Source organism: Paraburkholderia sp. Cpub6 (genome assembly GCF_014201065.1).
In the GTDB taxonomy this organism is placed as follows: Bacteria; Pseudomonadota; Gammaproteobacteria; order Burkholderiales; family Burkholderiaceae; genus Paraburkholderia; species Paraburkholderia tuberum.
Genome location: NZ_JACHDM010000007.1, coordinates 57039 through 110755 on the forward strand (window position 1 = coordinate 57039; position 53717 = coordinate 110755).

Below are 53717 nucleotides of genomic sequence, written 5' to 3' on the forward strand. Positions count from 1 at the left end.
TTCAAGGCGCGCGCCACCTTCCTGTTCAGCCTCGGGCCCGACCACACCGGTTGGGCGATGCGCCGCGTGCTGCGGCCGGGCTTTCTGAAGAAGGTGTCGCGCACGTCGGTGGTCGAGCATTACGGCGTCAGGCAGTTGATGTACGGCGTGCTGCTGCCCGGTCCGGACATCGGCGCAAAGGCCGCGGCCGAGATGCGCGCGATCCACGAAGCGGGCTTCGAGTGCGGCATCCATACGTGGGATCACGTGTACTGGCAGGACAACGTGCGCGCCAAAGATCGCGCGTGGACCGTCGCGCAGATGCAGCGGAGCCACGCGCGGTTCATCGAGATATTCGGCGCGCCGCCCGTCACGCACGGCGCCGCGGGCTGGCAGATGAACGGCCACGCGTTCGAGCAGATCGACGCGTGGGGCATGCGCTACGCTTCCGACGGCCGCGGCCACTCGCCATATCTGCCGGTGGTCGACGGCAGGACGCTGAAGCACGTGCAGATGCCGACCACGCTCCCGACGCTCGACGAAGTGCTCGGTGTCGATGGTGTCGATACGCACAACGTCGCCGCGTGGATGCTGAAACAAACTGAAAAAAATCCGCACGACCAGGTGTTCACGCTGCACGCGGAACTCGAAGGACAGAAACTCGCGCCGGTTTTCGAACAGTTGCTCGAAGGCTGGCGCGCCCAGGGCCACACGTTTGCGACGATGGGCGATTACTACGCCACGCTAGACCGCGACACGCTGCCATCGTACCCTGTCGCGTGGGGCGAGATTCCGGGACGCTCCGGCGAACTGATCGTCCAGCCCTGAAGGCCCGCGACGCGGGAGTCGTTAGAAGGCGCGCCGCTTGTTGCCCGCCCGTTGCCCGCCTGTTACCCGCTTCCTTGCCGGGTCTGACGATCGGACAACCGCGCGCCGACCGTATTCCCGAACAACAACAACCTCGACGACAGACCGGCCGACGCCGCGGCACCTAGCGACGCCAGCCCCAATAACCGGAGAACCTCGTGTCCATCGCAGTCGACCAACCCATCCCCGACTTCACCGCCGCCGCGACGGGCGGCGAAATCACGCTGTCAAAGCTGCGGGGCAAGAAGGTGGTGCTGTATTTCTATCCGAAGGACAACACGCCGGGCTGCACGACCGAAGGGTTGCAGTTCCGCGATCTGTATCCGAAGTTCAAGAAAGCCAGCGCGGAAGTGATCGGCGTGTCGCGCGACAGCCTGCGTTCGCATGACAACTTCAAGGCTAAGCTCGAACTACCCTTCCCGCTGATTTCCGACCCGGAAGAAACGCTGTGCGCCCTCTTCGCCGTCATTAAAATGAAGAAAATGTATGGCAAAGAGGTACGGGGAATCGAGCGCTCCACGTTCCTCGTCGACGCCGATGGCGTGCTGCGCCGGGAGTGGCGCGGCGTTAAAGTGCCGGGCCACGTCGACGACATTCTGGAGGCTGTACAAGCGCTTTGATGCGCGTTATATTGGCCCGCAATGAGTGCCTGTCCACCCCACATTGTTCTCCGCTGCGCCAGCCCTGACGGCCGCCTGACCGGATCCACCGGTGCCGTTCGGAGCGTGAGGCGCAACGTGAGCATCATCGTCGAGCCGCTTGCCCCGAATGCCGGGGCGGCGGCTTTTTTAATTGCGCGCGACCGTTCGTTCATTGGTTCACGCGCTTCCGTCAAGGAGCCTATCGAAAACCAGGCGAACCGGCATCTCTAGACCGAATGCGCGCCTCCTCGCGCAGACTCGATGTCCCGTGAGGGCATCGTCAGAATGCGACGGGCGGCGCACGATATGTGACCCGATCATTTCGAGGGAAACCATGCCTTTGCCTACTCCCCCCAACAAGCTCGGCAATCTTTTGTCGGCTGACGAATACAAGGCCAAAGCCGTCACGCCCGCGCGCTCCACCGCGAAAAAACAGGCGCGTGAAGGGGAATCCGCAGAGTCGGCCGATTACGGCCGCGCCAATGTCGCCACACCGATGGCGCACGCTGCCAACGCCGCCACCACGTTGTGGCCCGTGCCCGCCGTCGAGTCGCCGCCCGCCGCGCAACCCGCGCCCGCGCGCGGCCGCAAGGCCAGGCAGACCGCCGCTCTGTTGCAGCCGGTTCCGTCCGCGCGAGCGCATCTCGAAGCCGACGCGGCCGAAGCGCAGCCGGTCGTCGCACGCGCGCCCGCCGCGAAGCAGCGCACGGACGAAACAGCCGCCGCGCCCGCCGCAGCGAGCCCTGCGGCCACGCGCAAGAAACGTGGCACGGGCGCCACGCCAGCCGAGGTGCAGAAGCTTTTCGTGCTCGACACCAACGTGCTGATGCACGATCCGAGCTGCCTGTTCCGCTTCGAGGAGCACGACGTCTATCTGCCGATGATGACGTTGGAAGAGCTCGACAACCACAAGAAGGGAATGTCGGAAGTCGCGCGTAACGCGCGCCAGGTGAGCCGCACGCTCGACGCGCTCGTCGCGAACGCGGGCGACATGGCCGACGGCATTTCGCTCGCGCGTCTGGGCAGCCGCGAGGCGTCCGGGCGGCTGTACTTCCAGACCCGGCTGACCGCGATCGAGCCGGTCGAAGGTCTGCCCGAAGGCAAGGCCGACAACCAGATCCTCGGCGTCGTGCGCGCGCTGCAGCGCGATCGCGCGGATCGCCAGGTCGTGCTGGTGTCGAAAGACATCAACATGCGCATCAAGGCGCATGCGCTCGGTCTGCCCGCCGAAGACTACTTCAACGACCAGGTGCTCGAGGACAGCGACCTGCTGTACACGGGCATCCGCGCGCTGCCGCAAGACTTCTGGACCAGGCACGCGAAGGGCATGGAAAGCTGGCAGGACACGAAAACCGGCACCACGTACTACCGCGTGACGGGTCCGCTGTGCGCATCGATGCTGGTCAACGAGTTCGTTTATCTGGAGCCGCAGAACGGCGAGCCCGCGTTTCATGCGCTGGTGCGCGAACTGAACGGCAAGACCGCGCTGCTGCAAACGCTGCGTGACTATGGCCACCACAAGAACAACGTGTGGGGCATCACGGCGCGCAATCGCGAGCAGAACTTCGCGCTGAACCTGCTGATGAATCCGGACATCGACTTCGTCACGCTGCTCGGCCAGGCCGGCACCGGCAAGACGCTGGTCGCACTCGCGGCGGGTCTCGCGCAGGTGCTCGACGACAAACGCTACAACGAGATCATCGTGACGCGCGCGACGGTGCCGGTCGGCGAAGACATCGGCTTTCTGCCGGGCACGGAAGAGGAAAAGATGCAGCCGTGGATGGGTGCGTTCGACGACAACCTCGAAGTGCTGCAGAAAACCGACGACGCCGCCGGCGAATGGGGCCGCGCCGCGACCCAGGAGCTGATCCGCTCGCGCCTGAAGATCAAGAGCATGAACTTCATGCGCGGCCGCACGTTCGTCGACAAGTATCTGATCATCGACGAGGCGCAGAACCTGACGCCGAAGCAGATGAAGACGCTCGTCACGCGCGCGGGTCCGGGCACGAAGATCATCTGCCTTGGCAACATCGCGCAGATCGATACGCCTTACCTGACCGAGGGCAGTTCGGGCCTGACCTATGTGGTCGATCGCTTCAAGGGCTGGGCGCACAGCGGACACGTAACGCTCGCGCGCGGCGAGCGCTCGCGCCTCGCTGATTACGCGTCGGAGATTCTCTAGACGTTCGCCGGTTTTCTTCGGCTTTTGATCGCAGGCCGCGTCCGGTTCGTTCCGGATGCGGCTTTTTTTATTGCGGCGGCGTTCCCCGCGGGCAACACTTAGCGCACAAACTTCAAGTAATTTATCAACAATTCTTGCCGCAGCCTTGTTGGGCGGCTACCATCCCGACATCGTCAGTGAGTAAATGGGCGCTTACCGCCCGTGCCGTCTTAATGCGCCGACTCGCCTTATCGCTGCTGCCCGTCCTGCTGCTCGCCGCCTGTGCCGGCGCGCCGCAGAAGACGTCGCGCGGGTCAGGCGGCAGCGTCGTCGCAAACGGCGCCTATCGCGCGCCGCCGCCCGGCTTTCCCCACTTCGTCGATCACAGCATCGGCCGCGAGGAAATCTCCATTCAGGCGATGAGTCTCGTCGGCGTGCCCTACCGGTGGGGCGGCAATACGCCCGACAGCGGCTTCGACTGCAGCGGTCTCGTGCGGTACGTCGTGCTGCGCGCGGCGTCGGTGAACCTGCCGCGCACGACGGCCGAGATGAGCGGGCGCGGCGAGTCGATCGAACCGGACGAAATCGCGCCAGGCGATCTGATCTTTTTCAACACGACGGGGCGCGCGCATTCGCACGTCGGCATCTACGTGGGCAAGCTGCGCTTCGTCAACGCGCCATCGACGGGCGGCACCGTGCGGCTCGACTATCTGACCAATCCCTACTGGGCGAAGCGCTTCGACGGCATCCGCCGGATGGCGGGACCGGCGGCAACGCCGGCGCCGTTCGATACGCCGAGCTATCAGGCTGCGGCGCCGCAAACCGAGCGAGGTGCTGCGGTCGCGGCGACGGGCACGGCAACAACCGTGGCAGTTCCGGCAGCGTCGACCTACGCGGGCCCGACGGCGCTGTCCAGCCCGGCGTCGATGCCAACGGCCCGGCCGGTCGCGAGCGCGACGCCGGCGACCCGTGCAGACCGCGGCACGCCCGTCGCGCAAGCCGATCAATTCGAGCCGCCGCCGCCGGGCCTCGGCGCCGCGCAGCTGCAGGCACGCTCAGCGGGCGCCGTGGCAGCGACGATGGTCCCCGCGGCTCAGACGAGCACGTATGAAAGCGGCGCTCGTTCGCCCGCTCAACCGATGCAGTCCGCGACGACCGCCCGCACCCTTGCCCAACCTTCACCCGACCCGATCGACGCCGCCGCTGATGCATTCGAACCGCCGCCACCCGCCCCCATCGCGGAACGCCAGGCGCGGCAGATGCAGCAGACCGAAGGCACTGGATCCGTGCAGCTCATGCGTGCGTCGACGGCTTCCCACGGCGTGCCCGCACCCACGCAAAGCAGCGACGACCCGATCGCCCGTTTCGCGAACGGCAACTTCTGACGCCGTGATCTGCTATCGTCATCGATATTCTTTCGACGGCGGGTAACGACCATGGAACTCGGGCTCAGAAATAAGGTAGTGCTCATCACCGGCGGCAGCAAAGGCATCGGTTTCGCGTGCGCGCGCGCCTTCGCACAGGAAGGCGCGAAGGTCGCGATCGTATCGCGCGACCCCGCCAACCTTGCCCGCGCCTACGAACAGCTGAAACAGGAAGGATTCCACGTGCACCGCACGCGCGCCGACCTGCACGAAGCGCACAGCGCCGCCGATATCGTCGAGGAAGTCAGCACCGCCGTGGGCCCGATCGACGTGCTGATCAACAGTGCCGGCGCCGCGCGCCGGTACGACCCCGAGACGCTCGATGCCGACGCATTCCGCGCGACGATGGAAGCGAAGTATTTCCCGTATATCTATCCGCAGCAGGAAGTGCTGCGCCGTATGGCCGAGCGCGCGAAAGCCAACGGCGGTGCCGAGCCGGGCACGATCGTCAATATCATCGGCATGGGCGGCAAGGTCGCGAGCGACATCCATATCGCAGGCGGCGCGGCCAACGCGGCGCTGATGCTCGCGACCGTCGGCCTTGCGCACTACTACGCGCGCTATGGCATCCGCATCAACGCGATCAATCCGGGCTCGACGCTGACCGAGCGCGTCGAGGAAGCGGTCCGGCTGGAAGCGGCGCAGCAAGGCATCGGCAATGACGAAGCGCTGGCGCGCGGCCAGGCCCGGATGCCGCTCGGGCGCTATGCAAAGCCGGAGGAAATCGCCGACGTGGCGCTGTTCCTCGCGAGCCGCCGTGCGAGCTATGTGACGGGCGCGATCATTCCGATGGATGGTGCGAATGCGCCGCTGATCTGAACGCTTCGTGCAACGCGCTTTTTAGTCGAACTGCTTATAGGGACACCGGTGCGATGCCATGGGCGGCATGTAGCCGAAGCCCGCGCGTGCTGTTCAGCCAGACTCAGCCGAACCCGGCAGCGCAGGCCTGCATCGCATGGTGATTACAGGAAGTGGTGGCCCAGCCACCAGGCCCCGCCGGACAGCACCGCGGAAGCCGGGATCGTCAGAATCCAGGCCCAGACGATGTTGCCGGCGACACCCCAGCGCACCGCGCTCAGCTTCTGCGTCGCGCCGACTCCGACGATCGCGCCGGTGATCGTATGCGTGGTAGAGACGGGAATGCCGAGCGCCGAGGCGGTAAAAAGCGTGATCGCTCCGCCCGCCTCCGCGCAGAAGCCGCCGACCGGCTTCAATTTCGTGATTTTCTGGCCCATCGTGCGCACGATGCGCCAGCCACCGAACAGCGTACCGAGACCCATCGACAGATAGCAGCCGCCGATCACCCACAGCGGCGGCGCGTCCGCCTTCATCGACGCGAAGCCGGTGGCGATCAGTAGCATCCAGATGATGCCGATGGTTTTCTGCGCGTCGTTGCCACCGTGACCCAGGCTGTACAGGCCAGCGGAGAACAATTGCAGACGCCTGAAGCGACGGTCGACCTTGCTAGGCGGCGTGCGGAAGTACAGCCACGACACCAGCAGCATGAAAAACGAGCCGAGCACGAAGCCGAGCAGCGGTGAAATGAAGATGAACGCGACGGTCTTCATCAGGCCATCCCAGTTCAGCGATCCCCAGCCCGACTTCGCGAGCGCCGCACCCACGAGGCCGCCGATCAGCGCGTGCGACGAGCTGGACGGAATGCCGTAGACCCAGGTGATCACGTTCCACGCGATCGCGCCGACCAACGCGCCGAAGATCACGTAGTGGTCGACGATGTCCGGGTCGATCGTGCCCTTGCCGACGGTCGTGGCCACCTTCAGGTGAAACACGAAATACGCGATGACGTTGAACGCCGCCGCGAACGCCACCGCCTGCTGTGGCTTCAGCACGCCGGTCGACACGACCGTGGCGATCGAATTCGCCGCGTCGTGAAAACCGTTCATGAAGTCGAACACCAAAGCAATGGCAACCAGGCCGGTGACGACCCAGATAGCGAGTTGTATCGATTGCATTATGCGTTTTCCAGCACGATGCCTTCGATGATGTTGGCCACATCCTCACACTTGTCCGTGATCGTTTCGAGCAGCTCGTAGATCGCCTTGAGCTTGATCAGGACCTTGACGTCGTCTTCCTCGCGGAACAGCTTCGACATCGCCGCGCGCAGCACGCGGTCGGCTTCCGATTCGAGCCGGTCGATGTCCTCGCAGGCCTTCAGGATCTGGCTCGCCTGCTTCATGTCCGACAGCAGGCTGACCGCGAACTGCACGCGCTCGCAGGTCGCCGTGCAGATATGCGCGAGCTGGCTCGCCTCCGACGTGACCGCTTGCACGTCGTACAGCGAGATCGCGGTGGCGACGTCCTCCATCAGGTCGAGGATGTCGTCCATCGTCGTGATCAGCTTGTGGATCTCGTCGCGGTCGAGCGGCGTGATGAAGGTCTTGTGCAGCAGGTCGATGGCTTCGTGCGTGAGCTTGTCGGCCGCTTTCTCGGCCTTTTGTACGTTCTGCTTGTGGGTTTCGGCGTCCTGCAGATTGTCGATCAGGAGCTCGAGTTCGCGGCTTGCCGAGATGATGCACGTTGCGTGCGAATTGAAGATTTCAAAGAACTTGCCCTCGGTGGGCATGAATCGACCGAACATTGGGGTCCTGGAAATGGGTCACGTTATGGCTGACATAAAACCGCCATATTGTACCGTTCCGCCATCATTGCCGCACTCGCGACAGCGCCGTTACAACAGCCCACGGCGCCTTGCGTCACTCGCCGCCGTAGAAGTTCTGCGCGCCCGCAAAGTTGTCGAACTTCGTGTATTGGCCGTGGAAAGTGAGCCGAACGGGACCGATCGGACCGTTCCGCTGCTTGCCGATGATGATCTCCGCGGTGCCCTTGTCTGGGCTGTCCGGGTTGTACACTTCGTCGCGGTAGATGAAGAGGATCACGTCGGCGTCCTGTTCGATAGCGCCCGATTCGCGCAGGTCCGACATGATTGGCCGCTTGTTGGGCCGCTGCTCGAGACCGCGGTTCAGCTGCGACAACGCGATCACCGGCACGTCGAGCTCCTTCGCGAGGCTCTTCAGCGAACGCGAGATTTCCGAGATTTCGGTCGCGCGGTTTTCGCCCGACGACGAGCCGCTCATCAGCTGCAGATAGTCGATGATGATCAGCCCGAGCTTGCCGCACTGGCGCGATAGCCGGCGCGCGCGCGAGCGCAGTTCCATCGGGTTCAGACCGCCGGTTTCGTCGATGAAGATCTGTGCCTCGCTCATTTTCTGCACCGCATGCGTGAGCTTCGGCCAATCCTCGTCGGTCAGGCGCCCGGTTCGCATGCGATGCTGATCGAGCCGGCCGACCGAGCCCAGCATACGCATCGTGAGTTGCGTGCCCGGCATTTCCATCGAGAACACCGCGACGGGCAGTCCGTACTCGACCGCGACGTATTCGCCGATGTTCATCGAAAACGCCGTCTTACCCATCGACGGACGGCCCGCGACGATGATCAGCTCGCCGCCGTGCATGCCCGAGGTCATACGATCCAGATCGACGAAGCCGGTCGGCGTGCCGGTCACGTCGCTCGGATTGGCGGTGTGATAGAGCGTGTCGATCCGCTCGACCACCTGGGTCAGCAGCGGCCCGATCTCGAGAAAGCCCTGGGTGCCGCGCGCGCCGTCTTCGGCGATCGAGAACACCTTCGATTCCGCTTCGTCCAGCAATTGCCGGACTTCCTTGCCTTGCGGGTTGAACGCGTCGGCGGAGATTTCATCGGCGACCGACACGAGCCGGCGCAGCACCGCGCGGTCGCGCACGATTTCCGCATAGCGGCGGATGTTGGCCGCGCTCGGCGTGTTCTGCGCGAGCGCGTTCAGGTAAGCGAGGCCGCCGACCTCTTCCGCCTTGCCCGAAGTGCCGAGCGCTTCGTAGACGGTGACCACGTCGGCCGGCCGCGTGGCCGCAATCAGCTTGCCGATGTGCTCGAAGATGATGCGGTGGTCGTAGCGGTAGAAGTCGCTTTGCGCGAGGAAGTCGGCGATGCGGTCCCAGGCCGCGTTATCGAGCAGCAGGCCGCCCAGCACCGATTGCTCGGCTTCGATCGAATGCGGCGGGACTTTCAGCGACTCGAGTTGGGGATCTTTGGACGGTGCGTTCATGGGGAGGAATTATCGGGCAATCCGGCGACGGCTGCGAGCGGAAAAAACGCAAATGCGGGGATATACGAGAGATAGTCGGGCACAAAAAAAGCAGGGGCCGGTTTCCCGGCCCCTGCTCTTCACCAGCAATACGCTGGCTGATCCTGCCTGATGCTTAGACGCGGTCGGCTTAGACGTGCTCGCCGATCACGGCCACCGTCACATCGACGAGAACGTCGGTGTGCAGCGAAACCTGAACCGGGTGCTCGCCAACCATCTTCAGCGGGCCTTCCGGCAGACGCACTTGCGCCTTTTCCACTGCGAAGCCTTGCTTGCCGAGCGCTTCGGCGATGTCGGCGTTCGTCACCGAGCCGAACAGACGGCCGTCGACGCCAGCCTTCTGATTGATCTGAACGGTCTGGCCTGCCAGCTTTTCGCCTTGAGCCTGAGCGGCTGCCAGCTTTTCAGCGGCGTGCTTTTCGAGTTCTGCGCGGCGCACTTCGAATTCAGCGAGGGCTTCCTTCGTAGCACGGCGAGCTTTCTTGTTCGGGATCAGGAAGTTACGTGCGTAACCGTCCTTGACCTTCACGATGTCGCCGAGGTTACCCAGATTGACGACTTTTTCCAGAAGAATGATTTGCATTCGGATGCTCCTTATCGCGTCGTCGGGTTAGGCCTTGTGCTGGTCGGTGTACGGCACCAGCGCGAGGAAACGTGCGCGCTTGATAGCCGTGTCCAGCTGGCGTTGATAATGCGCCTTGGTACCCGTGAGACGTGCCGGCGTGATCTTGCCGTTCTCGCCGATGAAGTCCTTCAGCGTTTCGATGTCTTTGTAGTCGATGTACTCGACGCCAGCAGCCGTGAAACGGCAGAACTTCTTGCGCTTGAAGAGCGGGTTCTGTTGCTGACGACGCTTGTCGAATTTCTTACCAGTCGGGCGGGGCATGATTAGTCCTTTCCAATGTCCTGCAATGCTGTGATGTGAAATACCAGAGTTCGCGCGTTACGGTGCTTTTTAGCCAGAAAACCTGTGAAGAGCGTTTCGACGCCCATCTGACAGTTTTCGAGCTTACCGCTCGCTTCGCCCGCGGCGACCGCCTGCATGGTCAGTTCGACCTGACGGGCAATGCCCGCCTCGACGACTTCCGTGCGGTGATGCAACGTGCAGCTTGCAATCGGAACGCCGGCGGGGGTGTACCGCACCGGTTCGCGTTCGACGACGCTCGCCGTAAGTTGCAGCCGGTTCATGTACCTGTTTATGTCTTCGTGTACGTGAGCGAAGCGACGCTGCGTGTCTGGCAGCTTAAATAATGAGTCTTAAGCCTGCGCTTCGGTCGGCTGAGCTGCTGCCGACTTCTTGGCTTCTTCGCGCTGCACTTCCTTCATCATCGGCGACGGGCCGGTTTCGGCCTTCTTCATCTTGACGATGAGGTGACGCAGAACGGCGTCGTTGAACTTGAACGCGTGTTCCAGCTCGTCGAGCGTGGTCTGGTCGCACTCGATGTTCATGCAGACGTAGTGAGCCTTCGCGAGTTTCTCGATCATGTAGGCCAGTTGGCGACGGCCCCAGTCTTCGACGCGGTGGATCTGACCACCGTGCGACGTGATCGTGCTCTTGTAACGCTCGATCATGGCGGGCACCTGCTCGCTTTGATCGGGATGCACGATAAAGACGATTTCGTAATGACGCATTACACACTCCTTGTGCTGACTTTTGGATAGAAGCCGCCCGGGCGTCGGAACCGGTGCGGCAAGTGAGAAGCCGAAGAGTGTATCCCGAATGGGGACGGGTTGCAAGGAATTCCGCCGATTCGGCGGCGGAATCGGATGTATTTTCAAGAGCTTAGGTGGGGGGGCGCGGAAGTCGGGCCGTTCTTGCCCCTCAACCCGCTTCCGTGCGCTGGCTGCCGCTCTGCAAACGCGCTCTGAGCGCCGCTTCGAGCCCCTTGAGCGCATCGGGTGCGGAGTCCGAGATCGCCCACCAGGTCATGCCCGCCGCGTCCCAGTGCGCGATCGAATAGCCGTCGTGGGCGAGCGATGCCGGCGCCGCGCCGTCAATGCCACGCGTCGTGGACTGCGGAAACACATACACGTCGATCACGTGCTTGCCGTAGCGGTACACGAGCACCGCGACCCGCTGGTGCGCGAGGTAGTCGAGCCGCCCCCCCTCCAGCGCGAAGCCGGCCGCCGCGAGGTCCTCGACCGGCGGCGAATAGTCGAGCCGACCGTTGAACCATGGCTTGACCGTGTGACGGTCGGTCGAAATTACGTCGATGTCGCGGCCGGAAACCTGCGCGCGCACATGGCTTTCGATGAGTTCGTCGGTGAATGGCGTGAATTCGGCGGGACGGCGCAGCGTCAGCGTCAGGACAGCGGTGGCCACACACAGCGCGATCACGAGCACCGCGAGACCGCCGCGCGCGACCACGCGGTTGGCGCCGCCGGCGGCATGCGGTCCGTTGAAGCCGATTAGCCGGCCGCGTGAATCGCCCGAGCGACCCGGACCGCTGAAGCCACTGAGCCACCGGTCGAGCCACGCGGGCCGCCGCGCCCAACGACGCTGACGCTGAGGTTCGTACGTCGCCATGTCGGTCATCCCGGCGCTAGCGCTGCCGGTAGACTCCTCCTCCGCATCTTCAGGCGCCGCCGTCGTGGCCAACCCCGCAGTTCCTCCCTCGACCGCGCCGGGCAAGCCCGCCACGATCCGCGCCCGCAACGACTGCGGCGCCCGATGATACGGCGCCGCGCGCAGCGCGCCGCTCAGCGCGCGCAGGTTGTCGCTCGCGCGCCGGCAGTCGTCGCAGCTCTCGATATGCTGCTGGACCCGGCGCGCGTCAGGCGCCGGCAGTTCGTGATCGGCATTCGCATCGAGGAGCGGCCGAGCTTCGTTACAGTCCATCCGGCGTCTCCTGAGCGGGGTCGGCGGCAGCGCCGGGAATGTTGAGGGGCCGGCCGTCGGCAAACGCCCGGAGTTGCGTCACTGTTGCGGTGGCGGGCACGACCGCCGATGATGCCGCGCGGCCGTCGCCGGAACTTCGCGGTGGCCGGTCGGACGGCGCGCAGGGCGTGGACGACCCCGAGGGCGCGACGGCCGCCGACTGCACGACTCGCCCGGACTGCGCCCCCTGCTCCAGCGGCGCTTGCGTCGACCCGCGCCGGTCACCCTGCCGGCCTTTGCGCCCCCCGCCAACCGACTCCCCCCCGCCTCGCTGCTGCGCCATCAACACCTCCGCCAGCTTGCGCCGCCCACGCGCGAGCCGCGACATCACCGTACCGATCGGCACATCGGCCACCACCGCGATCTCCCGATATCCCATCTCCTCGAGCTCGCGCAAGATCAGCACCTCGCGATACTCGACCGGCAAACGCGCCAACGCGTCGTGTACCTGGCGTGCATCCTCGTCGCGGATCAGCAGCGTCTGCGGATCGTCGCCGCCCGCGCTCCAGCCGTCGAGGGTCGCGTCGTCCATCGTTTCGTCGAATTCGAGCATGTCGTGCGACGGCGCGCGACGGCGCCATTCCGTGTACCAGGTGCGGCGCACGATCGCGAGCAGCCACGGCCGCGCGGAGTCGCCGCGAAACGTATCGAAGAAGCGGAACGCGCGCATGAACGCTTCCTGCACGACGTCCTCGGCATCGTTCGGATTGCCGCACAGCCAGCGCGCGAGGTTGTACGCGGCGTCGAGATGCGGCAACGCCAGCTGCTGGAAGCGGCGGCTTTTCGCTGCATCGGCATCGGCGTCTGAATCGGTCTGGACCACGTGGGCCCCTCCAAGGGCATGGCGGCTGCGTCGTGCGGGTCGCTGCTGTCGAGCGCCCCGCGAGGTGTCGTTCCTGACGTGTCTTTCACAGCAGAACTGGCCATAGACCGAGTTTATTCCCGACTCAGGCGAGCATTCGCAAGAAAGACCGCGATCGCCTGCGCGCCCCGCTCGCCAGCTAGTACGATGGCCGGTTCCAGTAGTCGTCGCTCGCGTACACGTCTTTCAGATAGTCGATGAAATAGCGCACGCGCGCCGGCACGAAGCGCTGCTGCGGATAGACCGCAAGAATGTCGTAATCGGGCAGCGCATAATCGTCGAGCACGGTCTCGAGCTCGCCGCGCGCGAGCTGCCGCTGGATTTCCCACGTCGAACGCCAGCCGAGTCCGAGCCCCTCCGAAACCCAGCGATGCAGCAGTTCGCCATCGTTGCAGTCGAGCGAGCCGCCCACCCGCACCGTCGCGAGCTTGCCGTTGCGGCGGAAATACCAGCCGCGGTTCTGCCCGCCTTGCAGATTGAACGCGAGACAGTTGTGGGCCGGCAGATCCTCGAGCGTCTTCGGCTTGCCGTGACGGCGAAAATAGTCGGGCGTACCGCACACCACGCGCCGGTTCGACGCGAGCTTCACCGCGACGAAGTTCGGATCGACCGCGCCGCCGATGCGGATCGACAGATCGTAGCCCTCGCGCACCAGATCGACGACCCGGTCGGTCAGATTGAACGACATCTGCAACTCGGGTTTGTCGCGCAGAAATGCAGGCGCGAGCGGCGCGACGTGCTTACGCCCGAACGCGGCGGGCGCCGACACGATCAGATGGCCGTTCACCGCGCGGCGCCCCGCGCTCAGTTCGTTTTCCGCCTGATCCCATTCGCTGAGAAGCCCGCGGCAGCGTTCGAGAAACGCGGCGCCGTCCTCGCTGACGACGAGCCGCCGTGTCGTGCGATACATCAGCTTCACGCCGAGGCGCTTCTCGAGCGCATCGATGCGCCGCCCGAGAATCACCGGCGACACGCCTTCCTCAAGCGCCGCCGCCGCGAGACTGCCCGCATCGGCGACCCGCACGAAGGTTTCGATCTGTTTGAAGCGGTCCATGTTCGTCTCCCACCTGTCTCTTGCCGGGCTGATGCCGGCCGTGCGCCGGGCTTCACGTCATTCCATACTTTTTGTTTCGGAATAAGCGACCCGGACTGATCTTATCAAACCTTTGGCGCAGGCCTACAGTGTCCCTCAACCGACGTAATTCCCGACCTTGAGGAGACATTCATGGCCAAAATGAGAGCCGTCGACGCCGCCGTTCTGGTGCTCGAAAAAGAAGGCATCGATACCGCGTTCGGCGTGCCGGGCGCAGCGATCAACCCGTTCTACTCGGCGATGCGCAAAGCCGGCGGCATCAGCCACGTGCTCGCGCGCCATGTCGAGGGCGCATCGCACATGGCCGAGGGCTACACCCGTGCGCAGCCGGGCAACATCGGCGTGTGCATCGGCACGTCGGGACCCGCCGGCACCGACATGATCACCGGTTTGTACTCCGCGCAGGCCGACTCGATTCCTATTCTGGCTATCACAGGCCAGGCGCCGCGCGCGCGTCTGTACAAGGAAGACTTCCAGGCCGTCGATATCGAATCGATCGCCAAGCCCGTCACCAAGTGGGCCGTGACCGTGCGCGAGCCGGCGCTGGTGCCGCGTGTGTTCCAGCAGGCGTTCCATCTGATGCGCTCGGGCCGCCCGGGCCCGGTGCTGGTCGATCTGCCGATCGACGTGCAGCTCGCCGAAATCGAATTCGACATCGACACGTACGAGCCGCTGCCGGTCTACAAGCCGAAGGCGACCCGCAAGCAGATCGAGGCAGCGCTGACGCTGCTCAACGATGCCGACAAGCCGTTGATCGTGTCGGGCGGCGGCGTGGTGAACGCCGTAGCCGAAGACCTGCTCGTGAAGTTCGCCGAAACGCTCGGCGTGCCGGTGATCCCGACGTTGATGTCGTGGGGCGCGATTGCCGACGACCATCCGCTGATGGCCGGCATGGTCGGTCTGCAGACCTCGCATCGTTACGGCAACGCGACGATGCTCGCGTCCGACTTCGTGCTCGGCATCGGCAACCGCTGGGCCAACCGTCACACCGGCAGCGTCGATGTCTATACGAAGGGGCGCAAGTTCGTGCACGTCGATATCGAACCGACCCAGATCGGCCGCGTGTTCGGCCCGGATCTCGGCATCGTGTCGGACGCGAAGGCCGCGCTCGAACTGTTCGTCGAAGTCGCCGGCGAATGGAAGGCCGCGGGCAAGCTGAAGGATCGCGCCGCGTGGGTTGCCGATTGCCAGCAACGCAAGCGCACGATGCTGCGCAAGACGCACTTCGACAACGTGCCGATGAAGCCGCAGCGCGTCTACGAAGAGATGAACCAGGTGTTCGGCCGCGACACGTGCTACGTGAGCACGATCGGCCTGTCGCAGATCGCCGCCGCGCAATTCCTGCACGTGTACAAGGCGCGCAACTGGATCAACTGCGGCCAGGCCGGCCCGCTCGGCTGGACGATTCCGGCGGCGCTCGGCGTGCGCGCGGCCGATCCGCAACGGCCGATCGTCGCGCTGTCGGGCGACTACGACTTCCAGTTCATGATCGAGGAGCTCGCGGCCGGCGCGCAATTCAAGCTGCCGTACGTGCATGTCGTCGTGAACAACTCGTACCTCGGGCTGATTCGCCAGGCGCAGCGCGCGTTCGAAATGGACTACTGCGTGCAGCTCGGCTTCGAGAACATCAACTCGCCGGAGACGAACGGCTATGGCGTCGATCACGTCGCGGTGGCCGAAGGTCTCGGCTGCAAGGCGATTCGCGTGTTCAAGCCGGAAGAGCTGAAGCCGGCGCTGCAAAAAGCGCAGTCGATGCTCGCCGAGTTCAACGTGCCGGTGATCGTCGAAGTGATTCTCGAACGCGTGACCAACATCTCGATGGGCACCGAGATCGACGCGATCAACGAGTTCGAGGAACTCGCGGAAAAGCGCGAGGACGCGCCGACGGCGATCAGCCTGCTCGATTGAGCGTTGCGTCTTCGCCGTATTCGCAGCATTCAGCGCGCTCGATGCGCGAGGGCCGAGTTCATGCTCCGCGCCCTCGCCTCATCACGACCAGCGCGCCACTCCCTGACCGACCTGAGAGACAAAAGCACCATGCCTAAATTCGCAGCGAACCTGACGATGCTGTTCAACGAAGTGCCGTTCCTCGACCGTTTCGCGGCAGCGGCCAATGCCGGCTTTCATGCCGTCGAATTCCTGTTTCCCTATCCGTATTCGATCGCCGAATTGAGCGCACGTCTGCAACAGAACCGCCTCAAGCTGGTGTTGCACAACCTGCCGGCCGGCAACTGGGAAGCCGGCGAACGCGGCATCGCGTGCCTGCCCGATCGGGTCGCCGAGTTTCAGGAAGGCGTGGGCCGCGCTATCGAATACGCAAGCGCCTTGAAGGTGCCGCAACTGAACTGCCTCGTCGGCATTGCGGGCGCGAACGTCGACGCCGATACCGCCCGCGCCACGATCGTCGACAACCTGCGCTTTGCCGCGAGCGAGCTCAGGAAGGCCGGCATCCGGCTGCTCGTCGAGCCATGCAACTCGTACGACATTCCGGGCTTCGCGCTGAACCGTTCGCGCGATGGACTCGACGTGATTCGCGAGGTCGGCTCGGACAATCTGTTCCTGCAATACGACATCTATCACATGCAGCGGATGGAAGGCGAACTCGCGGCGACGATCGAAAAGAACCTCGCGCGGATCGCGCATATCCAGCTCGCGGACAACCCTGGGCGGCACGAACCGGGCACCGGCGAGATCAACTATCCGTATCTGTTCGCGCTGCTCGACTCGCTCGGCTACGACGGCTACGTCGGTTGCGAATACAAGCCGCGCACGACGACCGATGCCGGCCTCGGCTGGGTGCAAAGCGTGGCAGGTCAGGCGCGCGGCGCGGCGCATGCGGCGGCTTGAGGCGCCTTGGGGTTCCTGATGGAACCCTGAAGCCTCAACGCACGCCCCCTATAACCCTGGAGATTCACACACATGGCAAAGATCGGCTTCATCGGACTCGGCATCATGGGCGCGCACATGGCGCGCAACCTCATCAAGGGCGGTCACGCGCTGTTCGTGAACGGCGCGTATCCGGTACTGGACGACATCGCGAAGAGCACGAGCGTGGTCGCCAGTTCGACCGCGGTCGCGCAGGCCGCCGACATCGTCATCATCATGGTGCCGGACACGCCGGACGTCGCCAACGTGCTGTTCGCCGACGACGGCGTCGCCGCCGGCCTCGCCAAAGGCAAGCTCGTCATCGACATGAGCTCGATCTCGCCGCTCGACACCCAGGCGTTCGCGAAGAAGATCAACGCGCTCGGCGTCGACTATCTCGATGCGCCGGTGTCCGGCGGCGAAATCGGCGCGCGGGATGCGTCGCTGACGATCATGGTCGGCGGTCCCGAGAAAGCCTTTGCGCTGGCCAAGCCGTTGTTCGAACTGATGGGCAAGAACATCTCGCTGATCGGCGACAACGGCGCGGGTCAGACCTGCAAGGTCGCGAACCAGATCATCGTCGCGCTGAACATCGAAGCGGTCGCGGAAGCGCTGCTGTTCGCGTCGCGCTCGGGCGCCGACCCAGAGCGGGTGCGGCGCGCGCTGATGGGCGGCTTCGCGTCGTCGCGGATTCTCGAAGTGCATGGCGAGCGCATGACGAAGCGCACGTTCAATCCGGGCTTTCGCATCGAGCTGCATCAGAAGGACCTGAATCTCGCGCTCGATGGCGCGCGTAAGCTCGGCATCGCGCTGCCGCATACCGCGAGCGCGCAGCAACTGTTCAGCGTCTGCGCCGCGAACGGCGGCAAGGCGTGGGATCACTCGGCGATGGTGCGCGCGCTCGAAATCATGGCGAATCATGAAGTCGCGCAGGCGCCGGATAGCGAGGAAGCGAAGGCGGCTTGAGGTCTTCGTGCTTCCTCTTCAGTTCAGCTCGCCGTTGATTCCGCCGGTTGCCGCTTCGGCATCGGCGAGCTCACGGTGAACACAGGTGGGGCGCCCGTTCGTTGCACGGCAGCTTGGGTTGCCGGCGCGGCGTAACGGGCAAATCGCGCCGCTCTGGGCTGAGAGCGGCAAGTGGGGTCCGCAGCGGCACCCGTCGGTGACGGGGAAGCCTTGGTCGGTCAGACGTCGTCGTCGGGTGTCCGGCTGTCGGATTCGCCAATCAATACGTATCGAACACCTTCTGCAACGCCGCCGGCGCAGTGTGGCCCGCGGCCAGCGCCAGCATCAGCAGCACCCTCGCCTTGTACGGATTCAGCGATCCCGCGCTGACGAAACCGAGCGCATCGTCGGCCGCCGCGCCGTTGCGCATCACATGCCCCGAACCCACGCGCGACGAGCGCACCACCGCCACGCCGCGCAACGCGGCATCCGCCAGTGCCTGCTGCAACGACTGGTGGATCGAGCCATTGCCCGTACCCGCCACGACGATGCCGCGCACATCCGCGGCGACCAGCGCATCGATGGCGATCCGCGACACGCCCGCATAGCTCGTGACGATCTCCACCTGCGGCCACGCCGCATCGATTGCGAATTCGCTCGCGACCGTATGCGCGCGCACCACGCCGCGCTGGAACTCGACGCGGCCATCCTGCACCCAGCCGAGCGCGCCGATTTCGGGCGACTGGAACGCATCGACCGCATACGTGCTCGTTTTCACAACGTCGCGCGCGCTATGAATCCGGTTGTTAAACGCGACCAGCACGCCCTGCCCGCGTGCCGCCGCGTGCGCGGCGACCGTCACCGCATTTAGCAGGTTCAGCGGACCGTCGGCGGAGAGCGCCGACGCTGGGCGCATCGCCGCGGTCAACACGACCGGCTTGTCCGACTTGACGGTCAGATGCAACAGATAGGCGGTTTCTTCGAGCGTATCGGTACCGTGCGTGACCACCAGGCCGTCGACGTCGTCCGTCGCGAGCAGCGCGTTGATGCGTTGCGCGAGTGTGGTCCACAGCGGCAGCGACATGTCCTTGCTGTCGACGCTGGCGATCTGCTCGGGCGCGATTCGCGCGACCGTAGACAACGCCGGCACCGCCGCGAGCAGCTGATCGACGCCGACGACGCCCGCCTGATAGCCCGACGTATTGGCGGCATCCGGGGCCGCGCCGGCGATCGTGCCGCCGGTCGCGAGCACCGCGATCCGCGGCAGCGTCGGCGCGGTGCTATGGCCGGGGGGAATCGGGAGAGAGGGAGAAGTCGAGGTATTCATGGCGGCGATTGTAAGCGATGCGCTTCGCGTCGCCATGCGTGGAAGACCGGACGCGGGTTCGGCTTGCGCGAGCGTGCGCAACGCGCGAGCGGGCTTAAATCTCATGCGGTGCCCAATTGCACTCATCACCACAAGTATTGACGACGGGTGCGAGTCCCACCCTAAGCTGCTCGCGGCTCTAAGCCGCCTCGCGCAACTGCGCCGCGATGTCTGCCTCGCTCAACTGCGGCGCGAACATCTCGATCAACCGATAGGCGTACGCGCGCAGGAACGCGCCCTTGCGCAAGCCGACACGCGTCGTGCTCGCCTCGAACAGATGCTGCGTGTCGAGCGCGACGAGTTCGCTGTCGCGCTTCGGGTCGTAGGCCATTGCCGCGACCACGCCGATACCCATGCCGAGTTCGACGTAGGTCTTGATCACGTCTGCGTCGATCGCGGTCAGCACGACGTCGGGCAACGCACCCGCTTTCGCGAACGCCTGATCGATATGCGAGCGGCCGGTGAAGTCCTGGTCGTAGGTGACGATCGGGAATTCGGCGATCTCGTCAAGCGTCAGATTCGCACGGCCGACGAGCGGATGATCCTTCGGCACCACCACGACGTGATGCCACGAATAGCACGGGAACGTGACGATGTCGGGAAAACGGTCGAGCGCCTCGGTCGAGATGCCGATATCCGCCTCGCCGTTGATGATCATCTGCGCGATCTGCTGCGGGCTGCCCTGGCGCAGCGCCAGATGCACTTTCGGAAACACCGACGTGAACTGCCGAACCACCTTCGGCAATGCGTAGCGTGCCTGCGTGTGGGTGGTCGCGACGACGAGGTGGCCGCTGTCCTGATCCGCGTACTGACGCGCGACGCGGCGCAGATTCTCCGCATCGAGCAGCATCCGCTCGATCAACTGATGCACGGCCTTGCCCGGCTCGGTGAGCCCGGTCAGACGCTTGCCGCGGCGGATGAAGATGTCGACCCCGAGTTCGTCCTCGAGATCCTTGATCTGCTTCGATACGCCCGACTGCGAGGTGTAGAGCACGTTCGCCACTTCGGTCAGGTTCATGTTCTGCCGCACGGCTTCGCGCACGAAGCGCAATTGCTGGAAATTCATCGTTGTGTCTCCGGTTCTGCCAGAGTTGAGTTATTGGAGCCGCACATGCCAGGCGAACCACGCGGTACGGCCGATACGTTCTCTCTTGTCATCAGCGCCGCACAGCGGCGCCGCCATCTCACTGCGCCGGAAACACCCGCAGCGCGCGCGGCACCGCGGTCACGCCGTCGCCGACCGCGAGTTGCAGATCACGCCACGTTTCGCGATCGAGTTCGGCTTCGAGCAGATTGCCCTCGCGACCGGCGAGCTCGACGCGCACCGAACCGCCGAGCGTCACCACGCGCCGCACGTCGACGACAATGCCCTCGCGATGCCCCGCCGCCTGCGGATACAACTGCAGATCGTGCGGCCGCACATAGGCGAACGCCGGGCCCCTAAAACCCGCCGCGATCGCGACCGGCAGCGCCGCGCCATCGACGACGAAGCCTTGCGCATCGACGCTGCCGTGCAGACGGTTCGCCGCGCCGAGAAAGTCGTAGACGAACGGCGTCTGCGGATGGTCGTACACCTCCTGTGGGCTGCCGAGCTGCTCGACATGCCCGCGATTGAGCACGACGATGCGGTCCGCCACTTCGAGCGCTTCTTCCTGATCGTGCGTGACGAAGATCGTCGAAATATGCAGATCGTCGTGCAGGCGACGCAACCAGCTGCGCAGTTCCTTGCGCACCTTCGCGTCGAGCGCGCCGAACGGCTCGTCGAGCAACAGCACCTTCGGCTCCACGGCCAACGCACGTGCGAGCGCGATGCGCTGGCGCTGGCCGCCGGACAGCTCCGACGGATAGCGCTGCGCGAGCCAGTCGAGCTGCACGAGCTTCAGCAACTCATGCACCTTCTCGCGAATCACCTTCTCGGACGGACGTTCCTTGCACGGCTTCACGCGCAGCCCGAACGCGACGTTTTCGAACACCGTCATATGCCGGAACAGCGCGTAGTGCTGGAACACGAAACCGACCTCGCGCTCACGCGCGCCGACCGCCGCGACATCCTGGCCTTGCAGCTCGACCCGACCGCCGTCCGCGTATTCGAGGCCGGCGATCACACGCAGCAACGTCGTCTTGCCGCAACCCGACGGCCCGAGCAGCGCGACGAGTTCGCCCGGCGGAAAGTCGAGCGACACGTTGTCGAGCGCGACGAAATCGCCGAAGCGCTTTTGCAGGTTACGAACGGTGATACCCATTTACAGCTCTCCTTGCTTGAGCGGATGTCGCTGCGACGCAGGCGTGGCGTTGACGAAAAACGAATGCGAAGCGGACTGCGCGCTATTGGCCTGCGAAGCGCCGGACGGCGACACGGGCCCCGCATATGCAGGCACTTCGCGCGCGGCCGACAGTTCCGCCGACATATGACGCTCGGCCAGCAGCTTGAGCCCCAGCGTAACCAGCGCCAGCAGCGCGAGCAGCGAGGCCACGGCGAACGCGGCCGAGAAGTTGTACTCGTTGTAGAGGATTTCGACGTGCAGCGGCATCGTGTCGGTCTGCCCGCGAATATGGCCCGACACGACCGACACCGCGCCGAACTCGCCCATTGCGCGCGCATTGCACAGAATCACGCCGTACAGCAGACCCCACTTGACGTTCGGCAGCGTGACGCGACGGAACGTCTGCCAGCCCGATGCGCCGAGCACGTGCGCGGCTTCTTCCTCGTCGTTGCCCTGCGCCTGCATCAGCGGAATCAGCTCGCGCGCGACGAACGGGAACGTGACGAAGATCGTCGCGAGCACGATGCCCGGCACCGCGAAGATGATCTGCACGTTGTGATCTTCGAGCCACGGGCCGAACCAGCCCTGCGCGCCGAACATCAGCACGTAGATCAGACCGGAGATCACCGGCGACACCGAAAACGGCAGATCGATCAACGTGGTCAGCAGCGCCTTGCCGCGGAATTCGAACTTCGCGATACACCACGACGCCGCAAGGCCGAACACGAGGTTCAGTGGCACCGCGATCGCCGCGGTGAGCAGCGTCAGTTTGATCGCCGACAGCGCATCCGGATCGGCGAGCGCTTCGAAGTAAAAACGCAGCCCCTTGTTCAGCGCCTGGTAGAACACCGCGGCGAGCGGCACGGCCAGAAACAGCGCGAGAAACAGCAGTGCGAGGCCGATCAGCAGCCAGCGCACGAGCGCCGGCTCGCTGACCGGATCGGGGCGACGCGCCACGCTCGCCGGGTGGGTCGGAACGCGGCTCATTGCACACCTCCACCGATAGCGGCGACGCTCGTGGCCACTGGCGCCGATCCCGTCTTGCCGCGGCTCGTGCGCCGCTGCAGATACCACTGCAGCGTGTTGATCGACAGCAGCATCAGGAACGACACGACCAGCATCACGACCGCGAGCGCCGTCGCGCCCGCATAGTCGTATTGCTCGAGCTTCGTGATGATCAGGAGCGACGTGATCTCCGACTTCATCGGCACATTGCCGGCGATGAAGATTACCGAGCCGTATTCGCCGAGCGCACGCGCAAAGGCGAGCGCGAAGCCGGTCAGCAGCGCCGGCAACACGGCCGGCAGCACGACGCGGCGAAACGTGAGCCAGCGCGACGCGCCGAGACACGCGGCCGCCTCCTCCTGCTCGCGCTCGAACTCCTCGAGCACCGGTTGCACCGTGCGCACGACGAACGGCAGGCCGATGAACGTCAGCGCGACCAGCACGCCCGCCGGCGTGAACGCGATCTTGATGCCGAGCGGCGCGAGGAACTGGCCGATCCAGCCGTTGCCCGCATACACGGCCGCGAGCGAAATGCCCGCCACCGAGGTGGGCAACGCGAATGGCAGATCGACGACCGCATCGACGATACGCTTGAACGGAAACGTGTAGCGCACCAACACCCACGCGACGAGAAAGCCGAACACCGCGTTGATCAGCGCGCCGCCTAGCGCCGAGAAAAACGTCAGCCGATACGACGCGAGCACACGCGGCGACGTGACCGCGCGCACGAACTGATCCCAGTCGAGCGTCGCGGTTTTCAGAAAGGTCGCCGCCAATGGAATCAGCACCACGAGGCTCAGATAAGCCACCGTGATGCCGAGTGTCAGGCCAAAACCGGGCAATGCGCTCGGCTTGCGGAAGGTCAACGTGGTCATGCTGGATACTCGTTCATGGTTGATGCTCGCGCGGTTGTTCGTTTTGCCGTGCTGGCGTGCTGCCGTACTGCGGTACTGCCGCACTGCTGGCCACCGGACCCCGGTTAGCCGAAAGCGCGCCCATTGGGCGCGCCCTTTTTCCCCTGGCTGTGATTCAGGCGGTGGTTCTTACTGCGGCTGATAAATCGAATCGAACACGCCGCCGTCCGCGAAATGGGTCTTCTGCGCGTTGGTCCAGCCGCCGAACGAATCGTCGATCGTGTACAGCTTCAGCTTCGGAAACTTCGCGGTCAGATCGGCGGGCACCTTGCTGGAACGCGGACGATAGAAATTGCGCGCGGCGATCTCCTGACCTTGCTCGCTATACAGGAAGTTCAGATACGCCTCGGCCAGCTTGCGCGTGCCGTGTTTGTCGACGACCTTGTCGACCACCGCGACCGGCGGCTCGGCCAGAATGCTCACCGACGGCACCACGATCTCGAACCTGTCCGGACCAAACTCCTTCAGCGACAGGAACGCCTCGTTTTCCCACGCGATCAGCACGTCGCCGATACCGCGCTGCACGAAGCTCGTGGTCGCGCCGCGCGCGCCCGAATCGAGCACGCCGGCGTTCCTGTACAGCTTGCCGACGAACTCCCTGGCCTTCTGGTCGTTGCCGCCCGGTTGATGCTCGGCGTACGCCCACGCGGCCAGGTAGTTCCAGCGCGCGCCGCCCGAGGTCTTCGGATTCGGCGTCACGATCGACACGCCCGGTTTCACCAGATCGTCCCAATCCTTGATGTGCTTCGGGTTGCCCTTGCGCACCAGAAACACGATCGTCGACGTGTACGGCGATGCGTTGTCCGGCAGACGCTTTTGCCAGTTCCTGTCGACGAGCCCCTTGTTCGCGATCGCGTCGATGTCATAGGCGAGCGCAAGCGTCACGACGTCGGCCTGCAGTCCGTCGAGCACCGAGCGAGCCTGCGCGCCCGAGCCGCCGTGCGACTGCCTGAAGGTGACGGCTTCGCCGGTCCTGGCCTTCCATTCCTTGCCGAATGCCTGATTGATGTCCTGATACAGCTCGCGCGTCGGATCGTAGGACACGTTCAACAGCGTGGTGTCGGCGTGCGCGACGCCGCTTGCGCCCAACATGCCGAGTGCACCCGCCGCGCCGACGGCGAGCGCCGCGATCAGTTTTCTGGTTCGAGCCCCAAGCCCCATATGCCGATGGTTCATTTCAATTTTTCTCCGCGTGATGGTCCGCTGATGAGCGTCTGGTGTTGTTCTGCGTCGCGGTCACGTGCACATGAGCGCCAACCGGAGGCCAGTCTATCGAAGCGCTTTCATTATTAAAAATAATGTTTCTTCATTTTTTAATGCTTAAAAGTGGTAACGACAGATGCGCCGGCGGTTGGGACGCCGACAACGCCGTCATGTCGCCGATAAACGACGCCCCAGCGCGACCCTTGCGCCGAACTTAAAGTAAAGCTTGAAATGCGCCGAATACTGTATAAAAATACAGTCACCTGTTCATACATACAGTGGCCATGACAAAACTCACCGCACGACAGCAGCAGGTTTTCGATCTGATCCGCCGCGCGATCGAACGCACCGGCTTTCCGCCCACTCGCGCGGAAATTGCCGCCGAACTCGGGTTCAGCTCGGCCAATTCCGCGGAAGAGCATCTGCGCGCGCTGGCGCGCAAGGGCGTGATCGAACTCGCGGCCGGCGCGTCGCGCGGCATCCGCCTGCTGTCCGGGCAGGAGGACGCGCCGTATCAGTTCACCCTGCCGCATGCGGGCCTGATGCAGTTGTCGTTGCCGCTGATCGGCCGGGTCGCGGCGGGTAGCCCGATCCTCGCGCAGGAACATATCTCGCAGCACTACGCGTGTGACCCGGCGCTGTTCTCGAGCAAGCCCGACTACCTGCTGAAGGTGCGCGGCCTGTCGATGCGCGACGCGGGCATTCTCGACGGCGACCTGCTCGCGGTGCAAAAGCGCACCGAAGCGAAGGACGGCCAGATCATCATTGCGCGGCTTGGCGACGACGTGACGGTCAAGCGTCTGAAGCGCCGGCCGAACGGAATCGAACTGATCGCCGAAAACCCCGATTACGACAACATCTTCGTGGAATCCGGCAGCGCCGATTTCGCGCTCGAAGGGATCGCGGTCGGGCTGATCCGCCCCAGCGAGTTCTGATCTTTCGCTGTCGCCGGAACGCTTGCGCCGGTTTGTCCAACCCAAGCCGCATTTACGCCCGCATCTACGCCCGCATCTACGCCGAATCGCCTGGAGAGACTCATGGAACGCCTTGCCCGCCTGTTGCCCTTTCGCCAGTTCGGCCGTCTGCGCCATCTGCGCAAGCTCACGCCCTGCGCGCTAATCGAGGCGCCCGCTGCGCGCACGCCGTCGCTGTTCGACGGGGCTGCCGAAGCTTCCGGTCTGCCGTCGTCGTTGCCGGCGTTCGCGCGCGTGTCGCTGAATTCGGCGCTGAACATCGCCGAGCCCGCGCGTCGCGCGCCGGTGCGGGTCTATCATGGACCGTCGCGACTGATCATGGTCGGCACGGTCGACGCCGTATGCCGTATGATCGATCGTTGCATAGCCGACGAAGCCAACGTGCACGGCGCGGTGTTCGAAGCCTGAGCGAATCCTGAGTACGCATGCAACAAGCACTTCGGATGTTCAGAGATTCGCGTGGGATGAGATCGTTTCGACCTCGCCGTGGTCGACGTTAGATCATCACTGACGTGGAGTCCCATTCGATGACAATTCGGAAACGCACACAGGGCAGCGCCACCCGGCCGCTGCTGATCACGCTGATCATGGTGATCGTGATTGCCGCGCTGGGCTTTATTTATGCGTCACCGTATCTCGCGGTGAACAATCTCAAACGCGCCGCCGATGCGCGTGACGTGCAAACCGTCAATCAGTATGTGGACTTTCCCGCGCTACGCGACAGCCTGAAGCAACAGGTGGGCGCCATGCTGACACGCCGGCTCGAGGCGGATGCCGGCAACAAGATGGCCACGATCGGCGCGGTGATCGGCGTGACGCTGATCGGCCCGCTCGTCGATGCCTATGCGACACCCGACGGCGTCGCGGCGCTGCTGAACGGCATGCCGCCGCGTGGCACGCCGGGCGAGCAACCGTCCGCGCCGCCAGCCGCGGGCGGCGAAGCGCCGGCCGCACCAGCCGCGGGCGACACCACCACGCAGGCAAGCGCACCGCCGCCCGGGCGTCAAAGCACGGCCGGCTATCGCAGTCTCAACGAGTTTGTCATCACGTACCGGCGTGGCGAAGGTAACGCGAACTATTCGGCAATCTTTCGTCGCGAAGGTCTGGTCACGTGGAAGCTCGCGGCGATCAATCTGAACGAGTGAGATCGAAGCCTGGCCGGATGGGATGCGTGGCTGGCCATCGGGGCCGGCCACGCGACAGGGTCTATTCACATCTGGACTAGATGACGGGGCGCGCGGCTTCGCGTCCCTCACTAGCCCATTACGCCGCAGCCGCCTGCTGCTGCTCCTGCGCGGACGAGCACGCCACCAGAATGCTGCACGACACGCGGTCGAGCAGCGGCGTGTTGCCCGCCCCCATCCACCACCGCGACAAACCAGTCCGACAGCGATGACCCACCACCACGAGGTCGACCTGCAACTCGTTGGCAAGATTGGCGATCTCGTCGATCGGATGACCGAATGCGAAATGCCCCTGCGCGCTCACGCCTCGTTCGGTCAGCCAGTTCACGCCCTCCTGCAGAATCTCGCGGGCCGTTTTTTCGAAGCTGCCGCAGGCGACGTCTGTCAACAGGCCCGCGCTCTGCGCGATGCTCGAACGCATGTCGACGACCGACAGCAGATGCGTTTCCGCCTTCAGTTCCAACGCCAGATCGGCACCGCAACGCAGGGCTTTGCGGCCTTCGCGCGAGCCGTCGTAGCACAACAGGATTTTCTGGTAGCTCGCCATCTGTTTTCTCCATTCGCGCGGAAAGCGCGGTCTGAATCAATCATGGTGCGCCGCAATTCGGCTTGCAAGGGATGGAAAACGCTAAGTGCATACTCGGTGCATGCCGATCCAGTCTGCACAAGCGTTGGGCGACCCGACGCAGCGTTTGCACACGGATGCCGCAATGCAAAACTTCGTTTGCGAACGCTGCGTCGACACACTGCGGGCCGGTTTGACGTGCCAGTCGTGCCACCGCCAATCAGCGGCGCCAATCGACACCGACGAGCGCGTCGCACCCCACGCATGACGCGTTCCCGGACACCCGCTCGCATCAGCGATCCGATACCTGGAGTAAGCGGCTTCGCGTGCGCAATGCGTGCATCGCAGGTATGTTGTGTGTCTTGCGCGTACGTCGTGTCTTTTTCCGGAGCCTTGCTCGAGCCATGCCCGCCGCCCCCATCGAATTCCATCAGGTCAGGAAAAGCTACGGCGAAAAAACGGTCGTCGACGGATTGTCGTTTCATGTGAACACCGGCGAATGCTTCGGGCTGCTCGGCCCCAACGGCGCCGGTAAGACCACGACATTGCGCATGCTGCTCGGCATTGCGGCGCCCGACGCCGGCGCGATCCGGCTGTGCGACGAGCCGATCCCGGGCCGCGCGCGCCTCGCGCGCTCGCGCGTCGGCGTGGTGCCGCAGTTCGACAACCTCGATCCCGATTTCACGGTGCGCGAAAATCTGCTCGTATTCGGTCGCTACTTCGGTCTGAGCGCCGCGCAGTGTCGCGCGGCGGTGCCGGGTCTGCTCGAATTCGCTCGCCTCGAGAACAAGGCGGACGCGCGCGTGAGCGAACTGTCGGGCGGCATGAAGCGGCGCCTCACGCTCGCGCGCGCGCTGATCAACGATCCCGACGTGCTGATCATGGACGAGCCGACCACCGGTCTCGATCCGCAAGCGCGCCATCTGATCTGGGAGCGGCTGCGCTCGCTGCTCGCGCGCGGCAAGACCATTCTGCTGACCACGCACTTCATGGAAGAAGCCGAACGGCTGTGTCATCGACTGTGCGTGATTGAGGAAGGCCGCAAGATCGCCGAAGGCGCGCCGCGCGAGTTGATCGAGTCCGAAATCGGCTGCGACGTGATCGAGATCTACGGCCCCGATCCGTTTGCGTTGCGCGACGAACTCGCGCCGCTCGCCGAGCGCACCGAGATCAGCGGCGAGACGCTGTTCTGTTACGTGAACGACGCGCAGCCCGTGCATATGCGCCTCAAGCAGCGCGCCGATTTGCGCTATCTGCATCGGCCGGCGAATCTCGAGGATGTGTTTCTGCGGCTCACCGGTCGCGAAATGCAGGACTGAACCCATAGCGAGACACTTGATGGACGCACGTACTTACGAAACCCACGACGGCACGCCATCGGCGCAAGAACCGTTCGGTGCCTTCCCCGCCAATGCCACGAACTGGATCGCGGTGTGGCGCCGCAATTACCTGGTGTGGAAAAAGCTCGCGATCGCGTCGATGTTCGGCAACTTCGCCGATCCGATGATCTATCTGTTCGGTCTCGGCCTCGGGCTCGGGGTGATGGTCGGGCACGTCGACGGCGTGTCGTATATCTCGTTCCTCGCGGCGGGCACGGTGGCGTCGAGCGTGATGATGTCGGCGAGCTTCGAGTCGATGTATTCGGGCTTTTCGCGCATGCACGTGCAGCGCACGTGGGAAGCGATCATGCATACGCCGCTCACGCTCGGCGATATCGTGCTCGGCGAGGTGGTGTGGGCCGCCAGCAAATCGGTGTTGTCGGGTGTGGCGATCATGCTGGTGGCGGGCGCGCTCGGCTATGCGAGTTTTCCGTCGATGCTGCTCGCGCTGCCGGTCATCGTGCTGGCCGGTCTCGCGTTCGCGAGCCTCGCGATGATCGTGACGGCGCTCGCGCCGTCGTACGACTTTTTCATGTTCTATCAGACTCTCGTGCTCACGCCGATGCTGCTGCTCTCCGGCGTGTTCTTTCCGATCTCGCAACTGCCCGGCGCCGCGCAAGCGGTGACTGCCGCGCTGCCGCTCGCCAATGCGGTCGATCTGATGCGCCCGGCAATGCTCGGTCGGCCGATGGAGCACGCGGCGCTCCATGTGAGCGTGCTGGCCGCTTATGCGATCGGCGGCTTCATCGTGTCGGCGATCCTGTTTCGGCGTCGCATGATGAAGTAAGCCGAACGCGCGGGCGGCGCGTTGCGCCTGCACCCGCGCAAGACGACCCCGCGTCGGTCGTCGCACGGCGTGTTTGCTATCGTTGTGCCCGCTCAGTCCTCGTCATCGGTCCACGGAATGTCGACGTCGGAGATGAACGCGACCGTCGCGAACGGGCCGCCCTCGTGACGCCCGATCTTGCCATCGGCGCGCTGCCATTCCACCCGGAACACGGTGACCGGATCATCCGCGATCAGCCGCACCGTGCGCAATTCGTCGGGATCGGCGTCCTCGACCGGACCGTCGAGCGAAATCAGCAGCGCCTGTGGCCATAGACCATCCGCGGGATCGTAGATCTTGTCGCCGTCGTGAATCAGCGTGAAGGCTTCCACGCCGATGGTCGCCGACGCATCGACGATCATCTTGGCGAGCGCACGCAACAAGGCGGTCGCCCGCGCCGAGTTCGCCTGACGGATCGCGAGATCACCGCGCGTGAGAGCCTGCTCGAGTTTTGGATTGGTTTTCTGTTGCGCCATGGCTGTGTTGGTCCTATCGCTCTGTCGTGGGCAACGCGCCATCGGGACGACGCGCCGCGTTTCTATTTGGGTCCATCTATTGCCGCTTGTGTGCATTGCAGCATCGCGGACTGGGCGGCAGGTCCGCGGTTCGACTGTCATTGTTGCGCGTTTGCCCTGATCGTGGCGCGCACCATCAGGGTCGTTTTCTCAGGGCCGTCCTTGCCGTCCACCACAGTTTAGGTCGTGATTCGGATTCCGGGAGAACATTTGCCGCTTAGTGCGGGGCATGTGTCGCATTTCATGCATCGGCTCGCGCGCGCCGCGGCGTGCGTTTACCGCGTCCACCGGTGACCTTCGACGCCTGCGCCCCAGCCGGCTTCGCATCCGCGATCCGCGCGATCAGATGGTCGCGAAACGTGCGCACCGACGGGGGCAACTCGCGCCCCGCCATCGTCTGCACCTGGATGCTGCGCTGGCGCATCTGCGGGTCGGTGAGCGGAATCACGACGAAGCCGTCGTTGGCATAGCGGTCGCGCACCGACAGCAGCCCCGTGAACATGATCGCGCCGGACCGCTGCGCGTAGCGATAACTCGCGCCGCTGTTGTTGCAGATCAGGTCCGGCTCGAGGAGGATGCCTTCGAGCGCGCACGTGATGTCGATCAACTGGCGAATCGTGGTGCCCGTCTCCGACAACACGAGCGGATAGCGACTCACCTCGGCGAGCGACAGTTTCGCGCGCGCCGCAAGGGGATGATCGGCGCGCAGCAGCACGAACACCGGCGCGCGTTCGGTGTGCTCGACCTTCACGCCCTTCTCCGGCGCGAGGCTGAACGACAGCGCGATATCGACGTCGCCGTCGCGCACGTGGCGAGTGGCGTCGGCCGGCGACATCACGGTCAGCGTGAAATCGATGCCGGGGTGCTCGGCGCGGAAATCCGCAATCGCGGCGGGCAGGAAGTCGACCGCAAAACCCTCGGCGGTCGCGATCTTGATCCGGCTGCCGTGCAAGCTCGCGAGGCCGCTAATTTCTTTCATCACGTGCTCGGCTTCGAGCAGGCTGCGTTGCGCGTACGCAAGCAGCCGCTCACCGGCCTCGGACAGCGTCATGCCGCGCGGACGCCGCTCGAACAGCGTCACGCCGAGTTCGCTTTCGAGCCGCACGATTTGCCGGCTGATCGCCGATACCGCGACGTGCAACCGCTCGGACGCGTCGCTCAGCGAGCCGCCGCGCGCGACTTCGACGAAATAACGCAACGCGATGCCATGCAGTGAACGTGCCATCCTGGACGCCTCGATCGAATCAGTTGCAACGGTGCCATGGGTGGGCGGGTGCCGCGGTTCGAGCCGACGCGCGACGCTTTGCTTTTCCGGCAAGGCAAGCTTCGAAACATGATCATTGTGACAAAAATGGCGCGCTTCTAGAATCGGTCGCAATCACGTTGCAGGCGATTCGCCTGAACGCCGCGCCGCGCCGAGCATCGAGCCATCGAGCCATCGAGCCTCGCGGCCCTCCGCCCCTTCACCCATCCCCCGCATCGGAGACATCGACATGAGCCGCAACCAGGCCATCGAGCTTGCCACCCGGCACTTCGAATCCGGCGCTTTTCTCGCCGATCTGAACCGTCGCGTCGGTTTTCGCACCGAAAGCCAGGAAAGCGATCGCGGCGCACTGCTGCTGTCGTATCTGACCGACGAAATCCAGCCCGAAGCGGAGCGCCTCGGCTTCAGCACGCGCATCGTCGATAACCCGGTCGATGGCTTCGGTCCGTTCCTGATCGCCAGCCGTCACGAAGGCGATCATCTGCCGACCGTGCTGATCTACGGCCACGGCGACGTCGTGCGCGGCTACGACAGCCAGTGGCGCGCGCCACTGACGCCGTGGGCGGTGACCGTGGAAGGCGAGCGCTGGTTCGGTCGCGGCACCGCCGACAACAAAGGCCAGCACTCGATCAACCTCGCCGCGCTCGCGAGCACGCTCGCCGCGCGCGACGGCAAACTCGGCTTCAACACGAAGCTGTTGATCGAGATGGGTGAGGAAACCGGCTCGCCGGGGCTCGACGCGATCTGCCATGCGCATCGCGACGAACTCGCCGCCGACGTGCTGATCGCCTCCGACGGTCCGCGTCTCGCAGCGCGTCGTCCGACCGTGTTTCTCGGCTCGCGCGGCGCGGTCAATTTCAGGCTGTCGCTGAACCTGCGCGACGGCGCGCATCACTCGGGCAACTGGGGCGGCTTGCTGCGCAATCCGGCGACGGTGCTCGCCAACGCGCTCGCGAGTCTCGTCGATGCGCGCGGCGTGATCGCAGTCGACGGCCTGCGTCCGCCGCCGATCCCCGAGGCCGTGCGCCGCGCACTTGCCGACATCACGGTGGGCAACGGTCCGGGCGACCCCTCCGTCGATGATAACTGGGGCGAGCCGGGTCTTTCCGCGCCCGAGCGCGTGTTCGGCTGGAACAGCTTCGAAGTGCTGGCCTTCAAGGCGGGCAATCCGGAGAACCCGGTCAACGCGATTCCGCCGTCGGCGTTCGCCGTCTGCCAGTTGCGTTTCGTGGTCGGCACCGATTGGGAAAACCTCGGCGAGCACCTGCGCGCGCATCTCGATGCGCACGGTTTTCAGCTGGTCGAAATCGACGTCGAACGCGGCGCGCCAGCCACGCGGCTGGATCCCGACGATCCGTGGGTCAGGTGGGCGATCGCGTCGCTCGAAGCGACCACCGGCAAGAAGACCGCGCTGCTGCCGAATCTCGGCGGCACGCTGCCGAACGAGGTATTCGCCGACACGCTCGGTCTGCCGACGATCTGGGTGCCGCATTCTTATCCGGCCTGCTCGCAGCATGCGCCGAACGAGCACCTTCTGGCTCCGGTGGCGCGCGAGGGCCTGCAGATGATGGCGGGACTGTTCTGGGATCTCGGCGAGAATTCGCCGCTTGCGGCGAAGCGCGAGACGGTGGATACGGCAAAGGCCGCAGGTTGAGTTCGGCCGACGCCGAGTGATTCGCTGCGGCTTCCGCGGCCGCCCCGGTAATCGACCGGGGCCACCGCGGCAAGCGCGTCGCGCTTACCTCGACATCAAGGCGCCGGATTCGGCTGCAGCTCGTGCAGCCTGTCGATTTCCGCCAGCACTTCCGGCGACAGCTTCACGTCCGCGCTGGCGATGTTTTCCTTCAATTGTTCGAGCGAGGTCGCGCCGATCAGATTGCTGGTCACGAACGGCCGGCTATTGACGAACGCGAGCGCGAATTGCGCGGGGGTCATGCCGTGGCGCTTCGCGAGCTCGACGTAACGCGTGGTCGCCTGCACGGCTTGCGGCTTGCTATAGCGCTGGAAGCGCTCGAACAGCGTGATGCGCGCGCCGGCAGGACGCGCGCCGCCTTCGTACTTGCCCGACAGCCAGCCGAACGCGAGCGGTGAATACGCGAGCAGACCGATGTTGTCGCGATGCGCGTACTCGGACAGACCCACTTCGTACGTGCGGTTCAACAGGCTGTACGGATTCTGGATGCTGACGATGCGCGGCAAGCCGAGTCTTTCGGCCGCGCGCAGAAACTGCGCGACGCCCCACGGCGTTTCGTTCGACACGCCGATATGGCGCACCTTGCCAGCCTTCACGAATTCGGCGAGTACCGTCAGCGTTTCCTCGATCGGCACCGTGTACGCGTCGTCGACCCACGGATACGACGGACGGCCGAACGTCATCGTGCTGCGATCGGGCCAGTGCAGCTGATACAGATCGACGTAGTCCGTTTGCAGACGTTCGAGGCTGTCGTTGAGCGCCTCGGTCAGGTTCTTGCGATCGAACTGGTTGCCCTCGCCGCGAATATGGCGCGGATTGTGCGGCTGACGCGCGGGGCCCGCGATCTTGGTGGCGAGCACGATCTTCTCGCGCGCGCTCTTGTGCTGCGCGAGCCACGTGCCGATGTAGCGCTCCGTCGAGCCTTGCGTTTCGGCGCGCGGCGGCACCGGATACATTTCCGCGGTGTCGATCAGGTTCACGCCGTGATCGAGCGCGTAGTCGATCTGCGCGTGCGCTTCCTGCTCGGTGTTCTGCTCGCCCCACGTCATCGTGCCGAGACCAATCAGGCTAACCTGCACGTCGGAGTCGCCGAGTCTGCGGTATTCCATCTAACTTGTCCTGTTGAAGAGGTGAACGGAAAGCGCAGACGTTACCACGCCGACGCATTACCTGCAGCAAGGCTAGAATGCGGGGCCATGCGTTGCAGCGCGCCGCCTGGTGCTTGCGCGTTGCGCGCTTTGCGCTCTCGATGCGCGTTTCATCATGACTTCGTTGCCATGAATCACGAACACCTCGAATTGCTGGTCACGCGCGTGATGCCCTACGGGAAATATAAAGGCCGCGTGATCGCCGACCTGCCCGGCCACTATCTGAACTGGTTCGCGAGCCAGGGCTTTCCGCCCGGCGAGATTGGCCGTCTGCTCGCGTTGATGCACGAGATCGATCACAACGGCTTGAAACCGCTGCTCGCCCCCTTGCGCAAACCGAAGCCCCTGGAGCGTTGAGACCGTGGCCGTGAAAGCGTTGCCAGGCCGGCTGAAAGTCGCGGCGCAGGCAAACTGCAAGCAATGTAGGACAGTACAAATTCATACAGGTTTTTTCTTGCGGATCGCGTTTGCGTGGCCTTAAATCGGCATAGGTCGTCGCGCTGTGAAACGTCGGGAGTGAAGCGGATCAGTCGTCATTCGCTGAACAATTTCGATGTGTTCCGGCGCCGTGCGATCCCCCGCCTTCGTGACTCCCTGCATGTCCATGTCGCAATTCAGCCTGTCGGCGTTGCTCGAATTCATCGGCCACGATCTGTCGCCGGTGCGCGCGGTCATCCTGTTCTTCGTGATCGGCTACGTCGTGGTCGGACTGCCTGTGCATTTTCGCCAGGGCGCGGCCTCGCGCGACATCTGGGGCACGGCCGCCGGCGTAACGATGGCCGCGATCTACGCGGCGTTCATTGCCGGCGTGTACCCGTGGCTGCATCACGTATCGGTGATCGCGCGTTGAGCGTCGGCCGCCGTCAGGTCGGGGCCGAGACCTTCCCATAGCGGTTCACGCAATTCGCCTCGCGGCTGCCAGCGCCGCATCGACGTTCGATACAACGGTCGGCGCATCGGTGCGGAACTCGCGGTACTGACGCGCCGCATCGCCTCGAGAAATGCGAGGCAACGTTCGTCTCACTCGAGCCCGCAATGCGCGAGCATGCGACGCACGTTCGCTTCGCAAGCGTCGACCAGCTCCTCGTGCTCGATCTCGATCATCACGCCCGCGTGTAGAACGCGCCGCCAGTGCGTTATCAACGCATCGTACGCGCGCTGACAGCGGCCCAGCTCGCCGAGGTGGCAGCCGAACGCCACGTCGTGAAAATGCGCGAGAAAATCGATAGACAGGTCTGTAATCGCGAGCGGCGGCCATGATTGATGCGCGCGTTCGGCAGCGCGAGATGAATGAGGCCGACGTTGATGAAGTTGAACGGGTATTTGTCGGCAAAGCGCGCGAGCGGGCCAGGCGATTCCGCCTCGTTGTCGCGCATGCCGTGGCGATACAGCACGTTGCCTTTGAGCAGATGATCGAACGGGGCGGGCAAGCGAATCGCTTCCGACTTAAACGACGAATCGTCCGATGGAAGTTAGCAGCCACGCCCTTCAGTAACGTATCAGATCGTTAACGAAGTGTTACCGCAACGCCGCTCGGTAATACGCGAGAAGATTGGCGAAACGGTCGAGCGTCGCGGCAACGGCTCGCGTGGTCGAAGCCCCGAGCGCGCACCGCCGCGCCGGCGCCGGTAACGCTCGGACACAAACGCGGCTGAACTCCGTTGCGCGCGGCTTTTCTGAGGTTTACGTGAAGGAGAAAATCGTGACCAGGCTCATTGCATCGATGACGCTGCTAGCGGCCGCGGCAGCGAGCATCACTGGATGCGTCGTCGCGCCGCCTGCGGACTACGGCTACGCGCAACCCTACTATCCCTACGCGTATGGACCGCCTTACTACGGACCGGCGTACGGCTCGGTTGGTATCTATGGCGGTTTCGGAGGGTCGTGCTGCTATTACGGACATGGGTATTGGCACGGGCGCGGTGGATGGCATGGCGGCGGCTGGCACGGCGGGCACGGCGGATGGCACGGCGGTGGCGGGCACGGCGGATGGCACGGTGGCGGATACGGCGGCATGCACGGCGGCGGCAGCTCGTGGAGCAGTGGTGGCGGGATGGGGGGACATGGGCATGGGCATTGAGGCATTGAGCCATTGACAAACCGGTGCCCGCCTCTGTCGCGATATGGCTCCGGCGCGCCCGGCGGTTTCTGGCCTTGCGGTAAAATTATTGTTTTGATTCAAGCCGCCTGGCCGCTCCATGTCTTTACCTCGCACTCCCAGCCCCCGCCGCGTGTCCGTTGCCCCGATGATGGACTGGACGGATCGCCATTGCCGCTCGCTGCATCGAATGATTTCGCGCCATACCTGGCTTTACACGGAAATGGTGACGACCGGCGCGCTGCTGCACGGCGACGTGCCGCGTCATCTCGCATTCACGCCCGACGAAGCGCCAGTCGCGCTGCAACTCGGCGGCAGCGAGCCCGACGATCTCGCGCGTTCGGCCAAGCTCGGCGAGCAATGGGGCTATGACGAAATCAACCTGAATTGCGGCTGCCCATCCGAGCGCGTGCAACGCGGCGCGTTCGGCGCATGCCTGATGAACGAGCCGCAACTCGTCGCCGATTGCGTGAAGGCGATGCGCGACGTCGTATCGGTGCCAGTCACGGTCAAGCACCGCATCGGCGTCGATACGGTCGAGGAATACGGCTTCGTCCGCGATTTTGTCGGCACGATCGCGCAAGCCGGCTGTGAGGTCTTTATCGTTCATGCGCGCAACGCGATCTTGAAGGGCCTCAGCCCGAAGGAAAACCGCGAGATTCCGCCGCTCAAGTACGACTACGCGTATCAGTTGAAGCGCGATTTTCCGCAGCTGGAAATCGTCATCAATGGCGGTATCAAGACGCTCGACGAAGTCGACGCGCATCTTCAGCACGTCGACGGCGTGATGCTCGGGCGCGAGGCGTATCACAACCCCTACCTGCTCGCCGATGTCGACGCGCGCTTCTACGGCTCTGCGCAGGCGCCGCTGACGCGCGAGCAGGTCGAAGCGAAACTGATCGAGTATTGCGCGACCGAAATGGCGCGCGGCACCTATCTCGGCGCGATCACGCGCCATGCGCTTGGGCTGTATCGCGGCGAAGCGGGTGCGCGTGGTTGGCGTCGAGTTTTGTCCGACAGCAAGCGACTTGCGGCCCGTGATCTGACCATCTTCGACGAAGCAAGACAGCATCTGCGCGAGCCCATCGAAATTTTTGAATAACGGACTAGGCAAACCACAATCTAGTCCCTATAATCTCGTTTCTTCGTCGGCGAGACAGGTTTTTAGAGCAAGTCGGGCGGATGTTAGTGGTGGCTGTAGCTCAGTTGGTAGAGTCCAGGATTGTGATTCCTGTCGTCGTGGGTTCGAGTCCCATCAGCCACCCCACAGAATTCAAGCAAACGGCGTTGTGAGCAATCACAACGCCGTTTTTGTTTTGCTGACGGCCTTCTGCGTTTTCCACGATGTCTGTGCGGTTTTCCGCCCCGCAATCACCCCTTCCCGCCTTCTCCCGCCTCTCAAAAACCGCTTGGCCAATAGGGCCGGTTCACCGGTCCGCCTTGCGGCGCGTACGTCTGAACGATTGTTTCTTCGTCGGGAATAGTAATTTCAGATTATCGGCACAAATTTTCAATAGTAGGGGTATACACTGGCTTCCATCGACGTTGCAGACACCTGGTTCACTGGCTCCTGCAACATCTTCCTGAAATGCAGTCGAAACGTTATCGGAGTCCTACCATGAAGACCAAGTTTATCGCCGCCCTGCTGGTTGCCGCTTCCGCCTCGATCGCCGCTCCCGCTTTCGCGAGCGGCTATGGTCCGGCACCGTACTACCGTCCGTCCGTTGGCGCGCCGGCTTCGCAACAAGGCCAGAACGCGCAGACCGTCGCTGCTGAACGCGCCAACGCGCAATCGAATGCATACGGCGGCGTGAATAGCGTGTCGACGCAATCGGGCACGCGCAGCGAACCCACGTCGGGTCCGCAATCGGTGTTCTTCGGCCACTAAGCCGCCAGCAGGACCGTCAGATCGCTGCCTCTGAAGGCAGCGATCAAACTGGGCGCCGCGCATGCAGTATCGATGCCGGCGCCCAGTTGCATTTACGGCAGCCGTGGTACCCGGTACATTGCCCGGGTAGCGTTCGGTTTGCAACCGTCGTTTCGTGCGCCTGCCGCTTCCTTGCCTCATCCGAACACGGCGTCCCATTCTGTCGCGACGCGGCTATCCGCGTCTAACTCGCCAGCCCCGCATCGATCAATTCGCGCGCCGCGCGAAAAGCCGCCTCGGCGGCCGCATGCTCGGTGGACCACAAGCTATCGATATGCACGAGCTGCCAGTCGACCACCGTCGAATCGTCGCGCAGCACCCGGAAATGCGCCTTGACGCCGGTCAGTACCTGTTCCACCGCCACCTCGATGTCGTAGTCGCCATAGCGCGCCTGATAGTCGCCCATGTCGACGCCCTTCGGCTCCATGCTCGTCTCCGTGGTTTCGCTGATCGCGGGTAGGCGGACACGCGCGTCCAGCTGGGGTCGCGCTGGCCAATCACCCGCTCGCGACTCACCCGCGACGCGCCGCCTCGCTCTACACACCGGCCGTGCGGCCGGCCGCCGATCAGCGGATCAGTTGCAATCGCCGGAAAGATACTGCCGGCCGTTGCAGTTGATTTCGACCCCACCACTGCCCGCTTCGGCAACCAGGTCGCATGCCAGCAACTCCGCCGCAACGGACTGCGCGACTTCGGGCGCCGTCTGTCCGACGCCGACGTCGTTCAGACGCCGCAACGCTTCGACCGCTTCAGGACTCAAGGACTTCGACATGGCCGTCTCCGTCGGAATGCTCAATTCATCGTAGCAAGTTTCATCGGCGGATGCAGGTGTGCGCGCCTGACGAGCCGCTCCCTGGAGCGTCGAGCCTGGCAATCGGCGTCTGAAACCGGCGTGACCGTTAGGAGCACGCCTCAACGCGCCAGCAGCGGCCCCGGAACGCGGCCTGCTACTAGCTAATCGTGCACACAGCCGCGTGTCTGCAGATGGCACGCGACATCGAAGGAGAACGACATGAAGCGAGGCAATTGGGCCACGTTGACGGCCACCGCAGCCGTGCTGGCGGCGCTCTACGCGAGCGGCGCGAGCGCCGTCGCGCAGACGGCGCCGAGCGCGCCGCCGGACAGCCATGCGCCGATGGCCAAACCGCCCGAGGCGGCATCGGGCGCCGGCAGTTCGAGCAACCCGGACAACATGCCGATCAAGCGGCCGGCGAAGCCGACCAACGACCACATGTCGCACGAGCCGCCCGCAAGCGGCGCAAACGCGAAATAGCCGCTGCGCACGCCGCTCGCATGGGCGGAGCGTCATCAAAGCCGCGCGATCGACACCTCGGTCGACTTCACGAGCGCGACCACCTCCGAGCCGACTTTCAGTTCGAGTTCGTCGACCGAGCGCGTCGTGATCACCGACGTGACGATGCCGAACGGCGTCTCTACGTCGACCTCGGACACCACCGAGCCGCGGATGATTTCCTTGACCTTGCCTTTGAACTGATTGCGCACGTTGATGGCGGAAATGCTCATTTCAGATAACTCCACAGAAGCAGTTGATAACGGAATCGGATCGATTTGCCAGGAAAACTCAGACGGCCCAGCGCACTTCGGTCGGCCGCGTGAGACGACCGGGTTCGGGCAAGCCATACGGGTCATAGGGCTGATACGCGCGATGCGCCAGCGTGTCGTCGTTCGGCGCGTTTCTCAGCACGCGCTGCAGCACGTGGTCTTCGAGTGCGGCGAAGCCCGCCGACGCCCGCGCGCGCGGACGTGCGAGCGCGACCGGCTGATCGAGCGCGATGCGGCCTTCCTCGATCAGCAGAATCCGGTCGCCGAGCGCGACGGCTTCGTGCACGTCGTGCGTGACGAGCAGCGCGGTGAAGCGATGCTCGCGCCACAGCCTTTCGATCAGCCTGTGCATTTCGATGCGCGTCAACGCATCGAGCGCGCCGAGCGGCTCGTCGAGCAGCAGCAATTGCGGACGATGCACGAGCGCCCTCGCGAGCGCGACGCGCTGCCGCTGACCGCCCGATAGTTGCGCGGGCCAGTCGTTCGCGCGTTCGAGCAGGCCGACTTCGGCGAGCACCGCGCGCGCATCGTCGCGCGCGCCGCGGCCGAGGCCGAGCATCACGTTTTGCCGCACGCTTTTCCACGGCAACAGACGCGCATCCTGAAACATGATGCGGGTGTCGAGCGGACCGCCGTTCCCGGCGCGCTTTTCGAGCACGCCCGAGCTGGCTTCTTCGAGACCCGCGACGAGCCGCAGCAAGGTCGACTTGCCGCAACCGCTGCGGCCGACGATCGCGACGAAGCTGCCCCGCTCGATCGACAGATCGAAGCCCGACAGCACCTCGCGCTCGCCATAGCGCTTGCCGACGCCGCGCAATTGCACCGCGTAGTCGCTCGCGGGACGCGCGTCGCTGCGGGTCAAGGCGGTGGCGGGTTGCAAGCCGGCTTGCGAGCCGTGATGAGTCCCGGCCGCCCCGTCCCGTTCAACCAGCGCAGCCTCGTTCGCGTCGTGATCCGCGAGCCGCGGCTGCGCGAGTTCGGTCTCGAGATCGCTGCCCGCGATACCGCCGAACGTCGTCGATAGCGTCGTTGCGCTCATGCTTTTGCTCCTCGCTGATAGGCCGGATGCCAGCGCAGCGACACGCGCTCGAGGCTCTTCGCGAGCATGTCCGCGAGCTTGCCGAGCGCCGCGTACAGCAGAATGCCGACCACCACCACATCGGTTCGCAGGAATTCGCGCGCGTTCATCGTCATGTAGCCGATGCCCGATTGCGCGGAAATGGTCTCGGCGACGATCAGCGTGACCCACATCAGACCGAACGCGAAACGCACGCCGACCAGAATCGACGGCAGCGCACCCGGCAGAATCACGTGGCGGTACAGCGCGAAACCTTTGACGCCATAGCTGCGCGCCATCTCGATCAGGTTCGCGTCGACCGAACGGATGCCGTGAAACGTGTTCACATAGACCGGGAAGAACACGCCGAGCGCGACGAGGAACACCTTCGCTTGTTCCTCGATGCCGAACCACAGGATCACGAGCGGAATCATCGCGAGCGCGGGAACGTTGCGGATCATCTGTACGGTCGAATCGAGCACGATTTCCGCGGGTTTGAAGAGACCCGTCGCCAGTCCGAGCACGAGACCGATGCCCCCGCCGATCGCGAAGCCCGACACCGCGCGCCAGGTGCTGACCTTCACGTCGGCCCACATTTCGCCGGACTGGATCAGCGACCATGCGGCCTTCACGACCGCGAGCGGCTCGGGCAGCACGCGCGTCGACAGCGCACCGCTGCGCGCGGCGATTTCCCACGCGAGCAGGATCGCGATCGGCGCGAGCCACGGCAGCAGGTGCGCGCCGAAACGGCGCAGCGCGGCAGCGCGCGCCGTGGACGCGGGCTGTGGGGTTACCGCCGTTCCCGCGCTCAAAGTGGTGTCACTCATGTTGGCTTTTCTCCTTGCCTGTCGATCGTCGTGCGCGTGTCGCGCAAGCCGCGCGACCCATGCTATGCGCGCGCTCAACTCGCGCTCGCCGCCTTTGGCAGATAGCTGGTGCCGACGATTTCGCCGAACGGCCCCGACAACGGCCCGTTGGCAACCTTGCTGAAGCGTTGCGGCAGCAGCGGAAACACGAGTTCGGCGAAGCGGTAGGATTCCTCGAGATGCGGATAGCCCGACAGGATGAACGTCTCGATGCCGAGCGCCGCGTACTCCTTCATACGCGCGGCCACCTGCTCCGGACTGCCGACCAGCGCGGTGCCCGCGCCGCCGCGCACGAGCCCCACGCCCGCCCACAGGTTCGGATAGACCTCGAGCTGCTCGCGCCCGCCGCGCTTGCCGCCGTGCAGCGCGGCCATACGGCGCTGCCCTTCCGAATCCATCTTCGCGAACGACGCCTGCGCACGCGCGACCGTGTCGTCGTCGAGCTTGCTGATCAGCTGGTCGGCGGCGGCCCACGCTTCCTCCTCGGTCTCGCGCACGATCACGTGCAGACGGATCCCGAAGCGAATCTGCCGGCCGCGCGCCGCGGCGCGTGCGCGAATGTCGGCGATCTTCTTCGCGACCGCTTCGGGCGGCTCGCCCCACGTCAGATAGGTGTCGATGTGCTCGGCCGCGATATCGTGCGCGGCCGCCGACGAGCCGCCGAACCACAGCGGCGGATGCGGGTTTTGCACCGGCGGATATAGCGCCTTGCCGCCCTTCGACCGCAAATGCTTGCCGTCGAAATCGATCGCTTCGTTGCTGTGCGACGCGGCGAGCAGCTTGCGCCAGATATGCAGGAATTCGTCGGTGATTTCGTAGCGCGTGTCGTGATCGACGAACACGCCGTCGCCGGCCAGTTCGGCCGCGTCGCCGCCCGTCACCACGTTGATCAACAGACGCCCGTTCGACAGCCGGTCGAACGTCGCCGCCATACGCGCGGCGAGTCCCGGCGACGACAGCCCCGGGCGAATCGCGACGAGGAACTTCAGCCGCTGCGTCACGGGAATCAGGCTCGACGCGACGACCCAGGCGTCCTCGCACGAGCGGCCGGTCGGCAGCAGCACGCCCTCGTAGCCGAGCGTGTCGGCGGCGACGGCGATCTGCCGGAAGTAGTCGTAGTCGGCTGCGCGTGCGCCTTGGGACGTACCGAGATAGCGGCTGTCGCCGTGAGTCGGAATGAACCAGAACACATTCATGTGGTTGCTCCTGCCTGTTCCTGACGTAATGAAAACGGTGAGCGCGAGCGCCGGCCGCGCGCATCGAGCCGGCAACCGGCAAGGCGCTGCGACGCGTTGAAGGATTGAGAAACGGACGATGGACTCAGGCCATCGGCAACTGCGTCAAATCGATGAAGGCTATGCGCCTGGCGGACGACACCGCGAACACGACCGCGCGCGGGCCCTGCGACAACGGAGATTCGGCGTGAGGCTCGACATTGCGACGGCTTTCCTCGACCAACGTGCGCGTGATGCGCTCGATTTATCGGACGACGGCGACACCCGAGCCGTCTGCATGAGGAATCAGTCTATGGAGCGGTCCGCGGCTTTTGAACGATTTTATTGAGCTTAGGATTTCCGCTTTCGTGATTAGCCCGGTTCTATCGCATACGGTTGTTGCGCTTTATACACGCGGCCCCGGCCGCCCAACCCCGGTCGATATAATGGCGCTCGTTTCCAATCACCCGGTACAGGTCTTGCGATTCGCGTCGCCTGTACGTTGCCGGTGCAATGCATGCAAAAAATTATTCTGCCGTTCGTCGCCGGTTTTCTGGCTTCTTTGTTCTTTCGCGAATCGACGCTGGCGCTGATGCACGCTGCCGGCATGATCGACCCCAGCGGCTTTTCGACCGCGCCGTTTTTGCCGCTCGGCCTGCCTGAGTTCATCGCGAACGCAATCTGGAGCGCGTGCTGGGCCGTGCTGATGGCCTGGCTGCTGCGCGTCGCGCCGCATCGGCGCGCGCCGTGGGTACCCGCGTTCGTATTCGGCGGCATCGTGCTGACGGCGGCGAGCGTGTTCGTCGTCGATCCGCTGCGCGGCATCTGGCCGAGCGGCAACATGCTGCCGCGCCTCGCGGTAGGCTTCACGGCGAACGCGATGTGGGGCTGGGGTGCGCTCGTGTTCATGCGCGCGTTCATGGCGAGCGAGGCAGAGGAATAAGTGCGGCGAACATGAATTCGCGCAACGCGTAGATTCGCGCGGGCGGGTTCGCGAGGCCGCGCGTTCAGCCGCGCAGAGCGCCCAGCGGGTGTTCGTTCGCCGGCCACGGGCTGTCGAACATCTGCTCAACATCGGCCCGGTTGACGTCCTCGATGCGCGCGAAACGCCAGCGCGGCGCGTTGTCCTTATCGATGATGCGTGCGCGAATGCCTTCCACCGTATCGCCGCGCAGAAAGCTCGAGCGCGTCAGATCGAGATCAGTGCGCAGCACGTCGGCCATCGACCCTTCCGCGCGCGTGACCACTTCGAGCGAGACCGCCATCGACAGCGGCGAGCGCTCGCGCAGCACCGCGATCGTCTGCTCGGCCCACTCCGCCGCGTCGCCACCGCGCTCGCGTTCCTGTTCGAGCGACTTGAGTATCCGCGCGACGTCGGGCAGCGCGAAATGCCGGTCGATCAACGTTCGCGCCTTCGCGAGCGCGCTCTCCTCGGGCCGCGGCGCGACCTGATACGCGAGCGTCTCGCGCTCGACGCACGCAACCACATCAGCACCGCGTTCGAACGGTTCGCGGCTCAACGTATCGACGAGCGCGGGCAACGCCGCGTCGTCGATGTAGGCATCGGCGAGGCCCGCGTACAGCGCGTCGGCCGCGCCAATCGTCTCGCCGGTCACCGCCAGATAACGGCCGATCGCGCCGGGCGTGCGCGCGAGAAACCAGCTCGCGCCGACATCCGGAAAGAGGCCGATACGGGTTTCGGGCATCGCCATCTTCGTCGATTGCGTGACGACGCGCAGGCCGCCGGTGCGATGTGCGCCCTGCGAAATGCCCATGCCGCCGCCCATCACGATGCCGTTCATCAACGCGATATACGGCTTCGGATACACGAAGATCGCGTGATTGAGCCGGTATTCCTCGCTGAAGAACGTATCGCGCGCCTCCTGGTCGCCGGTTTGCGCCGCTTCGTACATGAAGCGGATGTCGCCGCCCGCGCAGAACGCGCGCTCGTGCCGGCTGCGCACGACGACGGCCAGCACCTCGGGGTCCTCGCGCCACTGGTCGAGCGCCGCGTGGATCGCGCGGATCATGCCGGTCGACAGCGCGTTCAGCGCTTTCGGCCGCTCCAGATTGATGAGACCGATGCGGTTGGCTACGTGGGTCGCGATTTCGTCGCTAGTGGCGGGCGAGGCGGACGTGGACATGGAGAACTGGGCGCGGCGGCGCGGCATGAGGTGGAACGGAACGTTATCACGGGCCTGCCGCTTTGCGTTTGGTGGGGAGCTCGGGGGCCGGGTGCGTGGAGCCGGCCGACTTGGCGTGGCGCCGTGCGACGGTTTTCTTGCCGCGGACTGCGGCGCTGTTCGATGCGCCCGCCGCCACGGCCTGCGGCACACCGAGCCATGCGTCGAGCGTTACGCCGACGAGCGTCTCGAGCGGCACGCTCGGAAACACCGGGCACGTAAGATTCAGCGCGACGATGCCATGCAGACTCGCCCACAACGCCTCGGCCCAGACGGCCGGCTCCATCGATGCGACCGACGCCGACAGACGCCCCGCTGCTCGCAACTCGTCGAGCGCGTCGATCATGATGTGCAGCGCGGCCTCGTCGGGGTCGTCGTCGGCAACGCCGCCAGCGGCGTTGCCCAGGGAGGCGGTTGAACCAGCGGTCCCGGCGTTCGCGCTCGTGTCGCCCGTGTTGCCGTCGTGTCTGCCAGTGCCAACCCCGCCACTGAGCGCCGCGCCGGTATAGCTCGGGTCCTCCATGAAAATCAGCCGGTACGTTTCAGGATGCTCGACGCCAAATGCGACGTACGCGCGCCCGAGCGCCTTCAGCCGTTCGGCGGGGTCCGCGATCTGCACGAGCGGCACGAAGGTCGCGAGCAACTGCGCGTAGCCTTCGGCGCACAAGGCCCGCGCGATGTCGTCGCGACTCGCGAAATGCAGATACAACGTGGCGGGCGAATATTCGATCGCGTCAGCGATCTTGCGCATCGACAGCGCGGCAAAGCCCTCGCCCACGACGATGCGCCGCGCGGCATCGAGGATGCGTTCGCGCAGTGCCTGCTTCTGACGGTTTTTTCGTTCGGCGATTCCCATGACTCGCAATTTTCAGATTGACAAACTGAAAAGTCAATTTAAACTGAACATCGTTTACTGAACAATGTTCAGTAAATTTTCATCTGTCAAATCGAGTAGCTACGAGCGCGCGACGATGTCGCGCCGCCATCTGAGGGAGTCGTCATGCAAGCCACGGGAAAGGTCGGTTTATTCGGTGCAGCGGGCGCTGCGGGTCAAAGCATCGCGACGGCGCTTGGCGCGGCGGGCCGCGATTATCGGGTGGTCGGCCGCTCGCGCGAGGTATTGCAACGGACTTTCGGTGACGACCCGCACGCGGAGATCGTCACCTGGAACCCCGACGACCCCGCCTCGATCCGCGCCGCGGCCGCCGGTCTGCAGACCGTGATCTACCTCGTCGGCGTGCCCTACGACCAGTTCGCGCAGCACCCGCCGTTGATGGAGAGAACGCTGGCTGGCGTGACGGCCGCCGGTGTCGAGCGCTTCATTCTGATCGGCACCGTGTATCCGTATGGCCGCGCGCGCGGCAACCCGGTCCGAGAAGATCATCCGCGCGAGCCGCACACGTTCAAGGGCCGCATGCGGCTTGAACAGGAAAAGCTCGTGCTGGCTGCGCATGGCCAGAAAGGTCTCGAAACGCTGGTATTGCGACTGCCCGATTTCTACGGACCGGGGGTCGAGCGCAGCCTGTTGCACGGTGTCTTCGTTGGCGCCGCTACCGGCAAGCGCGCGCAGGTGCTCGGTCCCGTCGACGTACCGCACGAATTCATCTATCTGCCGGATGTCGGTCCCGTGGTCGAACGACTCACGCGCACGCCCGAAGCCTACGGTCGCTGGTGGCATCTCGCGGGCGCCGGCACGATCACGCAGCGCGAGGTGGCTCGCGAGGCCTACGCGCTCGCGGGCTCCGGGCCGAAGCTGATGGTGGCCGGCAAGGGCATGCTGCGCGTGCTCGGGCTATTCAATCCGCTGATGCGCGAGTTGGTCGAGATGAACTATCTGATGACCGAGCCGGTCGTGCTCGATGATTCGGCGCTGGCGACGTTGGTCGGGCCGCTCAGGAAGACGTCGTATCAGGAAGGGATCAGGCGGTGCTTCGAAGCGGCGCGCGAGGTAGTGCCGGCACGCGACATGAATTAGCGGCAAGGCGTTGGCGATGCGAAGGTGAAGTGAAAACCGCAGAGATGGACCTGCACCCGGCCTCTGGCGCCGACGGTCCGTAGGCAGGTCCGCTTAGCCTGCCATCTGCCCCGGCGGAAAGTGGCCACTCTTGAGCAGCACGGGTGTGCCGTTACTGATCTGCAGATGCTCACGCGCAACGGCCTCGATGCGCGGCCGGCCCGCATCGAACGCGCGCAGCCAGCCGTCGAGGTCCTCGCTGTAAGCGCCGAAATGATCCTCGAGCGCTTCCACCGAGATCGCGCACGGCACCGGCTCACCGTCCACCAGCGCGGAAAACACGACGGTCAGGTTGGAGTCGCGGTAAGCAGGCGCGTCTTCGGGAAAACGGATTTTCATGGTCGCCTCGTCAGAAGTTGGCGGCGGGAACGTAGCTTGCGCGGAAGGCCCTGCGCGCCGCCGATCCTCGCAAGTCCCGCTATGGTACTCGCGCTGCCGGATCACGGTCCAGCGCGCGCGGGGGCCTGATTCAGGGCATCGCGCGCTGCCTTGGCGAGCCCATCGGCGGGCCCTTTGCACGGAAATCGCCGACGCGCTCACGGCCCATCCAGCAATCGGTCGACATACTCGCGGGCCGCCCGTTCGACGAACGCGAGCGCCTCTTCTTCACTGTCGAAGCGTTGCCGGTCGCCGAGCTCGAGCAGCGTTTCCATCCGGTGCGGATCGTCCGGGCCGAGCTCGGCGAGGCTGACTGTGCCGACGTAAGTACCGTCCGCTTTGGTGTGCGCGTCGCTCGACGGGCCCGACGTGCTGCCCCCTGGCACGAAGCGCGCGGCGGCGCTGATGTAATAGCCGCGATAAGGGCCACTGACCCGTTCAGCCATCTTCGTCCTCCTGTTGCGGTTGCAGAGCTGGCGCCAGTCGCAACGGCGCCGCCCTGATGCTTCAGCATGCGGCGCGCCGCTGCACTGGGTGTGTGCGGGCGGCCCGTCCCATAACGATAAGGCGCGTTGCAGCGCGATAAGTTCTGCTCGCGAGACGCGCCCCCCGCGCCGCGCCAAAAGAGCCGCGCCGCACTTCAGCCGCGCGCGCTGGTCGAACGGTCCATACCGGCATGCTCCATGCTGTCGCACGGTACCTGTTACGACGCCATTTCGAGGCCAGCGAGCGCAATATGGGAAAATATTTTCTGCAGGATCATGAACTGCCCGAGCCGGATGCGGCGAACCGCTGGTTCGAGTACGCCGAAAGTCACGGCATCGACATCCCGAAAGCGATCGGCATCTGGGAAGACGCAGCCACTGAAGAAGGCGCGGAAGCCCGGCGGCTCCTCAACGCGGCGGGCATCACGGTCGAAATGACCTGAGCCGTGGCGCACGCCCTCGCGCTCCACAGCGGCCGACCCCACCCGGCAGACACCCTCTATCTGAATGAAAGGACACAACACGATGCAATTCACGACGCAACCGCGACGCGCCGGCCGATTCCACCGCCTCCGATCCAGCGCCGCGCTTGCCCTCGTGCGTCGCGCGTCGCTGTCGGCCGCCTTGCCCGCCGCGCTGCTGCTCGCCGCGGGACTGGGCGGCTGCGCGTCGTCGAACACGACCACGCTGATCAATCTGCCGAACGGCCAGACCGGCTTCGCGGTCAACTGCAGCGGCGCCGACGCCGGCTCGAGTTGGGCCTCGTGCTACGTGCAAGCGGGTAAGGCCTGCGGCGCGACCGGCTACGACATCGTGTCGAAGGATAACGACGAAGGCGGAACCGCCGGCGGCAGCGTCACGAACGTGGCGTCGGCGAACGTGAAGGGCCGCTCGATGATCGTGCGCTGCAAGTAAGCCGATTTACGTGCCTGGCGGCAATCGCGGCGGCGGGCGCGGGCGCTCAATGCGCCTGCATCTTCGTGAAGAGATTCAACACCGCGACGCCAGCGACGATCAATCCCAGCCCGATGATCGCCGGCACGTCGGGTACCTGCCGGTACAGCACTAGCGCGACCAGCGTGATCAGCACGATGCCCGCGCCGGACCAGATCGCGTAGACGATGCCGACTGGAATGCTTCGGAGCGTCAACGACAGGCAATAGAACGCGATGCCGTAGCCGAGCACGACGACCATCGACGGCAGCAGCCGTGAAAAGCCGTCCGAGGCCCGCATCGCGGAAGTCGCGATCACTTCGGCGACGATCGCGATCGCGAGCAGCGCATACGGGGGTACGCGCATCGCGTCAGTTTTTCGCGAGCGCGAGCTTGCCGTAGTCGTGACCGAGATGCGCGCACAGCGCTTCGACCACGAGTTCATGATCGGCGCGCTGCGGCAGACCGGACACCGTGATCGAACCGATCACGCCCGCCCCTTCCACCACCAGCGGAAACGCGCCGCCGTGCGATGCGTACTCGGTGGCCGGCAGTCCGTGCTTGTCGGCGAGCGTCGCGCCCGCGAGCTGCATTTTCAGACCGATCGCGTACGAGCTACGGCGAAATTGCGCGACGGTGTTGCCCTTGCGGCGCGCCCAGTCGACGTTGTCGGGCGTCGCGCCGTCGAGCAGGCTGAAGAACAGCGGCTGGCCGAACGTGCGCACGTCGATCGCAGCGGCAATGCCGCGCGCTTTCGCGACTTCGTGCAGATACGCGCCGACTTGCCACGCGCGGTCGGCATCGAAGCGGGGAAACACGAGGGTCTTTTCCTGAATGGCGATGACCTGCAGGTCGTGAGCGATATCCATGGGGTTCAGAACGGGTCGGGGCATCAGAGTCAAAGGGGCCGCCGCCGTGAAGATCCGGCGAGCCGCGTGGAGAATCTGAATTCTAGCGCAGCGTCCGCGCACGGATTTCCAGAGCCTTTCCGATAGGCGATGTCGCGCGGGCAGAGCGAAGCGCAATGAAGCCAATTCTTACATGGCTATTGCGCTGGCCGTCTGGCTGGTCTATAATCTTTTCTTCGACGGACGCGGGGTGGAGCAGTCTGGCAGCTCGTCGGGCTCATAACCCGAAGGTCGTAGGTTCAAATCCTACCCCCGCAACCAACCGAAATCATTGAAGGGTTACAACGCATTGGCGTGTAACCCTTTTTTGTTTTTGTGGCCTTGCTCTGGCGATCCCCTTGACCGCCCCACCCTCAGGCGAAAAAAAAGCGCGTCAACTGAATGACGCGCCAAGCTACGAGGCAATGTACAAGAGAGAAAAGATGACTGCGGTGGACGCGGTGGCCTCCATCGCAACCATCAGGACCGATGCTATCAGCGCATCCAAAAATCGACTGTCAATCAATGTCAGACACGACGGCGCTCGCCGCCTTGGACGTCGTCTCGCGCAGCCCCTGTCGGCGCCTCAGTAATCCCTCGCCCCGGTGATAAACTCCTATCACCCTTTCTCGTCCCCTTTCCAATGAAATTCTGTTCTGTCTGCGGCCACGGCGTCAGTCTGAGCATTCCGCCGGGCGACAATCGCGAGCGCTTCGTATGCGGCAGTTGCGGCACCGTGCATTATCAGAATCCGCGTAACGTGGTCGGCACCGTTCCCGTGTGGGACGACAAGGTGCTGCTGTGCCGTCGCGCGATCGAGCCGCGCTACGGTTACTGGACACTGCCCGCCGGCTTCATGGAAATGGGAGAAACGACGGCCGAAGCCGCCTCGCGCGAAACGCTCGAGGAAGCCGGCGCCCGCGTCGAGGTGCAGAACCTGTTTTCGCTGCTGAATGTGCCGCACGTGCATCAGGTGCATCTGTTCTACATGGCGCGGCTGCTCGATCTCGACGTCGTCGCCGGCGAGGAAAGCCTCGAAGTGAAGCTGTTCGAGGAGCACGAGATTCCGTGGGACGAGATCGCGTTTCCGACCGTCGGCCAGACGCTGCGCTTTTTTTTCGCCGACCGCGCGGCCGGCAGTTTCGGCCTGCATACCGGCGACATCTTCCGCTCCCTGCGCGAAGGCTGAGCGGCGCGCATGGTTCCCTGGCTCGGAGCTGACGACCCGTTTCCGCCCGTCGAGCGCGCGCTCGGCGCCGCGAGCGGCGCGCCCGGTCTGCTGGCGGCAAGCGGCGATCTGCTGCCGTCGCGCCTCATCGACGCGTATCGGCGCGGGATCTTCCCGTGGTATTCGGACGGCCAGCCGGTGTTGTGGTGGAGCCCCGATCCGCGCATGATCCTGCGCCCCGCCGAGTTCAAGGTGTCGCCATCGCTGCGCAAGACGCTCAAGCGCGTGTTGCGCGACGACGCGTGGGAAATCCGCGTCGATCACGATTTCGCCGCCGTGATGCGCGCCTGCGCGCAGGCGCCGCGCCACGGTCAGCGCGGCACGTGGATCACCGCCGACGTCGTCGAAGCCTATTCGTCGCTGCACCGCCTGGGCGACGCGCACAGCATTGAAACCTGGCTCGAGGGCAAGCGTGTAGCGGGATTGTATGGCGTGTCGCTCGGGCGGATGTTCTTCGGCGAATCGATGTATACCGACGTCACCGACGGCTCGAAAATGGCGCTGGCCGCGCTGGTCGGCCACTTGCGACGTCACGAAATAGAAATGATAGACTGCCAGCAGAACACGTCGCATCTGGCGTCGCTCGGCGGCCGCGAGATAGCGCGCAAGGCGTTTGTCGCGCATGTTCGCGCGTCTGTCGGCGCGCCGGCCATCCCGTGGCGCTTCGACAAGACCGCCGTGCTCGACATCCTCGCGCGGGCGGCGTAGGAACAATCAGGCCGAATCCGGTCCGCCGCCCATCGAATAGCGGCATCAACCGCCGGGCGTGCCGGGTTTGCATTACCAGAGACGCTTCGAGAGCTGCCAACGTGACTCATCCCAACGAGCTGCCTCTTTCTCCGCTTTCCGCGCTGCAATTTTATGCAACGGCGCCCTATCCCTGCAGTTACCTCGACGGCCGCATTGCGCGCTCGCAGGTCGCCACACCCAGTCACCTGATCAATTCGGACGTCTACACCGACCTCGTCAAGGCGGGCTTCCGGCGCTCGGGCGTGTTCACGTATCGCCCGTATTGCGACGGCTGCCGCGCGTGCGTGCCGGTGCGCGTGCCGGTCGAGCGTTTTCAGCCGAACCGCACGCAGCGGCGTGTATGGAGAAAGCACGGCGACCTGATCGCGACCGTCGCGCCGCTGCACTACGACGAGGAGCATTACGCGCTGTATATGCGCTACCAGTCGGCGCGCCACGCGGGCGGCGGCATGGATCGCGACAGCCGCGACCAGTACGAGCAGTTCCTGCTGCAAAGCCGGATCAACTCGCGGCTCGTCGAGTTTCGTGAGCCAGCGCCGCTGCAGCCCGATGGGCGACCTGACGGGCGACCTGACGCGCGGGGCGCACTGCGCATGATCAGCATGATCGATATCCTCGGCGACGGGTTGTCGTCGGTGTACACGTTCTTCGAGCCGAGCCTGCCGCACGCGAGCTTCGGCACCTACAACATCTTCTGGCAGATCGAGCAGGCGCGCAGTCTGAACCTGCCGTACGTGTATCTCGGCTACTGGATTCGCGAAAGCCCGAAAATGGCGTACAAGGCGAATTTCCGGCCGCTCGAAGGCTTGATCGACGGCGCGTGGCGCGTGCTCGATCCGGCCAGCATCGACCTGCCGCCGGTCGATTTCGCGATGCATGGACGACGCGGGCCGCTCAGGCCGTAGTCGAGGCGCCGTCCGTCGAGTCGTTGCCGGATCCTGCTCGTCGCCGGCAACGCCCCACCAGTCTCATCAAAGCCCAAAGCCGGTAAAATGGCGGGTTCCCATTTTCCGGCCGTCCGGCTTCATCCCGTGCTCAGCTCCCTTTATCCGCTCGTTCGCGCCCAACTCTTTCGCATGGACGCGGAAGACGCTCACCATCTGACTTTGCGCATGCTCGGCGCCGCAGGTCGCACCGGCCTCGCCGGCGCGCTCGCGGCGCGCGTGCCGGATTCGCCGCGCACCGTGATGGGCCTGACGTTCCGAAACCCGGTCGGACTCGCGGCGGGCCTCGACAAAGACGGCGCGTGCATCGACGGTCTCGCGGCGCTCGGCTTCGGCTTCATCGAAGTGGGCACCGTGACGCCGCGCGCGCAGCCGGGCAATCCGCGTCCGCGCATGTTCCGGCTGCCGCAGGCGAACGCGGTGATCAACCGGATGGGCTTCAACAACGCCGGCGTCGACCAGTTCGTGAAGAACGTCCAGGCCGCGCGCTATCGCGGCATCCTCGGTCTTAACATCGGCAAGAACGCCGACACGCCGATCGAGCGCGCCGCTGAAGACTATCTGTACTGCCTCGAGCGCGTGTACCCGTTCGCGAGCTACGTGACGGTCAACATCTCGTCGCCGAATACGAAGAACCTGCGCCAGCTGCAGGGCGCCGACGAACTCGACGCGCTGCTCGCCGCGCTGAAGGACAAGCAGCAAAGACTCGCCGACATGCACGGCAAGCTCGTGCCGCTCGCACTGAAGATCGCGCCCGACCTCGACGACGAGCAGGTCAAGTCGATCGCCGACACCTTGCTGCGCCACAAATTCGAAGGCGTCATCGCGACCAACACTACGCTGTCGCGCACCGCCGTCGCCGGCATGCAGCATGCTGACGAAGCCGGCGGCCTGTCGGGCAAGCCGGTGTTCGACGCGTCGAACGAGGTGATCCGCAAGCTGCGCGCCGAAGTCGGCGAGGCGGTGCCGATCATCGGCGTCGGCGGTATTTTCTCGGGCGACGATGCGCGCGCGAAGCTCGCGGCCGGCGCGT

The 53717-nt window shown here is 64.7% G+C and carries 63 protein-coding genes and 2 tRNA genes (2 of these 65 cut by a window edge); 31 read left to right on the forward strand and 34 right to left on the reverse strand.

Annotation, left to right across the window (positions count from 1 at the left end):
- The 6 genes from HDG33_RS14845 to HDG33_RS14865 form a co-directional block, all read left to right on the forward strand.
- Nucleotides 1-807: the 3' portion of a polysaccharide deacetylase family protein gene (locus HDG33_RS14845; RefSeq protein WP_184029077.1), read on the forward strand. 87 nt of this gene lie to the left of the window's left edge; the window shows 807 of its 894 coding nt (coding positions 88-894); its start codon lies off the left edge, out of view; it ends in the stop codon at nt 805-807.
- Nucleotides 808-1004: 197 nt separating this feature from the next.
- Nucleotides 1005-1466 carry a peroxiredoxin gene (locus HDG33_RS14850; protein WP_184029080.1) on the forward strand — a complete coding sequence of 154 codons (462 nt, stop codon included), beginning with the start codon at nt 1005-1007 and terminating at the stop codon, nt 1464-1466.
- 117 nt (nt 1467-1583) lie between these two features.
- Entirely contained in the window at nt 1584-1718 is a 135-nt protein-coding gene (locus HDG33_RS37295) for a hypothetical protein (RefSeq protein WP_260321379.1), read from the forward strand.
- A gap of 103 nt (nt 1719-1821) precedes the next feature.
- Entirely contained in the window at nt 1822-3669 is a 1848-nt protein-coding gene (locus HDG33_RS14855) for a PhoH family protein (RefSeq protein WP_184029083.1), read from the forward strand.
- A 212-nt stretch (nt 3670-3881) separates the two neighbouring features.
- Nucleotides 3882-5033: an NlpC/P60 family protein gene (locus HDG33_RS14860; protein ID WP_184029110.1), complete on the forward strand. Its 1152-nt coding sequence runs from the start codon at nt 3882-3884 to the stop codon at nt 5031-5033.
- Nucleotides 5034-5084: 51 nt separating this feature from the next.
- Nucleotides 5085-5891, forward strand: a complete 807-nt coding sequence (locus HDG33_RS14865) for an SDR family oxidoreductase (protein WP_090804571.1) — start codon at nt 5085-5087, stop codon at nt 5889-5891.
- Between the two features lie 143 nt (nt 5892-6034).
- Here HDG33_RS14865 and HDG33_RS14870 read toward each other — a convergent pair whose 3' ends face one another.
- The 10 genes from HDG33_RS14870 to HDG33_RS14915 form a co-directional block, all read right to left on the reverse strand.
- Complete coding sequence (locus HDG33_RS14870; protein WP_184029113.1) at nt 6035-7045, reverse strand: inorganic phosphate transporter; 1011 nt, start codon at nt 7043-7045, stop codon at nt 6035-6037.
- Nucleotides 7045-7671 carry a DUF47 domain-containing protein gene (locus HDG33_RS14875; protein ID WP_018418171.1) on the reverse strand — a complete coding sequence of 209 codons (627 nt, stop codon included), beginning with the start codon at nt 7669-7671 and terminating at the stop codon, nt 7045-7047. Before HDG33_RS14875 ends, HDG33_RS14870 begins: the two co-directional genes overlap by 1 nt.
- Before the next feature lie 115 nt (nt 7672-7786).
- Nucleotides 7787-9175 carry a replicative DNA helicase gene (locus tag HDG33_RS14880; protein WP_184029116.1) on the reverse strand — a complete coding sequence of 463 codons (1389 nt, stop codon included), beginning with the start codon at nt 9173-9175 and terminating at the stop codon, nt 7787-7789.
- 169 nt (nt 9176-9344) lie between these two features.
- Nucleotides 9345-9797 (reverse strand): 50S ribosomal protein L9, encoded by a 453-nt coding sequence (gene rplI / locus HDG33_RS14885; RefSeq protein ID WP_184029119.1) that lies wholly within the window; start codon nt 9795-9797, stop codon nt 9345-9347.
- A 27-nt stretch (nt 9798-9824) separates the two neighbouring features.
- Entirely contained in the window at nt 9825-10100 is a 276-nt protein-coding gene (gene rpsR, locus HDG33_RS14890; RefSeq protein WP_013588504.1) for a 30S ribosomal protein S18, read from the reverse strand.
- A gap of 2 nt (nt 10101-10102) precedes the next feature.
- Nucleotides 10103-10402: a primosomal replication protein N gene (priB, locus tag HDG33_RS14895; RefSeq protein WP_008922420.1), complete on the reverse strand. Its 300-nt coding sequence runs from the start codon at nt 10400-10402 to the stop codon at nt 10103-10105.
- Nucleotides 10403-10471: 69 nt separating this feature from the next.
- Nucleotides 10472-10846: a 30S ribosomal protein S6 gene (rpsF, locus tag HDG33_RS14900; RefSeq protein WP_013089311.1), complete on the reverse strand. Its 375-nt coding sequence runs from the start codon at nt 10844-10846 to the stop codon at nt 10472-10474.
- A gap of 190 nt (nt 10847-11036) precedes the next feature.
- Nucleotides 11037-12053, reverse strand: coding sequence for an anti-sigma factor (locus tag HDG33_RS14905; RefSeq protein ID WP_184029122.1), 1017 nt, complete (start codon nt 12051-12053; stop codon nt 11037-11039).
- Entirely contained in the window at nt 12043-12915 is an 873-nt protein-coding gene (locus HDG33_RS14910) for an RNA polymerase sigma factor (RefSeq protein WP_184029133.1), read from the reverse strand. The genes HDG33_RS14905 and HDG33_RS14910 overlap by 11 nt, the downstream gene beginning before the upstream one ends.
- 178 nt (nt 12916-13093) lie before the next feature.
- Nucleotides 13094-14008: a substrate binding domain-containing protein gene (locus tag HDG33_RS14915; RefSeq protein ID WP_184029161.1), complete on the reverse strand. Its 915-nt coding sequence runs from the start codon at nt 14006-14008 to the stop codon at nt 13094-13096.
- Between the two features lie 171 nt (nt 14009-14179).
- Here HDG33_RS14915 and gcl point away from each other — a divergent pair, with 171 nt between their 5' ends.
- The 3 genes from gcl to HDG33_RS14930 all read left to right on the forward strand — a co-directional run bounded on the left by gcl (nt 14180) and on the right by HDG33_RS14930 (nt 17878).
- Nucleotides 14180-15955 (forward strand): glyoxylate carboligase, encoded by a 1776-nt coding sequence (gene gcl / locus HDG33_RS14920; RefSeq protein WP_184029175.1) that lies wholly within the window; start codon nt 14180-14182, stop codon nt 15953-15955.
- Between the two features lie 129 nt (nt 15956-16084).
- Nucleotides 16085-16894, forward strand: a complete 810-nt coding sequence (gene otnI, locus HDG33_RS14925; protein WP_184029201.1) for a 2-oxo-tetronate isomerase — start codon at nt 16085-16087, stop codon at nt 16892-16894.
- Nucleotides 16895-16966: 72 nt separating this feature from the next.
- Nucleotides 16967-17878: a 2-hydroxy-3-oxopropionate reductase gene (locus tag HDG33_RS14930; protein ID WP_184029204.1), complete on the forward strand. Its 912-nt coding sequence runs from the start codon at nt 16967-16969 to the stop codon at nt 17876-17878.
- A 259-nt stretch (nt 17879-18137) separates the two neighbouring features.
- Here the strand turns inward: HDG33_RS14930 and HDG33_RS14935 are convergent, their stop codons facing one another.
- The 6 genes from HDG33_RS14935 to HDG33_RS14960 form a co-directional block, all read right to left on the reverse strand.
- The gene (locus HDG33_RS14935; protein ID WP_184029207.1) at nt 18138-19184 is read right to left on the reverse strand and encodes an asparaginase; all 1047 of its coding nucleotides are present in this window, start codon (nt 19182-19184) and stop codon (nt 18138-18140) included.
- A 178-nt stretch (nt 19185-19362) separates the two neighbouring features.
- Complete coding sequence (locus tag HDG33_RS14940) at nt 19363-20289, reverse strand: CysB family HTH-type transcriptional regulator (RefSeq protein ID WP_184029210.1); 927 nt, start codon at nt 20287-20289, stop codon at nt 19363-19365.
- A 118-nt stretch (nt 20290-20407) separates the two neighbouring features.
- Entirely contained in the window at nt 20408-21466 is a 1059-nt protein-coding gene (locus HDG33_RS14945; RefSeq protein WP_184029213.1) for a sulfate/molybdate ABC transporter ATP-binding protein, read from the reverse strand.
- A complete protein-coding gene (gene cysW / locus HDG33_RS14950; RefSeq protein ID WP_090804540.1) occupies nt 21467-22474 on the reverse strand; it encodes a sulfate ABC transporter permease subunit CysW in 1008 nt (335 codons plus the stop codon).
- The gene (gene cysT, locus HDG33_RS14955; RefSeq protein WP_184029216.1) at nt 22471-23367 is read right to left on the reverse strand and encodes a sulfate ABC transporter permease subunit CysT; all 897 of its coding nucleotides are present in this window, start codon (nt 23365-23367) and stop codon (nt 22471-22473) included. Before cysT ends, cysW begins: the two co-directional genes overlap by 4 nt.
- A gap of 168 nt (nt 23368-23535) precedes the next feature.
- Nucleotides 23536-24582 carry a sulfate ABC transporter substrate-binding protein gene (locus HDG33_RS14960; RefSeq protein ID WP_184029218.1) on the reverse strand — a complete coding sequence of 349 codons (1047 nt, stop codon included), beginning with the start codon at nt 24580-24582 and terminating at the stop codon, nt 23536-23538.
- Nucleotides 24583-24893: 311 nt separating this feature from the next.
- Here HDG33_RS14960 and lexA point away from each other — a divergent pair, with 311 nt between their 5' ends.
- The 3 genes from lexA to HDG33_RS14975 all read left to right on the forward strand — a co-directional run bounded on the left by lexA (nt 24894) and on the right by HDG33_RS14975 (nt 26728).
- Nucleotides 24894-25544 carry a transcriptional repressor LexA gene (lexA, locus tag HDG33_RS14965; protein ID WP_184029221.1) on the forward strand — a complete coding sequence of 217 codons (651 nt, stop codon included), beginning with the start codon at nt 24894-24896 and terminating at the stop codon, nt 25542-25544.
- A gap of 102 nt (nt 25545-25646) precedes the next feature.
- On the forward strand, nt 25647-25991 hold the full coding sequence (locus tag HDG33_RS14970; protein ID WP_184029225.1) for a hypothetical protein: 345 nt from the start codon (nt 25647-25649) through the stop codon (nt 25989-25991).
- 119 nt (nt 25992-26110) lie between these two features.
- Nucleotides 26111-26728: a DUF2939 domain-containing protein gene (locus tag HDG33_RS14975; RefSeq protein ID WP_184029228.1), complete on the forward strand. Its 618-nt coding sequence runs from the start codon at nt 26111-26113 to the stop codon at nt 26726-26728.
- Between the two features lie 118 nt (nt 26729-26846).
- Here HDG33_RS14975 and HDG33_RS14980 read toward each other — a convergent pair whose 3' ends face one another.
- Nucleotides 26847-27314 carry a universal stress protein gene (locus HDG33_RS14980; protein WP_018418191.1) on the reverse strand — a complete coding sequence of 156 codons (468 nt, stop codon included), beginning with the start codon at nt 27312-27314 and terminating at the stop codon, nt 26847-26849.
- Nucleotides 27315-27736: 422 nt separating this feature from the next.
- On the opposite strand from HDG33_RS14980, the gene nodI reads away from it, so the two are divergent.
- A complete protein-coding gene (gene nodI, locus HDG33_RS14985; RefSeq protein WP_184029231.1) occupies nt 27737-28651 on the forward strand; it encodes a nodulation factor ABC transporter ATP-binding protein NodI in 915 nt (304 codons plus the stop codon).
- Nucleotides 28652-28670: 19 nt separating this feature from the next.
- Nucleotides 28671-29498: an ABC transporter permease gene (locus HDG33_RS14990; protein WP_184029234.1), complete on the forward strand. Its 828-nt coding sequence runs from the start codon at nt 28671-28673 to the stop codon at nt 29496-29498.
- A 92-nt stretch (nt 29499-29590) separates the two neighbouring features.
- On the opposite strand, the gene HDG33_RS14995 is transcribed toward HDG33_RS14990, so the two are convergent.
- Together HDG33_RS14995 and HDG33_RS15000 are read right to left on the reverse strand one after the other, a co-directional pair.
- Nucleotides 29591-30013: a hypothetical protein gene (locus HDG33_RS14995; RefSeq protein WP_090804526.1), complete on the reverse strand. Its 423-nt coding sequence runs from the start codon at nt 30011-30013 to the stop codon at nt 29591-29593.
- A 280-nt stretch (nt 30014-30293) separates the two neighbouring features.
- Nucleotides 30294-31277, reverse strand: coding sequence for a LysR family transcriptional regulator (locus HDG33_RS15000; RefSeq protein ID WP_184029236.1), 984 nt, complete (start codon nt 31275-31277; stop codon nt 30294-30296).
- 268 nt (nt 31278-31545) lie between these two features.
- Between HDG33_RS15000 and HDG33_RS15005 the strand changes: the two genes are divergently transcribed.
- Nucleotides 31546-32970: a M20 family metallopeptidase gene (locus HDG33_RS15005; protein ID WP_184029238.1), complete on the forward strand. Its 1425-nt coding sequence runs from the start codon at nt 31546-31548 to the stop codon at nt 32968-32970.
- 95 nt (nt 32971-33065) lie between these two features.
- Here HDG33_RS15005 and HDG33_RS15010 read toward each other — a convergent pair whose 3' ends face one another.
- Complete coding sequence (locus HDG33_RS15010) at nt 33066-34118, reverse strand: NADP(H)-dependent aldo-keto reductase (RefSeq protein WP_184029240.1); 1053 nt, start codon at nt 34116-34118, stop codon at nt 33066-33068.
- A gap of 168 nt (nt 34119-34286) precedes the next feature.
- Here HDG33_RS15010 and HDG33_RS15015 point away from each other — a divergent pair, with 168 nt between their 5' ends.
- Both HDG33_RS15015 and HDG33_RS15020 read left to right on the forward strand, forming a co-directional pair.
- Nucleotides 34287-34514, forward strand: a complete 228-nt coding sequence (locus HDG33_RS15015; protein ID WP_184029242.1) for a DUF3820 family protein — start codon at nt 34287-34289, stop codon at nt 34512-34514.
- Nucleotides 34515-34761: 247 nt separating this feature from the next.
- Complete coding sequence (locus HDG33_RS15020; RefSeq protein ID WP_018418199.1) at nt 34762-35007, forward strand: hypothetical protein; 246 nt, start codon at nt 34762-34764, stop codon at nt 35005-35007.
- Between the two features lie 170 nt (nt 35008-35177).
- On the opposite strand, the gene HDG33_RS37300 is transcribed toward HDG33_RS15020, so the two are convergent.
- Together HDG33_RS37300 and HDG33_RS37305 are read right to left on the reverse strand one after the other, a co-directional pair.
- The gene (locus HDG33_RS37300; protein ID WP_260330428.1) at nt 35178-35300 is read right to left on the reverse strand and encodes a sulfotransferase; all 123 of its coding nucleotides are present in this window, start codon (nt 35298-35300) and stop codon (nt 35178-35180) included.
- Nucleotides 35297-35587, reverse strand: a complete 291-nt coding sequence (locus HDG33_RS37305) for a sulfotransferase (RefSeq protein ID WP_260330429.1) — start codon at nt 35585-35587, stop codon at nt 35297-35299. Before HDG33_RS37305 ends, HDG33_RS37300 begins: the two co-directional genes overlap by 4 nt.
- Nucleotides 35588-35859: 272 nt before the next feature.
- Between HDG33_RS37305 and HDG33_RS15030 the strand changes: the two genes are divergently transcribed.
- The 4 genes from HDG33_RS15030 to HDG33_RS15045 all read left to right on the forward strand — a co-directional run bounded on the left by HDG33_RS15030 (nt 35860) and on the right by HDG33_RS15045 (nt 38143).
- Nucleotides 35860-36237 carry a hypothetical protein gene (locus HDG33_RS15030; RefSeq protein ID WP_184029244.1) on the forward strand — a complete coding sequence of 126 codons (378 nt, stop codon included), beginning with the start codon at nt 35860-35862 and terminating at the stop codon, nt 36235-36237.
- 118 nt (nt 36238-36355) lie between these two features.
- Nucleotides 36356-37357 carry a tRNA dihydrouridine(20/20a) synthase DusA gene (gene dusA, locus HDG33_RS15035; protein WP_184029246.1) on the forward strand — a complete coding sequence of 334 codons (1002 nt, stop codon included), beginning with the start codon at nt 36356-36358 and terminating at the stop codon, nt 37355-37357.
- Between the two features lie 89 nt (nt 37358-37446).
- Nucleotides 37447-37522: transfer RNA gene (locus HDG33_RS15040), tRNA-His, on the forward strand.
- Between the two features lie 351 nt (nt 37523-37873).
- Nucleotides 37874-38143 (forward strand): hypothetical protein, encoded by a 270-nt coding sequence (locus HDG33_RS15045; protein ID WP_018418204.1) that lies wholly within the window; start codon nt 37874-37876, stop codon nt 38141-38143.
- A 223-nt stretch (nt 38144-38366) separates the two neighbouring features.
- Here the strand turns inward: HDG33_RS15045 and HDG33_RS15050 are convergent, their stop codons facing one another.
- On the reverse strand, nt 38367-38609 hold the full coding sequence (locus HDG33_RS15050) for a DUF6566 family protein (protein ID WP_018418205.1): 243 nt from the start codon (nt 38607-38609) through the stop codon (nt 38367-38369).
- 147 nt (nt 38610-38756) lie between these two features.
- A complete protein-coding gene (locus HDG33_RS15055; protein WP_013089281.1) occupies nt 38757-38954 on the reverse strand; it encodes a hypothetical protein in 198 nt (65 codons plus the stop codon).
- A gap of 240 nt (nt 38955-39194) precedes the next feature.
- Here HDG33_RS15055 and HDG33_RS15060 point away from each other — a divergent pair, with 240 nt between their 5' ends.
- Nucleotides 39195-39455, forward strand: a complete 261-nt coding sequence (locus tag HDG33_RS15060; protein ID WP_184029249.1) for a hypothetical protein — start codon at nt 39195-39197, stop codon at nt 39453-39455.
- 35 nt (nt 39456-39490) lie between these two features.
- Here the strand turns inward: HDG33_RS15060 and HDG33_RS15065 are convergent, their stop codons facing one another.
- The 4 genes from HDG33_RS15065 to ssuD all read right to left on the reverse strand — a co-directional run bounded on the left by HDG33_RS15065 (nt 39491) and on the right by ssuD (nt 42864).
- On the reverse strand, nt 39491-39706 hold the full coding sequence (locus tag HDG33_RS15065) for a molybdopterin-binding protein (protein ID WP_008922916.1): 216 nt from the start codon (nt 39704-39706) through the stop codon (nt 39491-39493).
- 58 nt (nt 39707-39764) lie between these two features.
- The gene (locus tag HDG33_RS15070) at nt 39765-40784 is read right to left on the reverse strand and encodes an ATP-binding cassette domain-containing protein (protein ID WP_184029267.1); all 1020 of its coding nucleotides are present in this window, start codon (nt 40782-40784) and stop codon (nt 39765-39767) included.
- Nucleotides 40781-41629, reverse strand: coding sequence for an aliphatic sulfonate ABC transporter permease SsuC (gene ssuC / locus HDG33_RS15075; RefSeq protein ID WP_184029270.1), 849 nt, complete (start codon nt 41627-41629; stop codon nt 40781-40783). The genes HDG33_RS15070 and ssuC overlap by 4 nt, the downstream gene beginning before the upstream one ends.
- 74 nt (nt 41630-41703) lie before the next feature.
- The gene (gene ssuD, locus HDG33_RS15080; RefSeq protein WP_184029273.1) at nt 41704-42864 is read right to left on the reverse strand and encodes an FMNH2-dependent alkanesulfonate monooxygenase; all 1161 of its coding nucleotides are present in this window, start codon (nt 42862-42864) and stop codon (nt 41704-41706) included.
- A 535-nt stretch (nt 42865-43399) separates the two neighbouring features.
- On the opposite strand from ssuD, the gene HDG33_RS15085 reads away from it, so the two are divergent.
- Nucleotides 43400-43825, forward strand: coding sequence for a hypothetical protein (locus HDG33_RS15085; RefSeq protein ID WP_090805723.1), 426 nt, complete (start codon nt 43400-43402; stop codon nt 43823-43825).
- A gap of 64 nt (nt 43826-43889) precedes the next feature.
- On the opposite strand, the gene HDG33_RS15090 is transcribed toward HDG33_RS15085, so the two are convergent.
- Together HDG33_RS15090 and HDG33_RS15095 are read right to left on the reverse strand one after the other, a co-directional pair.
- Entirely contained in the window at nt 43890-45026 is a 1137-nt protein-coding gene (locus tag HDG33_RS15090) for an enoyl-CoA hydratase/isomerase family protein (RefSeq protein ID WP_184029276.1), read from the reverse strand.
- Nucleotides 45027-45072: 46 nt separating this feature from the next.
- Complete coding sequence (locus HDG33_RS15095; RefSeq protein WP_184029279.1) at nt 45073-45921, reverse strand: TetR/AcrR family transcriptional regulator; 849 nt, start codon at nt 45919-45921, stop codon at nt 45073-45075.
- A gap of 144 nt (nt 45922-46065) precedes the next feature.
- On the opposite strand from HDG33_RS15095, the gene HDG33_RS15100 reads away from it, so the two are divergent.
- Complete coding sequence (locus tag HDG33_RS15100) at nt 46066-47040, forward strand: NAD-dependent epimerase/dehydratase family protein (protein ID WP_184029282.1); 975 nt, start codon at nt 46066-46068, stop codon at nt 47038-47040.
- 93 nt (nt 47041-47133) lie between these two features.
- Here HDG33_RS15100 and HDG33_RS15105 read toward each other — a convergent pair whose 3' ends face one another.
- On the reverse strand, nt 47134-47418 hold the full coding sequence (locus HDG33_RS15105; RefSeq protein ID WP_184029285.1) for a DUF1488 domain-containing protein: 285 nt from the start codon (nt 47416-47418) through the stop codon (nt 47134-47136).
- Nucleotides 47419-47615: 197 nt separating this feature from the next.
- On the reverse strand, nt 47616-47903 hold the full coding sequence (locus HDG33_RS15110) for a hypothetical protein (protein ID WP_184029288.1): 288 nt from the start codon (nt 47901-47903) through the stop codon (nt 47616-47618).
- Nucleotides 47904-48193: 290 nt separating this feature from the next.
- Between HDG33_RS15110 and HDG33_RS15115 the strand changes: the two genes are divergently transcribed.
- Nucleotides 48194-48385 carry a hypothetical protein gene (locus tag HDG33_RS15115; protein ID WP_184029291.1) on the forward strand — a complete coding sequence of 64 codons (192 nt, stop codon included), beginning with the start codon at nt 48194-48196 and terminating at the stop codon, nt 48383-48385.
- Between the two features lie 82 nt (nt 48386-48467).
- The gene (locus tag HDG33_RS15120; RefSeq protein WP_090805720.1) at nt 48468-48857 is read left to right on the forward strand and encodes a hypothetical protein; all 390 of its coding nucleotides are present in this window, start codon (nt 48468-48470) and stop codon (nt 48855-48857) included.
- Between the two features lie 46 nt (nt 48858-48903).
- On the opposite strand, the gene HDG33_RS15125 is transcribed toward HDG33_RS15120, so the two are convergent.
- Together HDG33_RS15125 and HDG33_RS15130 are read right to left on the reverse strand one after the other, a co-directional pair.
- Nucleotides 48904-49242, reverse strand: coding sequence for a multidrug efflux SMR transporter (locus tag HDG33_RS15125; RefSeq protein WP_184029294.1), 339 nt, complete (start codon nt 49240-49242; stop codon nt 48904-48906).
- Nucleotides 49243-49246: 4 nt separating this feature from the next.
- Nucleotides 49247-49744 (reverse strand): heme-degrading domain-containing protein, encoded by a 498-nt coding sequence (locus tag HDG33_RS15130; protein ID WP_184029296.1) that lies wholly within the window; start codon nt 49742-49744, stop codon nt 49247-49249.
- A gap of 223 nt (nt 49745-49967) precedes the next feature.
- On the opposite strand from HDG33_RS15130, the gene HDG33_RS15135 reads away from it, so the two are divergent.
- The 5 genes from HDG33_RS15135 to HDG33_RS15155 all read left to right on the forward strand — a co-directional run.
- Nucleotides 49968-50044, forward strand: a tRNA-Met gene (locus tag HDG33_RS15135).
- Between the two features lie 361 nt (nt 50045-50405).
- Nucleotides 50406-50951, forward strand: a complete 546-nt coding sequence (locus HDG33_RS15140) for an NUDIX hydrolase (RefSeq protein WP_090804352.1) — start codon at nt 50406-50408, stop codon at nt 50949-50951.
- Between the two features lie 9 nt (nt 50952-50960).
- A complete protein-coding gene (aat, locus tag HDG33_RS15145) occupies nt 50961-51698 on the forward strand; it encodes a leucyl/phenylalanyl-tRNA--protein transferase (protein ID WP_184029299.1) in 738 nt (245 codons plus the stop codon).
- A 101-nt stretch (nt 51699-51799) separates the two neighbouring features.
- A complete protein-coding gene (locus HDG33_RS15150) occupies nt 51800-52645 on the forward strand; it encodes an arginyltransferase (protein WP_184029302.1) in 846 nt (281 codons plus the stop codon).
- Nucleotides 52646-52732: 87 nt separating this feature from the next.
- Nucleotides 52733-53717, forward strand: partial view of a quinone-dependent dihydroorotate dehydrogenase gene (locus HDG33_RS15155; protein ID WP_184029305.1) — the 5' portion only. 77 nt of this gene lie beyond the right edge of the window; 985 of the gene's 1062 nt are visible here — the first part of the coding sequence; the start codon lies at nt 52733-52735; its stop codon lies off the right edge, out of view.

Bases quoted from the DNA above. Each gene is read 5' to 3' on its own strand.
- HDG33_RS14855 (WP_184029083.1), top strand. From the start codon at position 1,822: ATGCCTTTGCCTACTCCCCCCAACAAGCTCGGCAATCTTTTGTCGGCT.
- HDG33_RS14860 (WP_184029110.1), top strand. From the start codon at position 3,882: ATGCGCCGACTCGCCTTATCGCTGCTGCCCGTCCTGCTGCTCGCCGCC.
- HDG33_RS14865 (WP_090804571.1), top strand. From the start codon at position 5,085: ATGGAACTCGGGCTCAGAAATAAGGTAGTGCTCATCACCGGCGGCAGC.
- HDG33_RS14870 (WP_184029113.1), bottom strand. From the start codon at position 7,045: ATGCAATCGATACAACTCGCTATCTGGGTCGTCACCGGCCTGGTTGCC.
- HDG33_RS14875 (WP_018418171.1), bottom strand. From the start codon at position 7,671: ATGTTCGGTCGATTCATGCCCACCGAGGGCAAGTTCTTTGAAATCTTC.
- HDG33_RS14880 (WP_184029116.1), bottom strand. From the start codon at position 9,175: ATGAACGCACCGTCCAAAGATCCCCAACTCGAGTCGCTGAAAGTCCCG.
- rplI (WP_184029119.1), bottom strand. From the start codon at position 9,797: ATGCAAATCATTCTTCTGGAAAAAGTCGTCAATCTGGGTAACCTCGGC.
- rpsR (WP_013588504.1), bottom strand. From the start codon at position 10,100: ATGCCCCGCCCGACTGGTAAGAAATTCGACAAGCGTCGTCAGCAACAG.
- priB (WP_008922420.1), bottom strand. From the start codon at position 10,402: ATGAACCGGCTGCAACTTACGGCGAGCGTCGTCGAACGCGAACCGGTG.
- rpsF (WP_013089311.1), bottom strand. From the start codon at position 10,846: ATGCGTCATTACGAAATCGTCTTTATCGTGCATCCCGATCAAAGCGAG.
- HDG33_RS14905 (WP_184029122.1), bottom strand. From the start codon at position 12,053: ATGGACTGTAACGAAGCTCGGCCGCTCCTCGATGCGAATGCCGATCAC.
- HDG33_RS14915 (WP_184029161.1), bottom strand. From the start codon at position 14,008: ATGGACCGCTTCAAACAGATCGAAACCTTCGTGCGGGTCGCCGATGCG.
- gcl (WP_184029175.1), top strand. From the start codon at position 14,180: ATGGCCAAAATGAGAGCCGTCGACGCCGCCGTTCTGGTGCTCGAAAAA.
- otnI (WP_184029201.1), top strand. From the start codon at position 16,085: ATGCCTAAATTCGCAGCGAACCTGACGATGCTGTTCAACGAAGTGCCG.
- HDG33_RS14930 (WP_184029204.1), top strand. From the start codon at position 16,967: ATGGCAAAGATCGGCTTCATCGGACTCGGCATCATGGGCGCGCACATG.
- HDG33_RS14935 (WP_184029207.1), bottom strand. From the start codon at position 19,184: ATGAATACCTCGACTTCTCCCTCTCTCCCGATTCCCCCCGGCCATAGC.
- HDG33_RS14940 (WP_184029210.1), bottom strand. From the start codon at position 20,289: ATGAATTTCCAGCAATTGCGCTTCGTGCGCGAAGCCGTGCGGCAGAAC.
- HDG33_RS14945 (WP_184029213.1), bottom strand. From the start codon at position 21,466: ATGGGTATCACCGTTCGTAACCTGCAAAAGCGCTTCGGCGATTTCGTC.
- cysW (WP_090804540.1), bottom strand. From the start codon at position 22,474: ATGAGCCGCGTTCCGACCCACCCGGCGAGCGTGGCGCGTCGCCCCGAT.
- cysT (WP_184029216.1), bottom strand. From the start codon at position 23,367: ATGACCACGTTGACCTTCCGCAAGCCGAGCGCATTGCCCGGTTTTGGC.
- HDG33_RS14960 (WP_184029218.1), bottom strand. From the start codon at position 24,582: ATGAACCATCGGCATATGGGGCTTGGGGCTCGAACCAGAAAACTGATC.
- lexA (WP_184029221.1), top strand. From the start codon at position 24,894: ATGACAAAACTCACCGCACGACAGCAGCAGGTTTTCGATCTGATCCGC.
- HDG33_RS14970 (WP_184029225.1), top strand. From the start codon at position 25,647: ATGGAACGCCTTGCCCGCCTGTTGCCCTTTCGCCAGTTCGGCCGTCTG.
- HDG33_RS14975 (WP_184029228.1), top strand. From the start codon at position 26,111: ATGACAATTCGGAAACGCACACAGGGCAGCGCCACCCGGCCGCTGCTG.
- HDG33_RS14980 (WP_018418191.1), bottom strand. From the start codon at position 27,314: ATGGCGAGCTACCAGAAAATCCTGTTGTGCTACGACGGCTCGCGCGAA.
- nodI (WP_184029231.1), top strand. From the start codon at position 27,737: ATGCCCGCCGCCCCCATCGAATTCCATCAGGTCAGGAAAAGCTACGGC.
- HDG33_RS14990 (WP_184029234.1), top strand. From the start codon at position 28,671: ATGGACGCACGTACTTACGAAACCCACGACGGCACGCCATCGGCGCAA.
- HDG33_RS14995 (WP_090804526.1), bottom strand. From the start codon at position 30,013: ATGGCGCAACAGAAAACCAATCCAAAACTCGAGCAGGCTCTCACGCGC.
- HDG33_RS15000 (WP_184029236.1), bottom strand. From the start codon at position 31,277: ATGGCACGTTCACTGCATGGCATCGCGTTGCGTTATTTCGTCGAAGTC.
- HDG33_RS15005 (WP_184029238.1), top strand. From the start codon at position 31,546: ATGAGCCGCAACCAGGCCATCGAGCTTGCCACCCGGCACTTCGAATCC.
- HDG33_RS15010 (WP_184029240.1), bottom strand. From the start codon at position 34,118: ATGGAATACCGCAGACTCGGCGACTCCGACGTGCAGGTTAGCCTGATT.
- HDG33_RS15015 (WP_184029242.1), top strand. From the start codon at position 34,287: ATGAATCACGAACACCTCGAATTGCTGGTCACGCGCGTGATGCCCTAC.
- HDG33_RS15020 (WP_018418199.1), top strand. From the start codon at position 34,762: ATGTCGCAATTCAGCCTGTCGGCGTTGCTCGAATTCATCGGCCACGAT.
- dusA (WP_184029246.1), top strand. From the start codon at position 36,356: ATGTCTTTACCTCGCACTCCCAGCCCCCGCCGCGTGTCCGTTGCCCCG.
- HDG33_RS15045 (WP_018418204.1), top strand. From the start codon at position 37,874: ATGAAGACCAAGTTTATCGCCGCCCTGCTGGTTGCCGCTTCCGCCTCG.
- HDG33_RS15050 (WP_018418205.1), bottom strand. From the start codon at position 38,609: ATGGAGCCGAAGGGCGTCGACATGGGCGACTATCAGGCGCGCTATGGC.
- HDG33_RS15055 (WP_013089281.1), bottom strand. From the start codon at position 38,954: ATGTCGAAGTCCTTGAGTCCTGAAGCGGTCGAAGCGTTGCGGCGTCTG.
- HDG33_RS15060 (WP_184029249.1), top strand. From the start codon at position 39,195: ATGAAGCGAGGCAATTGGGCCACGTTGACGGCCACCGCAGCCGTGCTG.
- HDG33_RS15065 (WP_008922916.1), bottom strand. From the start codon at position 39,706: ATGAGCATTTCCGCCATCAACGTGCGCAATCAGTTCAAAGGCAAGGTC.
- HDG33_RS15070 (WP_184029267.1), bottom strand. From the start codon at position 40,784: ATGAGCGCAACGACGCTATCGACGACGTTCGGCGGTATCGCGGGCAGC.
- ssuC (WP_184029270.1), bottom strand. From the start codon at position 41,629: ATGAGTGACACCACTTTGAGCGCGGGAACGGCGGTAACCCCACAGCCC.
- ssuD (WP_184029273.1), bottom strand. From the start codon at position 42,864: ATGAATGTGTTCTGGTTCATTCCGACTCACGGCGACAGCCGCTATCTC.
- HDG33_RS15085 (WP_090805723.1), top strand. From the start codon at position 43,400: ATGCAAAAAATTATTCTGCCGTTCGTCGCCGGTTTTCTGGCTTCTTTG.
- HDG33_RS15090 (WP_184029276.1), bottom strand. From the start codon at position 45,026: ATGTCCACGTCCGCCTCGCCCGCCACTAGCGACGAAATCGCGACCCAC.
- HDG33_RS15095 (WP_184029279.1), bottom strand. From the start codon at position 45,921: ATGGGAATCGCCGAACGAAAAAACCGTCAGAAGCAGGCACTGCGCGAA.
- HDG33_RS15100 (WP_184029282.1), top strand. From the start codon at position 46,066: ATGCAAGCCACGGGAAAGGTCGGTTTATTCGGTGCAGCGGGCGCTGCG.
- HDG33_RS15105 (WP_184029285.1), bottom strand. From the start codon at position 47,418: ATGAAAATCCGTTTTCCCGAAGACGCGCCTGCTTACCGCGACTCCAAC.
- HDG33_RS15110 (WP_184029288.1), bottom strand. From the start codon at position 47,903: ATGGCTGAACGGGTCAGTGGCCCTTATCGCGGCTATTACATCAGCGCC.
- HDG33_RS15115 (WP_184029291.1), top strand. From the start codon at position 48,194: ATGGGAAAATATTTTCTGCAGGATCATGAACTGCCCGAGCCGGATGCG.
- HDG33_RS15120 (WP_090805720.1), top strand. From the start codon at position 48,468: ATGCAATTCACGACGCAACCGCGACGCGCCGGCCGATTCCACCGCCTC.
- HDG33_RS15125 (WP_184029294.1), bottom strand. From the start codon at position 49,242: ATGCGCGTACCCCCGTATGCGCTGCTCGCGATCGCGATCGTCGCCGAA.
- HDG33_RS15130 (WP_184029296.1), bottom strand. From the start codon at position 49,744: ATGGATATCGCTCACGACCTGCAGGTCATCGCCATTCAGGAAAAGACC.
- HDG33_RS15140 (WP_090804352.1), top strand. From the start codon at position 50,406: ATGAAATTCTGTTCTGTCTGCGGCCACGGCGTCAGTCTGAGCATTCCG.
- aat (WP_184029299.1), top strand. From the start codon at position 50,961: ATGGTTCCCTGGCTCGGAGCTGACGACCCGTTTCCGCCCGTCGAGCGC.